Raw genomic sequence first — 57,671 nt, forward strand, 5'->3', positions numbered from 1 at the left:
CCACAATGAGGGCAGCCAAAGAAAGCGCCGCCAAAAGAAGGATCATGGCAATGGATCATCTTGTTGATGTTATCCAAAACATTTTTGCCAGGACGGAGCACATATTGGATGTATTCAAGGTGGTCAGAAAAAATAGTCTGGAGGATGTTGTTATAATGCATAAGAACATTTTACAATAAAAAGTCAAAAAGATAACCCCCCAAAACCCCTCATGAGTGAGGGGCAGGGGAGTTGAGAGTGCCGAAGGCACTTTGTTCCTGCTTTCAGTGTACCGTTCTTAATATCCTCTTCCATCAGGCTTACCAGCGCCAGATATTTGGGGCCTGATGTTCTGCTTAAATCCGGTTTCCAGCTCATGGGATAATTGTCAAATGAATTGATAGACATAATCTGTTTCCTCTGAATGATTTTTGATGGTTTGTTTGTATGGGTATTTGTAAAATTGTCTTGCATATAATTCTACTGTTGTTCGTGCCCTTTTGCGGCTGACCCGCAAATAATCTCATTTGCAGGAGGACTGCCAAACCCGGTATCGTTTCCCCAAGAGGAACTTCTGGCATCCATGGAGCGCATCGTAAGGGATTATGGGAGCAGTCTGTTTCAATATTCCATCACGGCCGGACTCCCTGAACTACGCCAGTATATAGCGGACCGCTACAACCGCAAATTCGGCCTTAAACTTGGCATTGAGAATATCCTGATTACCACAGGGTCTCAGCAGGCCCTGGACCTTATATCTCTGTTAAATACAGGGGACGGTGTGATTGTGGAGAAGCCCAGTTATCTTGGAGCCATACAGGCATTTTCCCAATATCAGCCGGTATTTTATCCGGTTGAACTGACAGAGGAAGGGATGGATATTGGCCAGTTAAAAGATGCGCTGAAAAATGATGTCAAATTTATATATGCCATTCCGGACTTCCAGAATCCCACAGGACTCAGCTATTCAGTTGAAAACAGAAAGTGTATCCGTGAAGTCCTGAGGGAGCGGGAAATCGTTTTGGTGGAGGACGACCCTTATGGGGAACTGCGCTTTGACGAGGGCGGGCGTATTCCTTATATCGGAGCAGGCAAGCTGCCGGGCAGCATCCTGCTGGGGACATTTTCAAAGACAGTGACCCCGGGCATGCGCACCGGCTTCATGATTTGCGCTGATACAGAATTGCTACATATCGCTCAAATCAGGCAGCTGTATAAAGAGCAGGCGCAGGCCATGACAGAGGCCATGGACCGGTATTTTCCGAAGACAGTCAAGTACACCCGGCCCCACGGCGGCATGTTCTTATGGGTGACACTGCCGGAAGGCGTCAGCGCGTTATCGCTGTTTCCCAAAGCCCTGGAGAAAAAGGTTGCATTTGTTCCAGGTGACCCGTTTTACATCAATATGACCAATACCAACACCATGCGTCTAAACTACACGAACGCGGATTGCAGGATGATTGACGAGGGGATTCGCAGGTTGGGGGAATTGTTGAACGAAATATAATTAGGATGCAATAAAAACAGCCAGAGGGGTTATGATTATGGAAATCAGCAACACGGAATTAATCATCAGGATGATAAGCAAGAACCGAGACATATCATATCTTCCCCTGTTTGCGGTCCGGACGGACGCCTGTACCGCCAGATGTTCCGGAACAATGAAAAGACAAAAGACAGACCAGGCCATTTCCATGGACATGGCATCTGCATCCGGCGAAACCATGAAGCTTGCGAACGCAGTGAACTACCATACCCAGTGGGTAGGCGGGTTCAGGGCTGTGGACAATATTACCGATGTGTTCCATCTTGCCTGTGGACAGGATATGTCCTGCCGGTATGTGACAGGACACAAGCCTTTCTTTTCCGGCGTACTCCAATCCACCAGGTTCAGCGTCAATGAAAACGGCGTGGGGCCGTTTTCAGAGAATCCGGGGAGTGTAATCAGCCTGCGGGGTGAAAGGAATAAAAAATAAAAATGTTGGCAGAACAACTGCAAGAATAATAAAAAGCGATTATACTAATGCTATCACCGGAAGAAAGGAGTCTTATATGGAATTTTTAAGACATTTACCCACAGAAAGCCCGGAAGACCTGGCAGCGCTGATTCAGTGCCGTCCGGGTCAGGTGGCCAGCATGAGCCTGTACCAGAGCGGGGATGTGCAGATGACCCTGCTGGCATTTGACGGCGGGGAAGGAGTCAGCGAGGAACATTATCCAGGGGACACCATGTACTTGCTGGCAGAGGGGAAGATGATTCTCAAGATAGATTCTGCGGAACACCAGCTGGAACAGGGACAGGTCTTTATGGTTCCGGCAGGGGTGCTCCATTCCCTGAGAGGGGAGATGCCCTTCAAGCTCCTGCAAATCACGGCAAAGCAGTAATGTTTCAAGACGCTGATTACGAAGTCTACCATAAAACCTGGAGGAATCAAGATGGAAAAACGGATTAAAAATCTGGAACATGCAGTACCTTTTGAAGTGGCGAGGAAAGTGGAATATGACCCCGGAAAGGTAGTAAGCCTGACCTTGGCACAGGAGTCCGGTGTGGGAATCACCCTGTTTGCCTTTGACGCGGGAGAAGGAGTCAGCACCCATGCAGCGTCTGGAGATGCAATGGCCTTTGTACTGGAAGGGGAAGCACTGATTACCATAGACGGAAAGGCGCATCATGTGATGGGCGGACAGGCTGTTGTGATGCCGGCAGGACTCCCTCACGCGGTTAAGGCGGTGACACGCTTTAAGATGATGCTGACCGTGGTTAAATAATGAGGATGCAGAAATAAAATAAGAAGGATGTAAAAATAAGAACAGCGGTAAAATAGAACAAGGAAGATTGAGAATAACAGAAAGCTGATATCAAAACAAGCCTCCATCACCGGCCAATTCGGCAGTGCAGGGGGCTTGTCCGCTGTAGTATGGAAACATATCTTAAGTGGCTTGAACGTAGTGAAACCCAGCGTCTTTAGGCGCTGGGTTTCTCTTCCCAGTCCATGCGCACCGTCATGTTGGTGATGGAGTTGGAAGAGGTCACCACACAGTTGCCCTTCTTTTTCTTTAACAGGGGACGCAGTGCCTCGGCAATCTTGACGCTGGCAAAGAAATTCAGCGCAAATATCATCTGGGGCGGCTCCTATGCCGGTGGTACCGCCGCAATCACCCGTTGAACAATGTGCTTAGGAATGTTACAATAAAACTTTAGATATTCTTTTGTTTTTTATGAAGGTTAAATTTTGTTTTAGTTGTTAGGATAAATAGCGTAAGGAGGAAATGAACATGAGTGGGGACCGGATTTTACTGGTAGAGGATGACAAAGAGATAAGGGAAGGCGTGGAAATATTTTTAAAGAGCCAGGGATATGCAGTATTCCAGGCAGCAGACGGAGTGGAAGGCCTTAAGGTGCTGGAGGAAAGAGAGATTGATCTGGCCATTGTGGATGTGATGATGCCGCGAATGGACGGTATTACCATGACGGCAAAACTTCGTGAAAAATATGACTTTCCTGTTATTTTCCTGTCAGCCAAGTCAGAGGAAGTGGATAAGATACTGGGCCTGAACATGGGGGCGGACGATTACATCACAAAGCCCTTTACCCCAATGGAGCTTATGGCCAGGGTCAATTCACAGCTGCGGCGTTACCACCGGTTTCTGGACCGTCTGAACTCTAAACAGGCTGAGAATCCAAAGGTCCACAGACTGGGAGGATTGGAGGTCAACGAGGAGACGGTAGAGGTGGCCGTGGATGACAAAACGGTCAAGGTAACCCCTATTGAGTTCAAAATCCTTCTTTTGCTGATACAGAACCCGGGGCGTGTATTTCCCGCGGAGGAAATCTACGAACGGGTGTGGAACGAAAGGGCAGTGAATACGGATACGGTCATGGTACACATACGTAACCTGAGGGAAAAGATTGAGGTGAATCCCAGGGAGCCCAAATATGTAAAGGTGGTGTGGGGAGTTGGATACAAAATTGATAAGCAGCCATAGGCTGGGCATATTGATTATCATGCTGGCATTGCTTTTGGCATCAGCCAGTACCATAGGGTTATATCCCTATATGAAGACAAAGGCGGAGAGCTACCACAACAGGAGTTCCGTCCGCCAGGTCGAGGAGAGCAGAAATTTTGGAAACCTGGCAACCCAGGTTATGAATTTCAGTTATGAAATCTGGCATCTGAAAATGCAGGAGGATACAGGGCGGCGCCTGACTTATGCCCAGACATTCCTGCCGGGGCTGGAGGAAAAGATCCGCCAGCAGGAACCGGAAGACGAAGCTGCGGCACAGCTGGAGGATGGGGGAGTCTACGACAGTGAGAATCCCTATGACGTATACTATTACCAGTCCATGCAGCAGACCATTGACAGAGCGGGAAGCGAATGGGAAAGCCTCTACAGGCAGTATTATTCCAGCCTGTCCTATGGGGTCCGTGAGCAGGATGGGACCTACGGACGCAGCAATGTGACGGAGCCAAAGGCGTTTTTCCGGGAACCCCTGAAGGATGACGAGATTCAGTTTACTATAAGCTTTAATTCCAGCGGCATACTGAAGGTCCAGGATATAAAGGGAAACCGGGATGAGGATATCATGCGCCTCAAGGAGTCATTGACCAGGTTTGAATTCTACGATCCCCTGGAGGTAAGACTGGCCAAGGGCTACCGTTACAGCGGCGTGGAATTCCAGGGACCCAGGGACATGACAGTAGAGTTCCGGTGCAGTCCTTCCCAAATGTTCGGCTATACGGATGCCAGGTTTGACAGCGGAGTTCAGCAGCTTACCCTCCGGGATTACCGTTTCAGCAACGGCTATTTTGCCATAGGCGCATCTGTGCTGGGATTGCTGGCAGTGCTGGCCCTGGCTCTGCCGGCTGTGAAACGGTTTGAAATTGGAAAGAGCGCGCTGTGCAGGCTGTCATTTGAGCCATTGAGCTGTATCGGAGTGGCCTGGATGGGCGTTATGGGCGGCGGAACCATACCTATGGCCCTGATTGCCTCTACCATGGACGGCAGCTTGAAGAGCGAACTTTTGAGAGCGGATTTTCTTCCCTGGTCCGCGGATGTGATGGCAGTGGTCATTAATCTGGCATTCTGGATGGTCAGCTACGGAATGTTTTACTGGGGAATTACCTGTTACAGGGCTATCTTTTCCCTGGGACCCTGGCGCTATTTCAAAGAGCGCACATGGCTGGGACGTTTCCTGCGGTTCATCAAGCGCTGGACATTGAATGCCCTCAATGTCTTTAACGAGACTGACTGGGAGCGCCGTTCCACCAAGATTATAGGCAAGGCCATTATTGCAAATTTTGTCATACTGACCATTATCTCCTGTCTCTGGTTCTGGGGAATCGGAGCCCTGGTGATTTACTCCCTGGTTCTGTTCTTCCTGTTGCAGAAATATTGGGGGCAGATGCAGCAAAAATATAATACGCTTCTGAAGGGTATCAATGAGATAGCAGAGGGAAACCTGGATGTGGAGATTCAGGAGGATCTGGGAATCTTTAACCCGTTTAAGGAACAGCTGAGCCGGATTCAGGAGGGCTTTAAGAAAGCAGTGGCCCAGGAGGTGAAAAGCGAGAGGACCAAGTCAGAATTGATTACCAATGTATCCCATGACTTAAAGACCCCTCTTACGGCGATTATCACTTATGTAAATCTGTTAAAACAGGAGAACGTGACAGAGGAGGAGAGAAAGTCCTATATACGGGTACTGGACCAGAAGTCCATGCGGCTGAAGGTGCTCATAGAGGACCTGTTCGAGGTCAGCAAGGCCAGCAGCGGTACGGTTAGCCTTCACCTGGAGGATGTGGATATAGTGAGTCTCTTAAAGCAGGTGCGGTTTGAGCTGGCGGATAAGATTGACGCCAGCGGGATTGAGTTCCGTTACAATCTGCCTGAGGAGAGAATCCTTCTTCATCTGGACAGCCAGAAGACTTACCGGGTATTTGAAAACCTGCTGGTGAATATTACAAAGTACGGAATGCCGGGCACACGGGCCTATATCCAGGTGGTCAAGGAAGATGACGGCCATGTACTGATAACCATGCGCAACATCTCGGCCAGAGAACTGGAGGTATCTTCGGAGGAACTGACAGAACGGTTTGTCCGCGGGGATACATCCCGCAATACAGAGGGATCAGGACTGGGGCTTGCCATTGCCAGAAGCTTTGTGGAGGTTCAGGGCGGCACCATGAAGCTGGAAGTGGAGGACGATTTGTTCCGCGTATTCATCCGCTGGAAAATGGAAGAACCGGGCGGAGCCGGGCAGGAGCCTGTGCGGGAAGTGCGGGGAGTTCCGAGTATGCCGGAAACGATGGGAGCACCGGGAACGCTGGAAGTGCCGGAAAAGCCGGGAGCGACGGGAGCGCCGGGAACGCCGGGAACGCCGGGAACGCCGGGAGTGCCGGGAACGCCGGGAGTGCCGGGAACGCCGGGAGCGCCGGGAGCGTCGGGAGTGCTGGGAGCGACAGGCGTGTCGGGGTGGACAGCGATGGATATGGAGAAAGAGAATGTGGGAGGGTCCGCGGGAGCGAAAGCAGAAGAAAAAGCTAAAGAAAGAGCAGGAGAGACCGCAGGAGAGACACATGGCTGGGAATCGGAAACAGACGATGACCTTGACATATCCACAGGCGCATTTGACATGGAAGGCGTTGTTTGGGGCGTCAAGGAGGCGGTGGAGAGTATAGAAGACAGTAAGAAAGACAGAGATGAATAGAAAAGAATAGAAAAGAAACACCTCATAGAAATCCCTTTTTATTAATATCACGGGCTGGCCTATGAGGTGTTTCTGTTATATCTCCGTCATCCGGCACAGTGAATTTACGACTGGATATTATCCGAATCCGGATTAGGTTTGACGGTATTCTGTCCGCTTCCAAGGATGATATCCGGTGCGCAGGTCAGGTTTACGTTCCGGTTGACCTTGGCGTCCTATGTATCTGCCTTCATGATTTCTGCCAGGTCTGGAGCGGCGTGCAGATTCATATGAATACCCAGGATTGGATCTGACATTATCTTTGAACCGAAGTGACTGTGATTTACCGCGGGTCTGAGAAGGAGATGCCTGCCGGAAAGGATGAAATAATCGAGGCCAGGGAAGAAGGCGTGAGGCTGATAGCCATGGCATCGCCGGTGGATATCCTGAGAACTCTTCCTGGAGTGCGACCGCATCGTCACAGCCATCAACCAGGATGTGGATCACCAGGTTTACCGCACCACGCATGTGGTTCCATGATATGGCATCTTACTTCTGTCACTATGTGCAGAAGGGCGGCAATCTGCTGGGATGTCAGGCAATCGTGTTCTGCCAGCAAATCCCAAATCCGTTTCTGACGCGCGGTCATGGTATCCTCCTGAAATATAGCAAAACAGCGGATGCAGGGGCAAGCCTGCGGTCCGCTGTTTTGCTGTACATTGCTTGCAAAAACCGTTGAAAATCTGTCTTTACGGAACATACGTTGATTAAGGTGTGGCGATTAGTGGTGGTTAATGCTCCTCTTTACATAGGTGGTGTGGAGCAGGTGGTGGGCCCTTTCGCTTCCGGGCTCTCCCAGGTAAGTGGCGTAGAGCTCCTTAATGGCAGGATTCTCGTGGGACTTACGGATTGGGTTGCCTAAGTCGATATCGTAGAGCACCTTTGCGCGCAGGCCGCGGATGTCAGTGGTGTTGCGTACGTATCCAGGCTGCTGGGGCTGTCCGCCGCCGTTTACACAGCCGCCGGGGCATCCCATGATTTCGATGAAGTGATAGTTGGCCTCACCGGATTTAACCTTATTAAGCAGCTCCCTGGCATTGCCCAGGCCGGAAGCTACTGCAATCTTTACTTCCATGCCTGCCACGTTGTAGGTGGCTTCCTTGATTCCCTTTGTGCCGCGGACTTCTGTGAAGTCCGGCTTAGGCAGCTCTTCGCCGGTCAGGGTTTCCACGGCAGTTCTCAGGGCTGCTTCCATTACGCCGCCCGTAGCGCCGAAGATAACGGCTGCGCCGGTTCCAAGGCCCAGAGGCGCGTCAAACTCCTCGTCCGGCAGGTCTAAGAACTTGATGCCTGCCTTCTTGATTATGCGGGCCAGCTCTCTGGTGGTGATGGAGATGTCAACATCCGGCATTCCGTTGGCATCCTCGTCATCACGGCCGATCTCAAACTTCTTGGCAGTACACGGCATTACGCTGACGCTTACGATGTCCTTTGGATCAATGCCTGACTTCTCGGCATAGTAGGACTTGGCAATAGCGCCAAACATCTGCTGAGGAGATTTACAGGACGACAGGTTCTCTGTCATGTCCGGGAAATAGTGCTCGCAGTATTTAACCCATCCAGGTGAGCAGGAGGTAATGAGAGGCAGTACGCCTCCGTTCTGTACGCGGTCAATGAATTCGTGCGCTTCCTCCATGATGGTAAGGTCTGCGGAGAAATTGGTATCAAATACCTTGTCAAAGCCCAGACGGCGCAGGGCCGCGGCCATCTTGCCTTCCACATCCGTGCCGATAGGCAGGCCGAATTCCTCACCCAGTCCCGCGCGTACAGCGGGAGCGGTCTGAACGATTACATGCATCTTCGGGTCTGCAATGGCAGCAAATACGTCTGCTGTATAATCCTTCTCGGTCAATGCTCCGGTTGGACATACCGCGATACACTGTCCGCAGGATACACAGGAGGTTTCTCCCAGACCCATCTCAAAGGCAGAACCAATGGAGGTGGAGAAACCGCGGTTGTTGGCGCCGATGACGCCGATGCCCTGTACATTTTCACAGACAGCCACACAGCGGCGGCAGAGGATACATTTGCTGTTGTCCCGGATCATGTGGGCGGCAGAGGTATCAATCTCGGACGGGGTAACCTCGCCGTCGTAATATCCTTCGTCGTCCACGCCCAGCTCGTGGGCCAGCTCCTGAAGCTCGCAGTGTCCGCTGCGGACACAGGACAGACAGGAACGGTTGTGGTTGGATAACAGGAGCTGTAATGTCTTCTTCCTGGAATCCAGTACCTTGGGTGTATTGGTATATACCTCCATGCCCTCCTCGGCGGGATAGACACAGGAAGTTACCAGCTTTCCATTTTTTAATTCTACTATACAGATACGGCAGGCACCGATCTCATTGATTTCCTTTAAGAAACACAGAGTAGGAATCTCGATATGTGCCAGTCTTGCTGCCTCCAGGATTGTGGAACCCTTGGGAGCGGTGACTGCAATGCCGTTGATTTTAAGATTAATTGTCTCCATCGTATATTCCCTCCCTCATTATTTCTTGTAGATAGCGCCGAATTTACATTTTTCCATACAAGCGCCGCACTTGATGCACTTGTTCTGGTCAATGACGTGTGGATTCTTGACAGAGCCCACGATTGCTCCGGCAGGACAGTTGCGGGCACACAGCGTACATCCGCGGCATTTGTCACGGTCGATGTTGAAGGAGAGAAGCGCCTTACATACACCCGCTGGACAGCGTTTTTCCTTGATGTGTGCTTCGTACTCATCGCGGAAGAAATGAAGGGTGGAGAGTACAGGGTTGGGAGCTGTCTGGCCCAGGCCGCACAGTGAGTTGGCCTTTACATAGTGACAGAGCTCCTCCAACTTATCCAGATCTTCCATTACAGCCTGGCCCTTTGTAATCTTGGTCAGGATTTCCACCATGCGCTTGGTGCCGATACGGCATGCGGTACATTTGCCGCAGGACTCCTCCACGGTGAATTCCAGGAAGAATTTGGCGATGTCCACCATACAGTCATCTTCGTCCATGACAATCAGACCGCCGGAACCCATCATGGAACCAATGGAAATCAGGTTGTCGTAGTCAATGGGAATATCAAAATGCTCGGCAGGGATACATCCGCCGGAAGGTCCGCCGGTCTGCGCTGCCTTGAACTTCTTGCCGTTTGGAATGCCTCCGCCGATTTCTTCGATGACGGTGCGCAGGGTGGTACCCATGGGAACCTCCACCAGACCGGTGTTGTTAATCTTGCCGCCCAGTGCGAATACCTTGGTTCCTTTTGACTTTTCAGTACCCATGGAAGCAAACCACTCAGGACCGTTCAGGATAATCTGAGGAATGTTTGCGTAGGTTTCTACGTTATTTAAGATACTTGGCTTGCCGAACAGACCCTTTTGAGCAGGGAATGGAGGCCTTGGTCTTGGCTCGCCGCGCTTGCCTTCGATGGAGGTCATAAGGGCGGTTTCCTCGCCGCAGACGAATGCTCCGGCGCCCAGACGCAGGTCGATGTCAAAGTCAAATCCGGTTCCGAATATGTTTTTGCCTAGGAGTTCCATCTCCCGGGCCTGTTTAATTGCTATTCTCAGACGGTCCACAGCGATGGGGTACTCGGCACGGACGTAAATATAGCCCTGGTTGGATCCGATTGCATAACCGGCAATGGCCATTGCCTCCAGAAGGGCATGCGGGTCGCCTTCCAGCACGGAACGGTCCATGAATGCGCCGGGATCGCCCTCGTCGGCGTTGCAGCATACATATTTCTGGTCAGCGTCGTTCTGCTTACAGAGCTTCCACTTAAGGCCGGTTGGGAAACCGGCGCCGCCGCGGCCCCTGAGTCCGGCATCCAGCAGAGTCTGGATTACATCGTCCGGAGTCATCTCCGTGAGCACCTTGCCCAGTGCCTGGTATCCGCCAGTGCCTATGTATTCCTCGATGTTTTCGGGATTGATGACACCGCAGTTGCGCAGGGCGATACGGTGCTGTTTTTTGTAAAAGTCAGTGTCAATCAGCGCCTTGATGCCGCCGGTTGGGCTTACGGTCTCCTGGTACAGAAGACGTGTCACCACACGGCCCTTTAACAGGTGCTCGGATACGATTTCTGCTATGTCATTGACCTGCACCATGGAGTAGAAGGTGGCATCCGGGTATACAATCATAATAGGACCTAAGGCGCAGAGTCCGTGGCATCCTGTCTCTACAACAGCCACTTCCTCTTCCAGTCCCTGACGCTTAATTTCGTATTTTAAAGCTTCCATAATCTTCGGGCTGCCGGAAGAAGTACATCCGGTACCACCGCAGACTAATACGTGTGAACGATACATCGTACTTTCCTCCTTTATTTAAGACCTGCAGCGCCCATGGTGTACTTCTCCACAGGATGGCCGCCAACCAAGTGGCGCTCAACCACTTCCAGGGCTTTGTCGGCATTCATTTTCACATAAGTAATCTTATCCTTGCCAGGCTCCATGACTTCCACAATGGGTTCATACTGGCATAAGCCGATACAGCCTGTCTGGGTAACGGAAATTTTATTGGTAAGTCCTCTTTTCTGGACTTCGTCAGCAAGCGTATTCAGAACCGGCCTGGCGCCGGCAGCGATACCGCAGGTAGCCATACCTACAACCACGCGGATATGATCGTGGTCTTCGGCACGCATGTTGACCTGGCTCTGCATCTTTTCTCTGATTGCCTGTAATTCAGCAAGAGTTTTCATGTGCGATTATCCTCCTCGTTATGAGCACTTGGCGCCTGTCTTTTAGGCGCTTACGTGCGATACATGTCATCTCCACTTGGTGAGGTATTCCACGAACCTAGTGGAGTGGCTCGTTATGAGCACTTGGCGCCTGTCTTTTAGGCGCTTACGTGCGATACATGTCATGTTTGACGATACCCCTTTAAATCAGGGCACCTCCGTCAGTTTCCCGTTGATTCTCTTTCAGATATTCCATTATGTAAGCGGACACTTCGGGGGTGTTGAGCGGGATTCCTCCCAGAATCTCCCTCATCTCCCTGGTGTCCAGGGTGAATGATGCATCGTTGTATGTATAGGTATAAAGAAAATCCGTATCGGGATGATATACAATCAAGTTGTGTATGGTGGCGTTCATGTCGCCCAAAGGCATCCTGTCGATATGGGACAGTCCAAAGACTGCTGTCACGGTGGTTCCCTTACCTGGTTCCGATTCAATATGGAAGCTGCCGCCGGTGCTTTCCGCGGCATATTTGAAAAATGGAATCCCAAGCCCTACCTTCCTGGTGGTCCTGGTGGTAAAGAAAGGGTCCGTTACATGGGCTGCCTGTTCATGCGTCATCCCGCATCCGTTGTCGGCTATGACAATGGTCAGCTTGTCAGCGCTTGTATCAACGGTCACCAGGATGGTCACCAACGAGGCGCCTGCCCGTGTGGAATTCTCCGATACATCTAATACATTCAGGGAAATCTCTGTCATCATAGGCTTAGCTGTACTTGGCTAAAATGCCTGGTATGTCATCGACAGTAAGCCTTCCGTACACCTCGCCGTTAATCATCATGACGGGCGCAAGTCCGCAGGCGCCAACGCATCGGCAGGAGTCCAGGGAGAATTTGCCATCTGCTGTGCACTCACCATTGGTGATGCCCAGCAATTCTTCCAGTTTCCTGAAGATTTCACCGGAGCCTTTTACGTAACATGCGGTACCGAGACAGACAGATATCTTGTACTTACCCTTTGGCTGTAACGCGAACTGGGCATAAAATGTGGATACTCCGTAGACTTTTTCCAGCGGAATACCCATTTCGTCAGATATCATGGTCTGCACTTCGATAGGAAGATAACCATAAATTTCCTGGGCCTTCTGCATAACCGGCATCAGCGCGCCCGGCTGGTCACCCAGCTCGGCAATCGCTGATTTCAGCGCTGCTTCCTGCTCAGGCGTCCCCTTAAAGGGAACAGTTTGTTTTTTGCAAGCCATCTTTTTATTACCTCCTCACTAGTTGTACATTGTGCAATGTATCAATATTTTATCATGTATAGGAAAAAAAATCTACTGTTAATGTGAAATTTCTAACGATAAAAAACATGTAAAAAAACGGAATTATATTGAAAACAGACAAATTGGATGGTATGCTATAATGTACGGAAATGAGTACAATTGACAAGCAATGATAGCAAGGAGAGACAAGGGTATGACGGTTAGGGATGTAAAAGATGTATTAGGGGCCAGGGTCCTGGCAGGAGAAGAGTTCCTGGATCGGGAGGTAAAGTCGGCCTGCGGTTCGGATATGATGAGCGATGTACTGGCATTTTCCAAAGACCACTCCGTACTTCTGACAGGTCTGTGCAATCCGCAGGTTATCCGGACAGCGGAGATGTTAGACATTGTCTGTATCATTTTTGTTAGGGGAAAGAAACCGGACGAATCCATGTTGGAGATGGCCAGGGACCGGGGGCTTGTGGTCATGGCCACGGGCCACCGCATGTTCTCTGCCTGCGGTATGCTGTACCAGGCTGGGCTGCACGGCGGGGCAATCTGATGCTCCTGGTGTCTGATTCAGTGTGTCCCGGAATGATTCAGTGCGTTCCGGCTGATACCGGGAGAAAATATATAATTAATGAAGGGAACCAATTATGGAGGAAGCAATTGTATTAACATATGACATATCAGCGGATGACTTCACAAGGGCAGGTGAAGCCAGCAGCGATGTGAAACGAAAACTGAAACAGATAGGCGTGAGTCCCGATGCCATCCGTAAGGTGGCCATAGCTATGTATGAAGGGGAAATCAACATGGTAATCCACGCTAAGGGGGGCGTCATTACCGTGGAGATAACGCCGGAGAAAATTAAAATGATACTGGCCGACGTGGGTCCTGGTATACCGGATGTGAAGCTTGCCATGCAGGCAGGTTATTCCACCGCGCCGGATGAAATCCGTTCCCTGGGCTTTGGAGCAGGCATGGGACTGCCAAATATGAAGAAGTACTCTGATTCCATGGATATTGACACCAGAATCGGTGAGGGGACCACCATCACCATGGTGGTGAATCTGTAGTATGCGAGAGTGAAAGAATGAGGTGGTAAAATGGATAAATTTTATCATTCCGTAAGGCTGGATGAATCCCTGTGCAAGGGCTGCATCAACTGTATCAAGCGGTGTCCTACGGAGGCCATCCGGGTGCGGGGCGGCAAGGCCAGTATCAATAACAAATTCTGCATTGACTGCGGTGAGTGCATCAGGGTTTGTCCCCACCATGCAAAGCTTGCGACCTATGATAAGCTGGATGTGATGAAGAAGTATAAATACACGGTGGCCCTTCCGGCCCCATCCCTGTACAGCCAGTTCAACAACCTGGACGATGTGAACATTGTGCTCAACGCGCTGCTGCTTATGGGCTTTGACGATGTGTTTGAGGTCAGCGCCGCTGCGGAGCTGGTCAGCGAGGCTACCAGGCAGTACATATCGGAGCACGAGGAACAGCTGCCTCTAATCAGCACCGCATGCCCATCTGTGGTGCGTCTGATTCGGGTCCGTTTCCCCAACCTGATTCCCCATCTCCTTCCCATCAATCCGCCGGTGGAGGTGGCTGCTGCTCTGGCTATCAGGAAGGCTATGGAGGACACGGGACTGCCGAGGGAACAGATTGGCATTATATTCATTTCCCCCTGTCCCTCCAAGGTGACCTATGTAAAGTCACCCCTGGGAACAGAGAAGAGCGAGATTGACCAGGTGCTGGCCATCAAGGACGTGTATCCCAAGCTGCTGGCCTGCATGAAGACTGTGGTGGGAGAGGATTATCCTGTCATCGGTACATCGGGAAAAATCGGAATCAGCTGGGGACACAGCGGAGGAGAGGCCAGCGGCCTTTTTACGGAAAATTACCTGGCGGCGGACGGCATTGAGAATGTGATTCGCGTGCTGGAGGACATGGAGGACCAGAAGTTCACCAATCTCCGGTTTGTGGAGCTGAACGCCTGCAACGGCGGATGCGTGGGCGGCGTTCTGACTGTGGAGAATCCATATGTGGCGGAGGTCAAACTGAAACGTCTCCGCAAATACATGCCTGTGGCCAGGAGCCATATGCACGAGAGCGAGGAGAACGTAATCAAATGGACCACCGGCGTCCAGTATGAGCCGGTTTTCCGCCTGGGCAATAACATGATGGAGAGCTTTTCCAGGTTAAACCAGGTGGAGCGCCTCATGAAGAAGTTTCCGGGGCTGGACTGCGGTTCCTGCGGCGCCCCTACCTGTAAGGCCCTGGCAGAGGATATTGTCAGGGGGGATGCCAATGAGACGGACTGTGTTTACTATCTGCGGGAAAATCTGCACAAGCTGTCTGAGGAAGTGGCTGTGCTGGCAGACGACCTGCATAAAGGAGACAGAGGGGGCCAGGAGACACTGCGCATCCTGAAGGAATACATACAGAGAATATCGGACGAGATGTCCGTGCTTGATAAGAAGGACGAGGATGAAGATTGAAAGCGCCGCCGGCCGGGGTTCCGGAAATGACGACGCTTTGTGGGCAGAGGAGGATTTTATGACAGTTCAGGAATTGATTGACAAACAGATATTCGGTGTGGTGAACCTGGGTGACAGCCTGGACCGGCAGATTACGGTTCCGTTTTGCTGCGACCTGCTGAGCATTGCCATGGGACGCGCCCCGGCGGGCTGCGCGTGGGTGACCGTGATGGCCAACATGAATACACTGGCAGTGGCGGCCCTGACAGATACGGCCTGTGTCATTCTGGCGGAAGGTGCGGTTCTGGATGATGCTGCCAGGAAAAAGGCCCTTGACCAGGAGATAACGGTGCTGTCAACGGATATGCCTGTCTTTGAGGCGGCCCTTAAGATTCACGTTATGCTGTCATGATGAATCTGGCTTATGACCTGCATATCCATTCCTGCCTGTCGCCCTGCGGGGATGATGATATGACGCCTGCCAACATTGCGGGTATGGCGGCTTTAAAAGGATTGGACGTGGCTGCCCTTACAGACCATAATACATGCCGCAACTGTCCGGCTTTCATGGCGGCTGCCGCGGAGTACGGTGTGCTGGCAGTGCCTGGCATGGAAATCAATACGTCCGAGGAAGTCCATGCAGTGTGCCTTTTCCCTGCATTGGAGAAGGCACTTGATTTTGATGCCTATGTTTATGATAAACTGATTAAATTTCCTAATAAGGAAGAGATATTCGGAAAACAGCAGATTTACGATGCCCGGGACCAGGTGTGCGCCGCAGAGCCCAACCTGCTGATTAACGCAACGGAAATATCCTTTGACAGCCTGTGGAACCTGGTCCGCTCCTATGACGGCGTCATGTTCCCGGCCCATGTGGATAAGACGGCCAACAGCCTGATTGCAAATCTGGGTTTCGTACCTCCGGACAGCTGTTTTAAGACAGCGGAGGTCAGGGACCTGAAGAAACTGCATCAGCTGAAGCGGGATAATCCGTATCTGGAGCAGTGCAGGATTATCAGCAATTCGGATGCCCATTATCTGGAGCATATCAATGAACCCAACCTTACCATACAGGTGGAGGAGCGGTCGGCAGAGGCGGTGGTGAGGGCTCTGCTGTAGGAGTGGCAGTTCTTTCGGAGGCTGTCTGGTGCTGTGATTATAATAGAGATACCTGGGCGGGAGCCCCTTAGAATTGACCATGTGGTCCTGGATTATAACGGGACAGTGGCAGTGGATGGACTGCTGCTAAAGGGAGCGGGGGAACGGATTTCCCGGCTCAGGGAACATGTAAAGGTGCATGTGCTTACTGCCGATACCTACGGCACGGTGACGCGCCAGTGTGAACCTCTGGGCGTAACGGTAAGGACCTTTCCGCGGGAGGGGGCTGCCGGATGCAAGGAAGAAATCGTAAAGGGTCTTGAGGGCGGCGTGGCCTGTCTTGGCAATGGCTTTAATGATATACAGATGTTTGACGCGGCCCGGCTGTCCATAGCGGTACTGGAACGGGAAGGCATGTGCGCTGCCCTGTTAAGCCATGCATCTGTGGTGGTTCGCTCCATTGAGGACGGGCTGGACCTTCTGCTGAAGCCGGATCGGCTGCGGGCGACACTGAGAAGCTGATGTGCTAAAGCTGCATGGTAGATTATGAAATTGATACGCAGCAGCAGCCATCACAGAAAGCATGTCTGAAAATTCAACGAAGCAGAACAAAACATCCGATTAATCAACAGGGCGTCCTCCTGCCGCAAGGCAGGGCGGGCGCCCTTGGCATCTAATCTTCCAGTGCATCCTTAAGTGCTCCTAAGAATTCCAGGTCGGATTTTTTGACCCGGATGTTGGAAGCTATGGTCTGGCCGGTGCTGGATGTGACGGTAATTTCAATCAGGGTTCCCTCGTCCATGACCCCGTCCCTGGAAGCGGCTTTGACAAATGACAGCATCTTGGGATGGTTGGCCTTGAACTGGTTCCAGGCCGGTTTTAATTGAAGAAGATTCATCGGATTCATATGCTCACCTCCAAACAGGAATTTACGCAATGCAGTACTAGTTTACCATATTTTAAAGGCAGCGGTCCAGTCCAATATTTCCATAGGGCAGCCGTCATGGAAAAGGACCGGCCGTATGGTCTTGTAAATGATGCCCGGCTCGTGGTATTATGGTTAAAGATGCACATGAAAGGAAGAAATATGAAATTCATTCATTTATCAGACCTTCATATCGGAAAACGTGTCAATGGTTTTTCCGTGCTGGAGGATCAGAAATATATATTTGACCAGATACTCATGATTGCTGAGGAGGAAATGCCTGACGGCGTGCTCATAGCCGGGGATGTATATGATAAACCTGTGCCGCCGGCTGAGGCAGTGCAGGTCTTTGACGCTTTCCTGACCGGGCTGGCGGGCCGGAATCTGCCTGTGTTTGTCATCAGCGGGAATCACGACAGTCCGGAGCGGCTGGCCTTTGGAGGGCAGCTTATGAAGGACAGAAGGGTCTATATGGCGCCTGTGTATGACGGTCATGTGGAGCCGGTTCATATGGAGGACCGGTACGGAAGCCTGTGGGTCTATATGCTGCCCTTTATAAAGCCTGCTGTTGTGAGGAGGTTCTGCCCGGAGGAAGGCATTGAAACCTTTGATGACGCGGTCCGCTGCGCGCTGGAGCATATGACGGAACATAAGAAGGGGGCAGATGACCGCAATATTCTGATTGCCCACCAGTTTGTCACCGGTGCGTCCTGCTGTGACTCGGAGGAGCTGTCCATCGGCGGCATGGACCAGGTGAGCGCTGATCTGTTCGATTACTTTGATTATGTGGCCATGGGACATATCCATGGGCCCCAGAAGGTGGGAAGGGATACCCTGCGCTATAGCGGGACCCCCCTTAAATATTCATTCTCTGAGGTGAACCACAGGAAGTCAGTGACCGTGGTGGAGCTGCTGGAAAAGGGAAATGTGACAGTGAATACCCGTCCCCTCAAGCCCCTCCATGATATGCGGGAGCTGAAAGGAAGCTATGAGGAACTGACCAGCCGTGATTTTTACCAGGGTACGGCTGTGGATGATTACCTTCACATAACCCTTACGGATGAAGAGGATATACTGGATGCAATAGGCAAGCTGCGCTCCATTTATCCCAATGTAATGAAGCTGGATTATGATAATAAGCGCACCAGGGAAGGGAAGGTGGTGAAAGCTGCCGCCAAGGCGGACAAGCCGCCCATTGTGCTGTTGGAGGAACTGTACCAGCTTCAGAACAATCAGCCCATGACACAGCAGCAGGCTGACTTTGCGGGAAAACTGATGGAAGAGATATGGGAGGGAAGCAGATGAGGCCGACAAAACTGATAATATCCGCATTTGGACCATATGCAGGTGAAGTCACCCTGGATATGGCCTCCCTGGGAGACCGGGGTCTTTATCTCATTACGGGTGACACCGGTGCGGGGAAGACCACCCTGTTTGACGCCATTGCATTTGCCCTTTACGGCAATGCCAGCGGGGACAGCCGCAAACCCAGGATGCTGCGGAGCAAATATGCCAGGCCGGATGCCAGGACCTATGTGGAGATGGGTTTTTCCTATAATGGAAGGGAATACAGGGTGCGGCGCAATCCTGAGTATATGAGGGCAAAACAAAGAGGTGAAGGAGAGACAAGGGAGAAGCCTGACGCGGAGCTTCATATGCCGGACGGCAGGCTCGTTACAGGAGATAAGGCGGTAACTGTGGAGGTGGAAAGGCTTCTGGGCCTTAACAGGGAGCAGTTCTCCCAGATTGCCATGCTGGCCCAGGGCAGTTTTTCCAGGCTCCTGTCAGGTAGAACCGAGGATCGGGGAAGCATTTTCCGGGAAATATTCAAGACAAAGCCCTATCAGCTGTTTCAGGAAAAGCTGAAGGACCGGGCCAAGGGCCTGTATGGCCGCTACGCGGACAGCAGAAAGAGCATGGAACAGTATGCCGGGGGTGTTATCACAGAGGGCCATAGTGAGGAACTTAAGCTTCGCTGGAAGGAGGTGCCCCAGGGAAGCCTGGAAGCTCTTTTGGAGGTGCTGGACCAGCTGATTACGGCAGATGAGGCGCAGCAGCAGGGGAAAGACAAGGCCATGGCTCTGGTCAGGGATGAGATAGCTGCCCTTGGAATGGAGCTGGGCAAAATGCAGGGGGATGCCGCGGTCTGCCGGGATATGGCCGCGGCCGCGGATGTGCTCAGGGAGAATACGCCGGTTCTGGAGCAGGCAAGGGTCAGGTATGAGAGGGAGAAGGAACGCCAGGCTGACAGAGATGGCCTGATTGGCGCTGTTACCAGGATGGAAGAAAACCTGAAAACCTACGACCGTTTTGACGCGTTGCAGGAGAATCTGAAGGCATGCAGGAAGGAGACAGAGAGCCTTGGAAACAGGCTGGAGCAGGCGGCCTTGGAGGAAAAGCAGTGGAAGGAACGAAATGACAGCGATGAGAAGACCCTGGAAACCCTTCGCCAGGCAGGAGAAGAGTATCAGGCAGCCCTGACGGCAGGGGAGAGACTGCGTGAATACAGTGCGCGTATCGGGCTGCTGGCAGAGGAGCTGGCGCAGTACGGGCAGGAGAGGAAGAAGCTTGAGGCAGCCAGAGAGCGTTACAGGGCAGCCGACGAGGAGCGCCGGAGGGCAGACGATGCCTACAGGGAGATGTATCAGAGATTCCTGGACAATCAGGCGGGAATCCTGGCTTCGCGGCTCACAGAAGGCGAGCCCTGTCCTGTATGCGGCTCCGTCACCCATCCGGCGCCTGCACGGTATCTGGAGGAGGGAAAAGAGGCAGCCAAGGACAAGGTAGACCGGCTTAAGGCTGTTGCCGAGGAAAAGGACAAGGCGGCTGCCAGGCTCAGCCTGGAAGCAGGAAGGCTGGCAGGCAGTCTGGATACCCGCTATGAAAGGATGAAGCAGCAGATTGATGCTGAGGTGGCTTCCTGGAAGGAGGATTGGCAGCAGCGGATTCACCAGGCAAAATCCGACGCCGGGGCATTGGCCTCAGAGACAGGGGATGTGCGGCAGGGGCGCAGGTATTTCCTTGAACAGTGGGAACAGATGATGGGCCAGCTCAAAGGCCAGCTGGAGCGCCAGGCTGCTGCCCAAAAGAAGAAGATTCAGGAACGGAAGAAGAGAAAGGAATATAAGGAAGCCATTGAAGGCAGAAGGGCCTTAGGGCGTCAATCCCTGGAAGCAGCCTCGGACCGGAAACAGCAGGCCCAGAGGATGCTGGCAGAGAGCCATGCAAAGGAAAGAGAACTGGAGAGCCGCCTTAAGGAGATGGAGTCCTCCCTGCCCTATGAGAACAGGAGGGCCGCACAGGCGGAGCTGGCAGAGAAGAAGGCCTTTCTGGCCGGACTGGAAAAGGCGTTTAAGGAGGCGGAAGAATCCTATAACCAGGTAAGCCGCCGGGTGTCGGACGCACAGGCCCGATTGGAGGCGCTGAGAGGTCAGATAGCGGGGAAGGAGAGGTTGGCCATTGATTGTCTGGAGGAGCGGATGCAGGAGAACCGGCAGCGCCAGTCTGAGGCAAGGGAGAGGCTGACCGGTCTGGAGCAGGAGAAAAGCAGGCTTCACCACAGACTGGAAACCAACCGCATGGCAAGGGAACGTATCACGGAACAGAAGGCGTCCATGGAAGAGATACAAAAGGAATGGACGTGGGTCAAGGCCCTTTCCGATACAGCGGCAGGAGAAGTGGGGGGCAAGGAAAAAATTACCCTGGAGACATATGCGCAGATGGCGTATTTCGAGCGCATCATTGCCAGGGCAAATACCAGGTTCATGGTCATGAGCGGAGGCCAGTATGAGCTGAAACGGTGTACGGAGGAGGATAACAGGGGAAAGAACGGACTGGGACTGAATGTCATCGACCACTATAATGGCACGGAGCGCAGCGTAAAGACATTGTCCGGCGGGGAATCCTTCCAGGCGTCCCTTTCCCTGGCTCTGGGACTGTCGGATGAGATACAGTCAGCCGCAGGAGGAATCCGTCTGGACACCCTTTTTGTGGATGAGGGATTTGGGTCCCTGGATGAGGATACCCTGAACCTGGCCATGAAGTCCTTGGGAGACCTGGCAGAGGGAAGGCGTCTGGTGGGCATCATCTCCCATGTGGGGGAGCTGAAGGAACGAATCGAGCATCAGATTGTAGTGGTTAAGGACAAGACAGGCGGAAGCAGGGCATATATTGAAACATGACGGAACTTGACGGAAGCAGAATGGGAATGAAGGTGGGGCGCGGTTATGGATGACAGATTCATCAGGCAGGTAAGGAGAACACGGATAAGGAGAATAAGGTGAGAAGAAAGGACAGGGAAGTTAAGGATACATATGGAATAAGGGAAATTATACGGGAGTGTGCCCATGGTCTGAAGGCGGCGGACCAGGCCTGCGGATATTCCTTCCGATACCGAAGCGTGGTGGGGGAAGGACGTATCCGTCTGCTGCAATCAATGTGAAAGAAAGGAAGCGGTCCGCTGCACGGGATGTGTAACCATGGAAAAGCCCTTCTGGGGCGGTGAATGCGGGGTAAAATCCTGCTGCGAGGCAAAAGGACTGAACCACTGCGGAGAATGTCCGGATTTTCCCTGTGAGATGGAGGCATCCATGGGAACGGACATGGGCTTTGATACAGAGCCAAGGCTAAAACAGTGCAGGGAATGGGCAAAATAAAATCACCATGGAGGGTATATGCTGTCAGAGGATATGGCGGAAGCAGCCAATCAGGAATATCCGATTATGGATAAGATTTATGAAGACCAAAGGGTTATAAGGATATCAGGGAAAAGAGTGGAGTTTGACACGGTGAAATTCGTCAGGTGCAGGATGGAGGAATGTGATTTCAGCGGTGCATCCTTCTGCAATGTGATATTTGACAAGTGTGATTTCTCTAACTGCTCTTTTCGGGATACCTATTGGAAGAATGTGAATGTATCAGACTCAAAGGGGGACGGAAGCCAGTTCTGCAATTCCACGTTTAAGTGGGTAAAGCTTCTCGACAGTCAGTTCCACTATGGGAATTTCTCCACTGCCTTCTGGGAGTTCGGTGAAATAAGGGGCTGTAATTTCCGGGAGTCCTTCATGTCTGAGGTGAAATTTAAAAAGACGGTTTTTTCCTCCACGGACCTGGCCGGGACGGATTTTTTCCGAACACCGTTAAAGGGAATGGATTTGTCGGAGTGCGTCATTGACGGCATCATGGTCTCAGATCAATTTACGGAACTGGCGGGCGTAAAGGTCAGCCTGCTGCAGGCTGCTGAGCTGGCCAGGCTGATGGGAGTAAAAATCGTGTAATAAGTTGTATCATATAAACTATATATAGGAAAACAGGAGGATGTTACAATGGTAGAGAGCATGACAATTCAGGGGTTTTTGGATGTATTGTCTTCAAAGGAGCCGGTACCGGGCGGCGGCGGCGCCTCGGCCCTGGCCGGCGCCCTGGGCAATGCCCTGGGACAGATGGTGGCCAATTTGACCATAGGCAAGAAGAAGTATGCGCAGGCGGAGGATGAGATTAAGGAACTGGCAGAGCGGATGAAGGGAATCCAGGGACAATTTACCGCGCTGGCTGACCAGGATGCAAAGGTGTTTGCGCCTCTGGCCAAGTGCTACAGCCTTCCCTCAGGTACAGAGGAAGAAAAGGCATACAAGGCAGAGGTCATGGAAGCACGACTGTTAGATGCCAGTCTCGTGCCAATGGAAATCATGGAAAAGGCAGCGGAAATGCTGGAAATCATGGATATCCTTGCTGATAAGGGAAGCAGGATGGCTGTCAGCGACGTTGGTGTGGGAGTCCAGTTTATCCGGACCGCCTTGCTGGGAGCCGTGATGAATGTGTACATCAATACCAGGTCCATGAAGAACAGGGAGAAGGCAGAAGAAATGAATGAAAAGGCGGAGCGCCTGATTAAGGAGGGGACAGAGGCAGCGGACCGCATATATCAGAAGGTGCTTGAGCAGCTGAGATAGAAGCCGGAAATTGCCGGTTTTTACAGGATAAGAGCCTATAGTTTTTTTCTATGAACAAAAAGTACATTTATATAACATTTCTATCCGGGGTGCGGCTGAATTCAGTCACACATTGAGAAATCCAGTAAATATTCTTCTTAATTGCTGAAGTTATATATATGATTTGTTGAATTAAAACAAAAGAACTGAAATTGAAAATATGTAATAGGAATTATGGAAAAATAATTGGATTAATGTTGTAATTGGTAGAAGTAGACAAAAAAATGCACCGATGCTATAATGAGGCCGTCATTTTTTACATCATTCAATACTCCAGATACAGGGCTGACGACTGGTTTTACGGATTCCTGTATCTGTCGGAAAGGAAGGTTTTACTATTATGAAACACAGGAAATGGTCCCGTTTGCTGGCCCTGGCTCTCGGCGCCGTGATGCTGACTGCATGCAGCCAGTCCGGCGGGGCAAAGGAGGAGCCCTCCGCCGCAGTTGTAGGAGGGGCGGCTGAGGGGACAGAAACCACAAAGCCAACAGGGGGAAAAAGTTATAAAACAGAGCTGAACGTCGCCATAACAGCAAATCCGCCAAGCCTGGATGTTCACGGCGTCAATTCCAACATTGTGGGCGGAATCGGTACCCATATCTACGAGCCGCTGTTTGCTATGGACGCAAACTATGAGCCGGCCGGTGTCCTGGCTGATTCCTACACCATAAGTGAGGATGGCAAGGTCTACACAATCAAACTGCGCCAGGGCGTCAAGTTCCACAATGGACAGGAAATGACAGCTGACGATGTGGTTGCCTCCATGTCCCGATGGCTGGAATTATCCGGCAAGGCAAAAGCCCTTCTGGAAGGAACCGTATTTGAAAAAGCAGATGATTATACCATTACCATGACACTGCCGGAGGCATATGCCGATGCCCTGACTGTAGTTGCCGCGTCCATTCAGTTCCCTGCGATTTATCCGAAATCCGTTATTGATTCCGCAGGAACAGAGGGCATTACGGAATACATTGGCACAGGTCCCTATAAGCTGGACGAGTGGAAGCAGGACCAGTACATTCATTTGGTCCGGTATGAGGACTATGCGCAGCCGGCCGGGGAGTCTTCCGGTTTCACAGGTGAAAAACTGGCAGCCACTCCGGATATTTACTTCCGCGTGGTGACAGACGATTCCACCCGGGTTGCCGGTGTACAGACCGGCCAGTATGACATTGCGGAAGAAATGCCCCAGGAGAGGTATCAGGAACTTTCCGGTGACAGCAGTCTCAAGTTTTATGTAAAGACCGCAGGTACCATCAACCTGTTCTTCAACACCACAAAAGGGATCATGGCCAACCGGCAGATGCGTCAGGCTATTATGGCCTGCCTGAATTGCGATGATATCATGCTGGCAAGCTACGGAGACCCAAACCTGTATGTGCTCAATCCAGGCTGGTGTAACCCGGATGATGCGATGTGGGGCAGTGATGCAGGTTCTGAATATTATAATCAGAATAACTTTGAGAAAGCAAAGGAATTGTTGTCAGCGGCCGGTTATAACAATGAGGAAATTGTTCTGGTGACGACACCTGATTACGGCGAGATGTACAATGCAACCCTGGTTGTCCAGGCTGAATTACAGAGCGCGGGCATTAATGCGGTGGTTGAGAGCTATGACTTTGCAACCTTTATGGAGCACAGGGCCAATCCGGATCAGTTCTCGCTGTATATTACAAGCAACCGCTATAACCTGAATCCGGTTCAGCTGTCTGTTCTGACCAAGGATTGGGCCGGGCTGGACCGTCCGGAAGTAGACGAGGGGATTGCTGCAATCCGTATGGCATCCTCCGCTGAAGAATCATCTGCAAAATGGGATGATTTGCAGGAGTTCCTGTACGAATACGGCGCGGCAAGCGTCCTGGGACACTACAGCGGCCTGATGGCCACAGGGGCCGGTGTTGAAGGCTTTAATTTCTTCGATTTTCCACTTTACTGGAATGTGAAGGTTCCTGCATAACTTTTGGTTTACGGGCAGGTGGCGGGTTTTCCCCCACCTGCTTTTTGTCACATCAATATGGATGATTGAATGGGAAGGAAATAATAATGTTATCTTATATCATAAAGCGGATTCTCTCGCTGATTCCGACTCTGTTTGTAGTGTCTGTAATGGTTTTCCTGGTAGTTTACATGATTCCCGGAGGTCCGGCCACAGCGCTTTTAGGCATGGAAGCCACTCCGGAAGCCATTGCGGATTTAAATGCGCAGCTGGGGTTTGACCGCCCCTTTTTTGTGCAGTACGCAGACTGGTTCATGAATATGCTCCATGGTGACTGGGGACAGTCCTATTTCCTTCAGACAACCGTACTGGATGCCATTGGAGAATACTTTGTTCCGACTTTCAGCCTGGCGGTTTTTGCACAGCTCATATCTCTGGTAATCGCTGTCCCAATGGGAATCCTGGCTGCCTACAAGCGGGGAACCTCTGTGGACATCATTACAGTATCGATTTCCCTGCTGGGAATCGCCATTCCAGGTTTCCTGCTCAGCATGTTTCTGATGCTGTTTTTCGGTGTTCACCTGAAGTGGCTTCCTGTGGCAGGTTATGTACAGCTGAGCCAGGGGCTGTTGGAACATCTCAGGTATCTGCTTCTGCCTGCCCTGTCGCTGGGCATTGTCCAGGCCGCTTATATTACCCGCATGTCCCGCTCCGCCATGCTGGATGTTCTCTACATGAATTATATCCGCACAGCCCGGGCAAAGGGACTGAAGGAATCTGCCGTGGTCCTGGTTTACGGACTGAAAAATGCAGGTCCCACCATACTGACCGTTGTAGGCCAGTCCTTTGGCAGCCTTGTAACCGGAACCATCGTGACCGAAACCCTGTTCAATATACCGGGACTGGGCATGCTTACCATGACTTCTATTACGCGCCGTGATGTTTTTGTCATTCAGGGAGTGGTTCTGTTTGTAACTCTGATTTATGTGCTGGTAAACCTTGCGGTGGACATTCTGTACGGATTTGTGGATCCGCGTATCCAGCTGGGAAACAAGTAAGGAGGAAAATCGTGAAAATATCAAATACCACAACGGATTATCAGACAAGCCCGGACATCCTCCGTGAACAGCGCCAGATTCGGCGTGAGCGCTTTTTTTCCAGCCCGGGGCTGGTTATGGGGCTTACTGTTTTCATTCTCATTGTGACAGCCGCCATAATCATTCCCGCTGTTGCCAACGTGGATCCCAATGCAATGGCCATTGCGGACCGTCTCAAGGGGCCAAGTCCCAAACATCCCTTTGGCACCGATGAATTTGGCCGCGATTTGATGATCCGCGTGCTCTACGGGGCAAGAGTCTCTCTTTTAGTAGGCGGCACCGTGGCTCTGCTGTCCAGTGTCCTGGGCACGGTCATCGGTATTTACGCCAGTTACTTCAAAATCCTGGATCACATCCTAATGCGTATCTGCGAGGGTCTGATAGCCATACCCGGCGTGCTGCTGGCTATAGCACTTATGGCCGCGCTGGGAGCAAGCAATCTGAACGTAATTATAGCTCTGACCATCGTGTACACCCCCAGCGTTGCGCGGATTGTGCGCAGCAGCGCCCTGGTCACCAGGGAACAGCCCTATGTGGAGGCAGCCAAGGTTCAGGGGGCAGGCAGCGGGCGCATTCTCCGGAAACTGATTCTGCCGGGGGTAATCTCTCCCCTGACGGTTCAGGCATCATTCATTTTTGCGCAGGCAATTATTTCCGAGGCGTCCCTGAGCTTCCTGGGGGCCGGCATCCCTGCTCCGGCCGCAAGCTGGGGCAACATTTTGCAGGGAAGCAAGCAGGTACTCCAGAAAGCGCCGTGGACCGTCATATTTCCGGGTCTGGCAGTGGTGCTTTGCGTGCTCAGCCTGAATCTTTTGGGGGATGGACTGCGGGATTACTTTGACCCGCGTACGTCAGGGAGGAAGAAGCGATAATGAAACCAGAAGAAATACAAAATAGAATGCGAAATAAAATGGCAAATGAAGCAGGGACACTGCTGGAAATCCGTAATCTGAGGGTGAAGTTTACGGCCCGGAAAAAAGTCCTGACTGCGGTGGACGGAGTGAGCCTGAGCATCAGGCCGGGCGAAATCGTGGGCGTTGTAGGAGAATCCGGTTCCGGCAAAAGCGTCATGTCCCAGTCAATCCTGCGCCTGCGGGAATATGATTCTGATGTGAGATATGAGGGCCAGGTACTGTTTGAGGGAAAGGACCTTTTAAAGGCGTCCCAGGCTGAAATGCGTGGGATACGGGGAAACCGGATTTCGGTCATTTTCCAGGACCCCATGACCTCCCTAAGCCCGGTGCACACCGTGGGCAGACAGCTGTCAGAGGTGCTGGTTCTGCATAAGAAGATGACGAAACAGCAGGCAAAGGAACGGTGCAGGGAGCTGCTGCATCTGACAGGCATACCAAATCCGGAGGATTGTATGAGAAAGTATCCTTACGAGCTGTCCGGCGGTATGCAGCAGCGCGTGATGATTGCCATGGCCCTTTCCTGTGAGCCGAAACTGCTGATTGCCGATGAACCGACCACGGCGTTGGATGTAACCATACAGGAGCAGATTTTGAACCTGATCGCAGAACTGAACGAACGGATGGGGATGTCGGTCCTGTTCATCACCCACGACTTGGGGGCCATGGCCCAGCTCTGTCACAGCGTCCGCGTCATGTATCTGGGGAATCTTGTGGAAGAGGCCCAGGCAGAAGAATTATTTGCCCGGCCCCTGCACCCATATACCCAGGGCCTGCTGGACTGCATCCCCCGTCTGGATTCAGACCGCAGCCAGCCGCTGCACGTGATTTCCGGCGTGGTGCCTCCCCTGTCCAATGTGCCTGACGGCTGCCGTTTCTGCACCCGCTGTCCATACGCCGGCCAGCGCTGCATGTCGCAAAATCCTCCATCGGTGGAGGTGTTCCCGGGACATAAGGCAAAATGCTGGAAATACACTCCGCAACAGGAGGTGGAATAAAATGAAAACACCACTTTTAGAGATGAGGAACCTTCAGAAGAGCTACCCGGTTTACGGCCCTCTGGGCAAGCTGTTTCCTCCCAAAACATACATGAGGGCGGTGTCCAATATGTCTCTTGAGCTCTATGCAGGTGAGACCTATGGTTTGGTTGGGGAATCCGGCTGCGGAAAAAGCACCACCGGACGGTCCATACTGGGGCTGGTAAAACCCGACAGGGGTGAGATTCTGTATAGAGGCCGCGATTTGACCCGGCTGAGCGATGGTGAGTTCCGCCCTCTGCGACGGGATTTGCAGATGGTCTTTCAGGATACCTTATCTTCCCTCAATCCCCGTTCCCGAATCGGGGCTTTGCTGGAGGAGCCGCAGATAGTCCAGGGGATGGGGGATACAAAAGAACGGCGCCAAAAGGTGCTGGAGATACTGGAGATGGTCGGGTTATCGGATGATTACTACTTCAGTTATCCCCACGAACTGTCGGGGGGCCAGGTACAGCGCCTGGGCATTGCGAGGGCGCTGATTATTGAGCCAAAACTGATTATCTGCGATGAGCCGGTTTCAGCGCTGGACGTGTCCATTCAGTCCCAGATTCTGAACATGCTGACCTCACTGCAAAGGAAGATGAATCTGGGAATGCTGTTCATATCCCATGACATTGGCGTGGTGCGGTATATCTCCAGCCGCATTGGTGTCATGTATCTTGGCACATTGGTGGAAGAGGCCGGCACTGACGAGCTCTTTGCACACACTCTTCATCCGTATACCCGGGCCCTGTTTGCTTCCATCCCGAATTTTAACAAGAAGGACAGAAGAGTATCCCTTCAGGGGGAACTGCCAATGCACACCGACGAATTTAAGGGATGTGTGTTCCATACCCGCTGCCCTTACGCCTGTGACAAATGCCGTGTGTCAGCTCCTGAACTGAGGGAGATTCGTCCGGGGCACAGGGTGGCCTGCCACAGAGTGAGTTAAGACATGAGGGGCTGGTTCAGCTGCCTTGTCCAGCGCTTCTTTGTGCTGGGGTTATTGGTATTGACGGCAGCCCAAGCTGCGGGGTGTCACGTACCTGCGGCGGTTGCTGGGGAGTGGGAGAATCGGGTGACATCGCCGACGGCAGCAGCCCTTGCAGCCTGAGAACTTACATGGTATAATCAGACTACTGCAAAGTACCGTATGCCAGGGGCAGGCGGCTGCGGAGGATTGGTTTTGGCATGGGCATGGAATGGATGTGGGTGAGCCAAAGCACTCTCTGGGAAGGAGAAGGAAAATGAAAACGTTAAAAGGCGCCGAGGTTTCGGCAAAAATCAAGGAACAGGTAACGCAGATGATGGAAGGCCTGGAAGGCCCGGCTCCGAAGCTGGCCATTGTGCGGGTGGGGGAAAAACCGGATGATATGTCCTACGAACGGGGGGCCGTGAAGAAGATGGAGAACTTCGGCCTGCGGGTCCAGACTTATGTGTTCCCGGAACAGATAAGCGACAGCGAATTCAAGGCTGAATTCAGTGCAATTAACCGTGACCCGGATGTGTCGGGGATACTCCTGCTCCGTCCGCTGCCAAAGCAGATTGCGGAGACGGACATAGAGAAGATGATTGACCCGGAAAAGGACCTGGACGGGATTTCCCCGGCTAATATTGCCAAGGTATTTGCAGGGGACAAAACCGGTTTTGCGCCATGTACCGCCGAGGCGGTTATAGAGTTATTGAAGGCCAATGAGATTGATATGACAGGAAAGAACGTGTCCATAGTGGGCCGCAGCATGGTGGTGGGCCGCCCACTGTCCATGCTGATGCTGAAGGAAAATGCCACGGTCACCATCTGTCACACCAGGACCAGGGACCTGGAGGCAGAGTGCCGCAGGGCTGATATCCTGGTGGCCGCAGCAGGAAAGGCCAAAATGCTGGATGGCCGCCACGTAGGGCAGGATGCCATTGTCATTGATGTGGGCATTAATGTGGATGAAAATGGAAAATTATGCGGAGATGTGGATTTCCAGTCCATTGAGACCCTTGCATCCATGGCAACGCCTGTGCCGGGAGGCGTTGGGGCAGTGACCACGGCCGTGCTGGCCAAGCATCTGGTGCTTGCAGGCCAAAGACAGAGAAGGAATTAGATGGAATCTTTGCTGATTCCCGTATTTTCCTCTTGCTAAACTAGAAAAATGCATTATAATATAAAATGTTGAATACATTTATAGTTATGCAGTTTGATGCATAAAAGAAAAGAGGAGAATATTATTATGAAGAAGAAGGTTTTAGCGATCACCATGGCAGCACTTATGGCAGCTTCCCTGACAGCCTGCGGCGGCGGTGCAAAAGATACAGCAGCAGCCGATACAGCAGCAGCCACAACAGAGGAGAAGGCAGAGGATACCACGGCAGCCGAGAGCAAGGATGAGACCAGCGCAGAGGCAGCTGAGACTGAGGCAGCTAAGGATGCAGCAGGCGGCAAGCTTATCATGGCAACCAACGCAGAGTTCCCTCCTTACGAGTATCATGACGGAGATGCCGTCGTAGGTATTGATGCGGAAATCGCAAAGGCCATTGCCGATGAGCTGGGCATGGAGCTGGAGATTGAGGACATTGCTTTTGATTCTATTATTCCTGAGATTGTATCCGGTAAGGCTGATATGGGTCTGGCCGGCATGACTGTTACGGAAGACCGTATGCAGTCCGTAGATTTTTCCGATACCTATGCAAAGGCATCCCAGAAAATCATCGTTACAGAGGACAGCGAGATTGTCTCTCCTGATGACTTAAAGGGTGTAATCGTAGGCGTACAGCTGGGAACCACAGGCGATATCTACGTATCTGACCTGGAAGCTGACGGAACCACGGTAGAGCGTTACAACAAGGGCTTTGAGGCTGTTCAGGCACTGAGCCAGGGCAAGATTGACGCGGTTGTAATCGACGGAGAGCCCGCCAAGACCTTTGTTGCTGAGACAGAAGGACTGAAGATTCTGGATGAGTCCTTTACCGATGAAGAGTATGCCATTGCTGTAAAGAAGGGCAACACAGAGCTGCTGGAGAAAATCAACGGCGCCCTTAAGACCCTGAAGGACAACGGGACACTGGACGAAATCGTAGCTAAGTATATCAAGGCTGAGTAATCGTACAGGGTATGGAATAGCCGACTTAAGACAGACATGATGGTACCGGCGTATACAGGAAGACAGCCGGTATAAGACTGCCGCAGGCTGCAGAAAGGGAGGTGCAATGCAGCACCGCATCCCCGTTCCTGCAGGGCGGCAGTTTTTGACTGTATGACAAAAGGGGAACAGGGCATCTGCCCTGCCTTATGAATCATAAAGAAAGAGCAGAGGATGATGAGCATGTGGAAGACATTTACAGATGCGTTTTACCTGAACTTTGTGGCGGACAACCGGTGGAAATATCTGACCGAGGGCCTCAAGACAACGTTGATTATTACCTTTTTTGCCTGTCTTATGGGCATTGTACTGGGATTTTTGGTGGGAATGATACGTTCCACCTATGAGAAGACCCATAAGCTTAAGGTGCTCAATGCTATCTGTAAAGTGTACCTGACCGTAATCCGCGGCACACCTGTGGTAGTGCAGCTGTTAATCATCTACTTCGTGGTATTCGGAAGCGTCAGGGTAGACAAGGTCATAGTGGCCATCCTGGCCTTTGGGATCAACTCGGGCGCCTATGTGGCGGAGATATTCAGAAGCGGCATCATGTCCATTGATCCGGGACAGATGGAGGCGGGCCGCAGCCTGGGCTTCAACTATGCCCAGACCATGTGGTACATCATCATGCCCCAGGCCTTCAAGACAGTGCTCCCCACTCTGTGCAACGAGTTTATTTCCCTGTTAAAGGAGACCTCGGTCTCCGGCTACATTGCCATCCAGGATCTGACCAAGGGCGGGGACATCATCCGAAGCAGGACGTACAGTGCTTTTATGCCGTTGATTGCGGTTGCCATTATTTATCTTATTATTGTAATGATATTTACAAAGCTGATACAGATACTGGAAAGGAGGTTGAGACAGAATGAGCGGTAATTCAGGAATGTTTAACGGACAGCCCTTAATCCGGGTGCAAAACCTGGGAAAGAGTTTTGGCTCCATTGATGTCTTAAAGGGAATTACGGTGGATATTCACAAGGGGGATGTGGTCTTTGTGGTAGGGCCTTCCGGTTCCGGCAAAAGCACCTTCCTCAGATGTCTGAACCTGCTGGAGGAGCCCACAAGCGGGCATATCTTCTTTGAGGGCACTGACATCACGGACCCCAAGACGGATATTGACAAGCACCGCCAGAAAATGGGGATGGTATTCCAGCAGTTTAATCTCTTTCCCCACATGGATATCATGAAGAATCTGACCATTGCTCCCATGAAGCTTCAGGGAAAGGGACAAAAGGAAGCCGAGGATGAGGCCATGGAGCTTCTGGAACGAGTGGGACTGGCAGACAGGGCCCACGCATATCCCAGCCAGCTTTCGGGCGGCCAGAAACAGCGTATTGCCATAGTCCGGGCTCTGTGCATGAAGCCTGATGTGATGCTGTTTGACGAGCCCACCTCCGCCCTGGACCCGGAGATGGTAGGAGAGGTACTGAGTGTAATGCGCGACCTGGCCAGGGAAAAGATGACCATGGTGGTGGTGACACACGAGATGGGCTTTGCCAGGGAGGTGGCCACCAGGGTCATGTTCATGGACGAGGGACACTTCATGGAGGAAGCCGCACCTGAGGAATTCTTCTCCAACCCCAAAAACGAGCGTTTGAAGTCCTTCCTGAGCAAGGTATTGTAAAGAGATGTGGATATAAATGATGCAAGATTAGGACAGGGTTGTACCGGAATGCGGGCTGCGGAACCCGCTGCGTATCATTGCGCCTGCATCGTTTATATTCAAAACAGAAGAAAAATGGCATGCCGGGGTTGATGGCATGTTATTTCTTTTCGCAGCGGGGGATGAACAGCGGACGCCGGAAAAATGCAGTGGGTGAGAGGCGGGAACGCAGGGCGGGCGGTGACTTTGGAGCAGTTCGGAGAGACTTAGGTGGAAGGGACAGGAAAAGCAGGGGTTGCGCAGGGCGCTCCACGCCCGGAGCAAAGCAAACATGGAGCCGGACTCATCAGGAGTCCGGCGTAATTTTTGCGGTCCCCGGGTTTTCCTGTCCCTTGCGCCTTAGTCTCTCCCACTGCGGAAACGGTCACCGCCCGCCCTGCGTTCCCGCCTCTCACGGACGCGGATTCCCACATGCGTCCGCGTACCAGTACCAGCTGCTTTCATACTTTTATAACTCAGGAAAATCCCCGCAGGATGTATCCTCCGCGGCAGCGAATTTCTCCAACAGGGAGCCCAAACGTATCAGACAGTCGTCCAGCTGCGCCAGTTCCTCCTGATTATACGAGGAAAGGCGGGACACGGTGCAATCCAGCATGGCCTCCCTCAGCTGCTTCATGATGGATGAGCCTTCCGGCGTAATCATCAGGTATACATGGCGCCGGTTTATGGAGCCGTGCTGTCTGCGGACCAGGTTCTTTTCTTCCAGATCATTGATAAGCTTGGTCAGCTGCTGTTTGGTAATGCCCAGCTGCAGGGCCATCTCCGACATGGTGGGCGCCTGCCTGCCCGGCTGGTTTAACTGCATCAGGACCTGGAAAGCAGCGGAATTCGCCCGTATCTGGTTCTGCTGGTGGTAGCTGTTCTTTGCCAGGTTAAAGAATTCGATGGCAAATTCCATGAAATGTTCCCCCACATGTCTGCTGTCTGCTGGTTCACGGTTCATGCCGATTACCTCCTCGCTATATTCTGTAACCGTTTTATCATACCTGAGGAAAAAAGTCAATAAATATTAAAAGTAAATAAAAACTTACAATTAACCATTGACAAAAGTTGCAAATGGTATTATCTTACATGGTGACAGCGGGAAAAGAGTGCAGATGTAATCAGGCGCATATCCCCGCCTATGAGTATGAATTAAGAAAAGGAGACCTGGTATGGGTGCGAATGAAGACAGTGGAAATAGAAACTTAAAAAGCGGCACGCCTAAAAAGCCGTTCATTTACTATTATTTCCTGGTCATATTGGTAGTGATGGTGTTAAATGCCCTGGTATTTCCCATGATGGAGCATTCCGTGGAAGTGCCGTACAGCGAGTTCCTGAAGGAACTGGATGCCGGAAATGTGAAGGATGTGTATGTCAGCAATGGGGAATCACAGATTCAGTTTACGAAAAAGGATCAGAAGCAGTGGAATGTCAGTTATAAGACAGGGCCGATTCCTGGGGACGACCTGGTTAAGCGGCTGCAGAATGCGGATGTGGAGAATTTTACAGGAGAAATCCAGACAAAGGCTTCCCCGCTCTTAAGCTTCCTGATGTCCTGGGTTGCGCCGATTCTTATGTTTGTGGTCATTGGAAATATCATGGGGCGCATGCTTTCCAAGCGCATGGGCGGCAGCAATGCCATGACCTTCGGAAAGTCCAATGCAAAAATATACGCAGAGAATGAGACGGGAATCACCTTTGCCGATGTGGCAGGGGAAGAGGAAGCCAAGGATGCCTTAAAGGAAATCGTGGACTTCCTTCACAATCCGCAGAAGTATGCGGATATAGGAGCAAATCTTCCAAAGGGAGCACTGCTCGTGGGCCCTCCCGGAACCGGCAAGACGCTCCTTGCAAGGGCTGTGGCAGGAGAAGCCCATGTCCCCTTCTTCTCCATATCCGGTTCTGAATTCGTGGAGATGTTTGTGGGTATGGGCGCTGCCAAGGTCAGGGATCTGTTTAAGCAGGCCACTGATAAGGCGCCGTGTATCGTATTTATCGATGAGATTGACACCATCGGCAAGAAGCGCGACGGCGGAGGCATGAGCGGAAACGATGAGCGTGAGCAGACCCTGAACCAGCTGCTGACGGAGATGGATGGTTTCGACGGTAAGAAGGGCGTGGTCATCCTGGCTGCCACCAACCGTCCGGAGTCCCTGGATAAGGCCCTGCTGCGTCCCGGCCGATTTGACCGCAGAGTGCCGGTGGAGCTGCCTGACTTAAAGGGACGCGAGGCTATCTTAAAGGTTCATGGACAAAGCGTAAAGATGTCGGATGATGTGGATTACAATGCCATTGCCAGGGCCACGGCAGGCGCCAGCGGCGCGGAGCTGGCCAATATCATAAACGAGGCGGCCCTGAGGGCAGTGCGCATGGGCCGCAGCGCCGTGGTGCAGGCCGACCTGGAGGAAAGCGTGGAGACGGTCATTGCCGGCTACCAGAAGAAAAATGCGGTTATTTCCCAGAAGGAGCGCAGAATCGTGGCGTATCACGAGGTGGGCCACGCGCTGGTGGCCGCCTGCCAGAGCCACAGCGCTCCGGTTCAGAAGATTACCATTATACCCAGGACATCGGGAGCATTGGGATATACCATGCAGGTGGACCAGGGAGAGCGCTACCTTATGAGCAGGGAGGAGGCGCTGGATAAGATTGCCACCTTTACAGGCGGCCGGGCGGCGGAGGAGCTGATTTTCCATTCCATTACCACAGGCGCGTCCAACGACATTGAGCAGGCTACCAAGATTGCCCGTTCCATGGTGACGCGGTTCGGCATGACCGATGAGTTTGACATGGTGGCCATGGAAACCGTGAACAACCAGTATCTGGGAGGAGACACATCCATGATTTGCGCTCCCGACACGGCAAAGCGCATAGACGAACAGGTGGTGTCCATCGTGAAGGAGCAGCACCAAAAGGCGCTTTCCATCCTTAAGGAAAATGAAGGAAAGCTCCATGAGATAGCCGCCTATCTGCTGGAAAAGGAAACCATCACGGGAGACGAATTCATGGAAATCTTCAACCGCGCAGGAGAAGAGCAGGTCCGGGGAGAATAGGATATGTTTAGTTGCATTTGACCATGGGCTGTGCTATTCTGGATATATAGACAGGTGGGGGAGCCATAGCCCCGCGCTGCGTATATCCTTTATAGATGATGAGAGAAGATGATTGGTTGATGAGAGAATGAGTTGAGAGCGGATGGAGAATGCGGCGTGACGGCCCCCGCCTTTCTGTGAAAATAATACGACAGAAGAAAGGCAGGAAAAAGGTATGGGAAAGATTTTGCAGCAGTTGTACAGGGGGGACTTATGCCCGGCGGAAAATATCATACGCGGCAACGCGGAATACGATGCACTGATCAGGCAGTCCATGGATGATTTCAACCGGTTTACCGACAAGCTGGACCGGGACATGAAGGAGGAATTTGACCTTCTGATGGAACATTACCTGGAGCTTACATTCATTGAGAAGACCCAGTGTTTTACGGATGGGTTCCGCATTGGCGCAGGTGTTATGTGTGAAGTATTTTATGAAAATGCAGCGGAAAGCAGCTAAATTATAAGCATGGCTTAAGAGTGAAAGACGGGATTGCTGATAAATAAAAGCAATCCTGTCTTATTGTGTAAAAATGGGTCAAAATTCCTGGTTAATATTGACAATAGAAGAAAAAGTGGATATACTTAACTCGTATTTGTGTTACTTTTTAATGGGTAGGACAACGATGGAACGTCAGGTGTAATGGAGCAGCCAGTACCTGACGTATTTTAATCGTGTTCTGCGAACTACACTTCATGGAGGAGAGTATTATGAAATTAAAAAAGTTAGCAAGCGTAGCCATGGCAGGTGTGATGACAGTATCACTCGCAGCCTGCGGCGGAGCTGACACAGCAGAGACCGCCGCTGCAGCCGCGACCACAGCAGCTGAGGCTGAGACAACTGCGGCAGCAGAGGGCGCGGAGACCGGGGCCGCAGAAGCACCGGCCACAGGCGGCATTGCCAAGGAAGATTTAAAGATCGGCTTTGTCTACATAGGCGATGAGAATGAGGGCTATACAGCCGCTCATTACAACGGCGCCATGGCGATGAAGGAAGCTCTGGGGCTGAACGATGACCAGATTATTGTTAAGTGGAATATCCCTGAGGATGAGACTGCAAAGGATGCAGCCATGGACCTTGCGGACCAGGGATGCCAGATTGTATTCTCAAACAGCTTTGGACATGAGTCCTATGTGATTGAGGCGGCAAAGGAATATCCGGATGTCCAGTTCTGCCATGCAACCGGCTTCCAGGCAGCTTCCAGCGGCCTGAGCAACATGCACAACTATTTCACATCCATCTACGAGGCGCGTTACGTATCCGGTGTTGTGGCCGGACTGAAACTGAACCAAATGATAGAGGACGGAACCGTGAAGCAGGATGCCTGCAAGATTGGCTATGTAGGAGCTTATCCATATGCTGAGGTTATAAGCGGATACACCTCCTTCTTCTTAGGCGTGCGTTCCGTATGCCCGGACGCTACCATGGAAGTTAAGTACACCAACAGCTGGGCAAGCTTTGACCTGGAGAAGGAAGCAGCTGATGCCCTGATTTCCGACGGATGTGTTCTGATCAGCCAGCACGCAGATACCACCGGCGCTCCTACCGCATGTGAAGCGGCAGGCGTTCCTTGCGTGGGCTACAACATTTCCATGATTGCAACTGCGCCAAACCAGGCTCTTACATCTGCTTCCAATAACTGGGGCGCATATGTGACTGAGGCTGTACAGCATGTCATTGACGGAACCGAGATTCCGGTTGACTGGTGCAAGGGCTTCTCTGACGGCGCAGTGCTGATTACAGAGCTGAACGAGGCAGCCGTGGCACCCGGAACAAAGGAGAAGGTGGATGAAGTAGAGGCCAAGCTGGCATCCGGAGAGCTTCATGTATTCGATACCTCCACATGGACCGTTGGCGGCAAGACACTGGATACATATAAGAAGGACGGCAGCGACATCGAGTATATCTCCGACGGATATTTCCATGAGTCAGAGTTCGGTTCCGCACCTTCCTTTGATATCCTGATTGACGGCATCACCACAATCGACAACTAAGATAGCAGGTGCTATAATTTCCCGCTGGAAATTAAAGGCTGTAAAAGCGGAGCCATTCATATCTGGCTCCGCTTTTTTCCACGAGACAATTCAACATGGCCAAATACAAAGAACGGAGGTTTGCCGGGTGAGCGAAGAATACGCAATAGAACTGAAAAACATCACAAAACGGTTCGGCAAGGTAACTGCCAACGACAAGGTATGCCTGTCTGTGAAAAGGGGGGAAATCCTGTCCGTCCTGGGTGAGAACGGAAGCGGAAAGACCACCCTGATGAACATGATTTCCGGTATCTACTACCCGGATGAGGGGCAGATATTCGTAAACGGAAAGGAGGTTACCATTCGTTCGCCTAAGGACTCCTTTGCTCTGGGTATCGGCATGATCCACCAGCATTTCAAGCTGGTGGATGTTCTGACAGCGGCTGAGAACATTATCCTGGGACTGTCGGGAAGGGAAGTTCTGGACATGAAGGCTGTGTCCGCCAAAATCAATGAGCTGACAGCCAGATACGGATTCGAGCTGGACCCGGGCCAGAAGATATACACCATGTCCGTATCCCAGAAGCAGACCGTGGAAATCGTAAAGCTTCTGTACCGCGGGGTGGATATCCTGATCCTGGACGAGCCCACAGCGGTTCTGACACCCCAGGAAACGGACAGGCTGTTTGCCGTGCTGCGCAACATGCGTGAGGCAGGCCACTCCATCATTATCATCACCCATAAGCTGCACGAGGTTCTGGCGCTGTCAGACCGGGTGTCCGTACTGCGCAAGGGCCAGTATATCGGCACGGTATACACGGCAGACGCCACCGAGGAATCCCTGACCGAGATGATGGTGGGCAAGAAGGTAAGCCTGAACATCGAGCGTCCGGATCCCGTGAATCCGGAGCGCCGCCTGGTGGTGGAAGGCGTCACCTGCGTGGACAAGGAGGGGGTGACAACCCTGGACCATGCCTCCTTTACTGCCTACAGCGGTGAGATACTGGGAATTGCCGGTATCGCGGGAAGCGGCCAGAGGGAGCTTTTGGAGTCCATCGCGGGACTTCAGCCCATGACAGGCGGCACCATCACCTATTATCCGCCGGAGGGCGGCGAAAAGCAGCTGTCCGGCATGAGCGCCTCAGCCATCAATAAGCTGGGGGTAAAGCTCTCCTTTGTGCCGGAGGACCGTCTGGGTATGGGACTGGTAGGCGCAATGGACATGACGGACAATATGATGCTCAGGGGCTACCGTAGGGGACGTTCCTTCTTTACGGACAGAAAGACGCCAAAAAGCCTGGCGGAGCAGATCATAGAGGAACTGGAAATCGTGACTCCCGGCGTCACCACCCCGGTGCGCAGGCTGTCAGGGGGCAATGTCCAGAAGGTGTTGGTGGGAAGGGAGATTTCTTCCAATCCCAAGGTGCTTATGGTGGCATATCCGGTCCGCGGACTGGATATCAACTCATCCTACACCATCTATCATCTCCTCAATGAGCAGAAGAAACAGGGAGCGGCCGTTATCTGCGTAGGCGAGGACCTGGATGTGCTTCTGGAGCTGTGCGACCGTATCCTGGTGCTGTGCGCAGGACAGGTAAACGGTGTTGTGGACGGAAGGACAGCGACCAAGGAACAGGTGGGGCTGATGATGACCAGGACAGGAGGTGGATTAAGTGAGTAAGGAGATGACGGCAGTATCCAACAAGGAACCTCTGATGCATATATCCAAGAGGGATGAGATAGATATGTGGAAGGCCTGGGCCATCCGGCTGGGAGCGGTCCTCTTATCACTGGTGGTCTGCGCAGGGGTCATCTATGCCCTGACAGGGCTTAATCCCCTGGAGGTATATAAAGGAATCTTTGATGGGGCAGTGGGTACCAAAAGGCGCACCTGGATGACCATTCGCGATACTCTGGTGCTGCTCTGTATCGCAATCGGCATCACGCCTGCATTCAAGATGCGGTTCTGGAACATCGGAGCAGAGGGTCAGGTACTGATTGGCGGCGTCACATCCGCGGCCATGATGATTTACCTTGGCAATTCACTGCCTCCCCTGGTCCTGTTTCCCCTGATGCTTTTAGGAAGCGCCCTGTCAGCCATGGTCTGGGCAGCTATCCCGGCATTTTTCAAGGCATACTGGAACACCAACGAGACACTGTTTACATTGATGATGAACTATGTGGCCATGCAGGTCATCACATACTGCATCATTTTCTGGGAGAATCCAAAGGGATCCAACTCCGTGGGAACCATCAACTCCTCCACAAAGGGAGGATGGCTTCCAAAGCTTTTCGGCCTGGAATACGGCTGGAACCTGGTGATCGTGCTGGCTCTGACCCTGGCCATCTTCATCTATCTGAAGTACAGCAAGCAGGGATATGAGATCGCGGTTGTGGGAGAGAGCGAGAACACGGCCAGATACGCGGGAATCAATGTAAAGAAGGTAATCATCCGCACCATGGCCCTGTCCGGCGCCATCTGCGGCATTGCAGGCTTCATCATTGTCAGCGGCGCCAGCCATACCATTTCCACCAGCACGGCTGGCGGCAGGGGATTCACGGCCATCATCGTATCATGGCTCAGCAAGTTCAATGCATTTGCTATGGTTCTGGTCTCATTTTTCCTGGTATTCATGCAAAAGGGAGCCGGGCAGATTGCCTCCCAGTTTAACCTGAATGAAAATGCCTCTGATGTAATAACAGGCATCATCCTCTTCTTCATCCTGGGCTGTGAATTCTTCATCAACTTCAAGGTGGGAATTAGCAGCAAACGGAAAGAAGCAGGGGCTAAATTGTCATAAGGAGGCTAAAATATGGGTTTTTTGGTAATATTTATTCAAAAAGCAATCGGCCAGGGCATCGGCATCCTTTACGGAGCCCTGGGAGAAATCATGACGGAGAAATCCGGCAACCTGAATCTGGGTATTCCCGGCATGATGTATATGGGCGGCATCGCCGGACTGATCGGAGCCTTCCTGTATGAGAACGGGACAGCAAATCCAAGCGGTCCGGTGGGACTCTTAATTTCCTTTGTGTGCGCCTTTGTGTGCGCTGCCCTGGGAGGACTGGTATACAGTGTACTGACCATCACGCTGCGGGCCAACCAGAATGTGACCGGTCTTGCCCTTACCACCTTTGGCGTGGGCTTCGGCAACTTTTTCGGCGGTTCCCTGGCAAAGCTGGCAGGGGGCGTGGGACAGATTTCCGTGGCAGTGACAGGCGCTGCCTACAAGACCCCCATTCCCGGACTGTCCAAGCTGGGCGTCATTGGACAGATTTTCTTCTCCTACGGATTTCTGACCTATCTGGCAGTTGCCCTGGCTCTGGCCCTGGCGTTTTTCCTGGCTAAGACCAGGCGGGGACTGAACCTGAGGGCTGTGGGCGAGAGTCCGGCCACGGCAGATGCTGCGGGCATCAATGTAACAGCCTGCAAGTACCTGGCCACCTGCCTCGGAGGAGGCATCAGCGGCCTGGGCGGATTATACTTTGTTATGGAATACTCCGGCGGTACCTGGACCAACAACGGATTCGGTGACAGGGGCTGGCTGGCAATCGCCCTGGTTATCTTCGCCCTGTGGAAACCGGTCAATGCCATCTGGGGTTCTATCCTGTTTGGCGGCCTCTACATCCTTTACCTGTATATACCGGGTCTGGACAGGGGAGCTCAGGAGATATTCAAGGCCCTTCCCTATGTGGTCACCATTGTGGTCCTGGTTATAACCAGCCTGAGAAAGAGGAGGGAATACCAGCCGCCCCAGAGCCTGGGACTTCCGTATTTCAGGGAAGAGCGGTAGGGAGTTGAGAGACAGATATAAGGTAAAGAAAAGTCGGGCAGTAAACGAAATAGATAAGTGAAAAACAAAAAGGACCCTCCCATAGGACGGATAGAATATCAATATCTAACCGGCGCGGGAGGGCCTTTTTTACATGGGGATGTGGTGTATGGTCACTGCTGCGGAAGGCGGCGGAGGACACCTGCGGTCTCTGTCTGGGAAAGCGCAATTACTGCTGCGGGATTTCGGATTTAAGCTACTGCAAAGGAGCGGATCGGGAGGAAACAGCCTCCTATGCGGTCAATGCGCCTCTGTGGGGAAATATGTACCGGATGGACCTGGAGGCCATGGCGGATTTCAGAGTTCCCTCCCTCCTGTTCGGCCCCATTGGAAAGGATGCGCACCAAATGTCGGAGCTACGCCAGGGGTCTGCTGGAAGAGGTTCCAGTAATTTTTCAGCATTTCATCGAACAAACGTTTGCAAATACATAGGTGATGTGCTATACTAGAGACTGTCAGCGCTGTGTATCAGCGCTATGCAGGAAGAACATTTTACCAGAAGCATTTCACGGCCTTCCAAGGCGGCGGGATGAATCGTATAAAGAAACCACGCATGTTTACTGCGCACTGCACATGCTGTATTCTGCAATAATATCAGGCGTGGACTCAAACCAATCAAGATAAAAGACAAGGAGCATGTTCGATGGCAAAGCAGTACATTAAAATCCGCGGGGCGAATGAGCATAATCTGAAGGATATTTCCGTGGATATACCAAGGAATGAGCTGGTGGTCCTTACGGGACTGTCCGGTTCGGGTAAATCATCCCTGGCTTTTGACACCATTTATGCAGAAGGGCAGAGGCGTTATATGGAGTCCCTGTCTTCCTATGCCAGGCAGTTCCTGGGACAGATGGAGAAGCCGGATGTGGAGAGCATAGAGGGGCTGTCACCGGCCATTTCCATTGACCAGAAGTCCACCAACCGGAATCCCCGTTCCACTGTGGGAACGGTCACGGAAATCTACGACTACATGAGACTTTTATATGCCAGAATCGGTATACCCCACTGTCCGAAATGCGGCAAGGAGATACACAAACAGACCATTGACCAGATGGTGGACCAGATTATGTCCATGCCTGAACGGACTAAAATCCAGCTGCTGGCCCCTGTGGTCAGAGGGCGCAAGGGCGAGCATGTGAAGGTGCTGGACCAGGCCAGAAAGAGCGGCTATGTGAGGGTCCGCATTGACGGAAGCCTCTATGAGCTCTCAGAGGAAATCAGGCTGGAGAAGAACATCAAGCACAACATTGAAATCGTGGTGGACCGTCTGATTGTGAAGGAAGGCATTGAGAAAAGGCTTACGGATTCCATAGAGACGGTCATGGCTCTGAGCGGCGGACTGATGATGGTGGATGTGAGCGGCGGCGAGCCGGTGAATTTCAGCCAGAGCTTTTCCTGTCCTGATTGCGGAATCAGCATTGACGAGGTGGAGCCCAGGAGCTTTTCCTTCAACAATCCCTTCGGAGCCTGTCCGGAGTGTTTTGGACTGGGTTATAAGATGGAATTTGACGAGGACCTGATGATTCCGGATAAGTCGCTGTCCATAGACCAGGGCGCAATCGTGGTTATGGGATGGCAGTCCTGCGCGGACAAGGGCAGCTTTACAAGGGCAATCCTGGAGGCGCTGTCTGAAGCCTATGATTTCAGGCTGGATACGCCTTTCCAGGATTATCCCAAGGAAATCCACGACGTGCTGTTATACGGAACCGGAGGCCGGGAGGTGAAGGTCCGCTACAAGAGCCAGAGAGGCGAAGGCGTCTATGACGTGGCGTTTGAGGGCCTGATTGAGAATGTAAACCGCCGCTACAAGGAGACTTTTTCCGAGACGTCCAAGGCGGAATATGAGACATATATGCGGATTACCCCCTGCCCGGTTTGTAAGGGTCAGAGGCTTAAGAAGGAGTCCCTTGCGGTTACGGTAGGCGGGATGAACATATATGAAGCTACCAACATGTCCATTGTCCGGTTTAAGGAATTTATGGACGGGCTGAAGCTGACTCCCATGCAGGAGACCATAGGCGCTTCTATTCTGAAGGAAATCAGGGCCAGGATATGCTTCCTCATTGACGTGGGGCTGGATTATCTTTCCCTGTCGCGGGCCACGGGTACTTTGTCCGGCGGCGAGGCCCAGCGCATCCGTCTGGCTACCCAGATAGGCTCCGGCCTGGTGGGAGTGGCCTATATCCTGGACGAGCCCAGCATCGGGCTCCATCAGCGGGATAATGACAAGCTCCTTAAGACGCTGACCCATCTCCGGGATTTGGGCAACAGCGTATTGGTGGTGGAGCATGACGAGGACACCATGCGGGCCGCGGACTGCATCGTGGACATCGGACCCGGTGCGGGAGAGCACGGCGGAAAGGTCATTGCCATGGGAACGGCCGAGGAAATCATGAAGAACCCGGATTCCATTACCGGAGCTTACTTAAGCGGGCGCCTGAAGATTCCGGTGCCTGCCGAGAGAAGGAAGCCCACGGGCTGGATTACGGTAAAGGGCGCGGCGGAGAACAATTTAAAGAACATCAACGTGGACATTCCCCTGGGAATCATGACGTGTGTGACCGGTGTATCCGGTTCCGGAAAAAGTTCTCTTGTGAACGAAATCGTTTATAAATCCCTGGCAAGGAAGTTAAACAGGGCCAGAACCATACCGGGCAGGCACAAGTGCATCGAGGGCGTGGAGCAGCTGGATAAGATTATCGACATCGACCAGTCGCCCATCGGGCGTACTCCCAGGTCCAATCCGGCTACCTACACAGGCGTATTCGACCTCATAAGGGACTTGTTCGCCTCCACCCCGGACGCCAAGGCAAAGGGGTATAGCAAGGGAAGGTTCAGCTTCAACGTAAAGGGCGGACGATGCGAAGCGTGCGGCGGAGACGGCATCATCAAGATTGAAATGCATTTCCTGCCGGATGTATATGTGCCCTGTGAGGTCTGCGGCGGCAAACGGTATAACCGTGAGACCCTGGACGTGAAGTACAAGGGAAAGAACATCTACGATGTGCTGAATATGACCGTGGAGGAGGCTCTTAAGTTCTTTGAAAATGTACCCTCTGTCACCAGGAAGATACAGACCCTGTATGACGTGGGACTGGGGTACATCCGGCTGGGACAGCCGTCCACGGAGCTGTCCGGCGGCGAGGCCCAGAGAATCAAGCTGGCCACGGAGCTGTCCAAGAGAGGCACGGGAAAGACCATTTACATCCTGGACGAGCCCACCACAGGACTCCATTTCGCAGATGTCCATAAGCTCATTGATATACTTCACAGGCTGTCGGAGGGCGGCAACACGGTTGTGGTTATTGAGCACAATCTGGATGTAATCAAGACAGCGGATTATATCATCGACATTGGTCCGGAAGGCGGGGACAAGGGCGGAACGGTCATAGCCAAGGGAACACCGGAGGAAGTGGCCCGGTGTCCGGTGTCCTATACGGGAATGTATGTAAAGAAATATCTGAATTGACAACAGTCACGGCCGGGAGCGGCCGGAGCGCGGCGGCGGGGCTGAGGTGAATCCCCGCCTTTTTGTTAAGAGGGCAGGAAAGGAGATTCTCTATGAAACTGGAAGAATTTGACAGAACAAAGGAAGCAGTCTTCAACCCGGTGGATATTGTCCAAAAACTGGATGGTTGTCCGAAAACGGTTATTACCTGTTTTGCGGATGATTTGGTGGAGTATGGTGCGAAGAAATACGGCGGTAAAACGGCGGGCTATTACAGATGTACCAATGGGACGCTGCCGCTTTATTGTCTGGATGGGACGGCAGGCGGACTGGGGTTAATCATGAGCCTGGTTGGTGCGCCGGCTGTTGTGAGCCAGTATGAGGAGCTGTTTGCCATGGGGGTGGAGAAAAACCTGGTATTCGGAACCTGCGGCGTGCTGGACAAAAGCCTGGAGGACTGTTCCGTCATTGTGCCGGACCGGGCTGTGCGGGATGAAGGCACCAGCTATCATTACGCGGAGCCGGGAGACGAGATTGCAGTGAACGTGTCTTCCCTGGACAGAATGACCCGCTTTTTCTCACAGACAGGAATCAGATACAGAGTGGGAAAAGTGTGGACAACGGACGGAATCTACAGGGAGACCAGGGATAAGGTGGCCCGCAGGAAGGCGGAGGGCTGTATCTGCGTGGAGATGGAATGTGCTGCCATAGCGGCCCTGGCCCGTTTCAGGAACCGGTCCGTCAGCCAGTTTTTTTACAGCGCGGACAATCTGGATAATGACGTGTGGGAGATGCGGAGTCTGGCCAATGAGAGCCAGAGGGATGTAAAGCAGAAGATACTGGATTTGGCGGTTGCACTGGGAAAGGAACTGTGATCCGAACTGCCATGGTAAGATGAGCCGTCTGAACTGCTGCATAAAATGTCATGGATATTGAAAATCCTTTGACATTTGCGCAGGGCCTACGTTATAATGGACAGGTTAAAGAGCAGTGCTAGGAGCGGGGAGTGTAATGGATAAGGAAAAAAAACGAAGTCTTTCAGAGGTGGCAGCAGATTATGTGAGGGAACAGATTCTTCAGGGGAAGCTGGCCCAGAAAGAAAAGCTTGTTGAAAATGATATAGCAGTAAAGCTGGGAATGAGCCGGGGGCCGGTGCGGGATGCGCTGAAGCAGCTGATGTACGAGGGATTTCTGGATTATGAGACCAATAAAGGGTACTCTGTCTCCATGCTTTCGCCCAAGGACGCCTATGAGATATTCTTTCTGCGCGGCAACCTGGAAAACCTGGCCCTGGAGCGGTGCGGGGGACGTCTGCTGAGCGACAGCATTTTTCTCATGGAGGATGCGGTACTGGCTATGAAGGAGGCTGTGGCAGAGGACGACATGGGGAAAATCATCAAGTATGATGAGATATTCCATAAACAGATTTTATTATCAGGCCAGATGGAGCGCCTGACCAGTCTGTGGGAGACACTGAGCCCCTTAAACGGAGCCATGTTCTACACCATCAAACAAATCAATGAATATGTATCTGAAATGCAGGCGGATTTGGACCAGGAAGATATTGCTGCCCAGGCAGGACGGCGGGGAAACAACTATCTGGAGCATAAATGGCTTTTAGAAATCCTGCAGCGGGGGAACCTTGAACAGTCCAGGAGCGCAATCAATACCCACTACATAGCCAACGGTGAGAGAATTTACCGGATTGGAATGAAGATGAAGAACCAGGAACTGTTTTATCATGTGTAATTGGGGATGCTGAATAAAAGAATTAGAGCGGACATGGGAAAGCGGAAATGCAGGACGTGAATACGATTATATCACGTTCCGGTATTTCCGCTTTTTATTATTTTTCAGGCATGTCCTCTATCTGTCTGCAGATATACTCCATATCCTCAGTTTCGTATCTCTGGTCGCAGGTAAAGGACATCACATGGCTGTAAATGTAGGCCGCGTCGCCATGGCCTTCGGTGTCCACCATGGGGCCTTGGGGCCAATAGGTGGTGGTCTTGATGCTGCGTCCGGCCAGATAGGACTGAACCATGTCCCTGTCCTTTACATACACGGTAAAGTGGCTGGGAACAGCGGCTTTTTTAAGAACCGGGAATATCACGGTAAGCTGGGGGTGTTCCGGCATATGATCCAGAAGATACTGATAATTGGCGCGGCGTCTCTGTTTCAGCTGCTCAAAGTCATAGTGCCGTATGATATACTCTGAATCCCGGTCGCTTCCATAGGAATCAAAGATGCGGCGCAGCATCATCTCGGCGTCCCAGAAGGTATCATTGAACTTCTGTATGGCCTGGGGGTCGGGATTTCCTGATTGCAGAAGCTGCTGTTTGCCTCTCATGGACATACTGCGCATGGAAAGATGGGTCTCGTCAGGGGGCAGGACGGGAAGGGAAAAGCTGCCTTTCCTTTTAATGGCAAATCCGCCGGCCGGTACTCCAATCCATTTCCGCATACTGCCCACCACGTAATCACAGTGAGGGTCAACACCGTCAGATGAGAAGAGGGAGTGGGTCGTATCCTCCACAATAATGATGCCCCGTTCAGAGCATTTCCGTATAAATTCCCTGTCGTAGCTGCAAAAGCCGTAATAGCCGCAGAGATTGACGACGCTGATGCGGTCCAGGACCCTTTCGTCGAAGATGGGTGTCAAATCCTTAGATACATCGTAGAATAAAAGTTCATAGCCGGCTTTCAGGAAAGGGGCAAGGACTGTCTCACAGGTGTAGACAGGCACATAGGCCACCTTTCTGGTGTCGGTCAGGCAGATATCCTGAAGCGCATAGTAGTTGGCACATCTGCCGGACATGAAAAAGCGCAGGCTGCCCCCTGGCGGGCATAGGTTTTCCAGATAATGGTTCTGGGTTTCGGGCAGTGGTTCATATGTAAAAAATCCGCCAATCTGTTTCAATTTTTCTTACCTCCCAAGCATGTGCAGGCTCTATGGCGTGTGCGCCACAGAGAGACACTTAGATTTAATATAAAGACAATTATAGCATAGATTTGAAAATAAGCACAATAGAAATGTTGACAAAATATTTAGAGTGTAAAATTTGAACAATGATTGTTGACAATATTGATATATTGTTTTATAATTTGAATGAAGCGAGGGAGTTTCAAATCCTAAGGCTTCTTTTTTATTATTTTGGTTTCAAACCCCTGTGGGGGTCGTGAAATATGTATTTTGCTTCGCTGCGTTAATGCAGCAAATACACGAGGATTGGAGAGAGAAAAATGTACAAGTATGTGTTAAAAAGACTGCTTATGCTGATTCCGGTCATCATCGGCGTGACGTTCATTGTGTTTTTCATTCTGAACCTGTCACCGGGCGACCCGGCGGCAATCATCCTGGGTGACCAGGCATCAGCCGAGGCACTGGCCATGAAGAGGAAGGAGCTGGGACTGGACGACCCTCTGCTGGTCCGTTACGGACATTACATGATTAACATGCTTCACGGCGACCTGGGCACATCCTATAAAAATAACCTGAGCGTATGGTCACAGGTCATGGAGCGGTTTCCTAACACAGCGGTGCTGGCAGTGGCAGGTATCCTGGTAGCCATTCTGATTGGAATTCCCACGGGAATCATTTCCGCCAAGAAACAGTACTCCCTGATGGATAATACAGCCATGCTGCTCTCGCTGATTGGCGTGGCCATGCCTAACTTCTGGTTCGGCCTGCTGATGGTTATTATGTTCGCATTGACCCTGGGATGGCTGCCTTCACAGGGAATGGGGGAGGGATTCATACCTCTCATCAAAAGCCTGGTCCTTCCGGCGGTGACGCTGGGCACGGGGGCTGCAGCCATGATTACGCGTATGACACGTTCATCCATGCTGGAAGTTATCCGGCAGGATTACATAGACACTGCCAGGGCAAAGGGCGTTTCCGATAAGAAAATCACCACACGCCATATGCTTAAGAATGCCATGATTCCGATTATCACGGCAGTGGGACTTCAGTTTGGCACTCTTTTGGGAGGCGCCATGCTGACAGAGACCGTATTTTCCTGGCCGGGCCTGGGACGTCTCATGGTGGATTCTATCAAGTCAAAAGATATTCCCATGGTATTGGGGTCTGTTATCTTTCTGGCAATCATGTTTTCCGTGGTCAATCTGGCGGTAGACATCATATACGCCTTTGTGGACCCGAGAATTAAATTACAATACAAGAGAAAGTAGGTGCAGTTCATGGGAAAGAAACATCTGATTGCCGCGGAAGCGGAAGGCGACCAGCGCTCCCTGTGGGGCGAGGCATGGCGCAGATTCAAAAAGAACCGGCTGGCCATGATTGGCATGTATTTTATCCTGGCACTGGTTATCATAGCAATAGCAACCATTATCATTGATGCGGTCACAGGCAAATCCATTTACCTGAATTATGTGGTAAAGCAGGACCTGAGAGGACGTCTTCAGGGACCAAGCCTGATACACCCCTTTGGACTGGATGAGTTCGGCAGGGACATGCTGCTGCGCATGCTGTGGGCGGTCCGGTACTCGCTGTTTATGGGAACCGTGGCCATCATTATTTCATGTATCTTCGGCGGGCTACTGGGAGCTTTTGCCGGGTACTACGGCAAGACCGCTGACAATGTGATCATGAGAATTATGGATATTCTTTTGGCCATTCCATCCATGCTTCTGGCTATCGCCATCGTGGCGGCTCTGGGAACCAGCATCACCAATGTGCTGATTGCCATTGCCATCTCCTATGTGCCCACCTTTGCCAGGACGGTCCGGGCATCGGTGCTCACGGTGAAGGACCAGGAGTTTATCGAAGCGGCCCGCTCCATTGGCTGCAGCGACTGGCGCATTATCATCAAGTACGTGATTCCCAATTCCATGGCGCCGATTATCGTACAGGTGACCCTGGGAATCGCGGGAGCCATCCTTTCCATCGCAGGACTTTCCTTCCTGGGACTTGGCATCCAGCCGCCCACCCCTGAGTGGGGAGCAATGCTGTCCAACGCCCGAAGCTATATCCGCGACGCATGGCATGTCACCATCATCCCCGGCATGGGAATCATGCTCACCATCCTGGCCCTTAACCTGGTGGGAGACGGACTGAGAGATGCCCTTGACCCGCGTTTGAAGAGCTGATGGATGAACACTAAGAAAGGACGAGTATGACATGGCAGATAAACCATTATTGGAAGTAAAAGATCTGGTCATCCACTATGAAACGGATGACGGAGTGGTAAAGGCGCTAAACGGCGTCAATATACATATCGGCGTGGGAGAGACCCTTGGACTGGTGGGAGAGACCGGTGCGGGAAAGACTACGCTGGCAAAAGGAATTATGAGGCTGATTCCCAATCCTCCAGGCAAGATTCTGGGCGGAGAGGTGATTTTTGAGGGACAGGACCTGTTAAAGCTTTCCACCAATGGAATGGAGGCCATTCGCGGCAGGGACATATCCATGATATTCCAGGACCCTATGACCTCCCTGAACCCGGTGCTCACGGTAGGCGAGCAGATTATGGAGGTGATCGAGAACCATAACACCAGCCTGTCCAGGCAGGAAGCCAGAAAATGGGCTGAAAACATGCTGGAGAGAGTGGGAATTCCTGCGGAGCGCTTTGGAGAGTATCCCCACCAGTTTTCAGGCGGTATGAAGCAGAGGGTGGTCATTGCAATCGCCCTGGCCTGCAACCCCAAGCTGCTCATTGCGGATGAGCCCACCACGGCCCTGGACGTTACCATACAGGCCCAGGTGCTGGAGATGATATACAAGCTTAAATCCGAGAATAACACATCCATGATTCTCATTACCCACGACCTGGGAGTGGTTGCCCAGAACTGTGATTACGTGGCAATCATCTATGCGGGGGAAGTGGTGGAATACGGAACCCTGCGGGAGATATACAAGGACACGAAACATCCGTACACGGAAGGACTCTTTGGTTCCATTCCCATCCTGACAAGCGATGTAAAGCGGCTGCAGGCCATTGACGGCATGATGCCCGACCCTACCAAGCTGCCTGAGGGCTGCGTTTTCTGCGAGAGATGCAAGTATGCGGTTCCTGAATGTTCCAAGAACCATCCAGGGATGGTGACTGTAGACGGAACCCACCAGGTCCGCTGCATCCGCTACCGCTAAGAGAAGGAGATTGACATATGCAGGAACAGAAAACAGAGATATTACGTGTGGAACATTTGAAAAAATATTTTACGACCCCAAAGGGCACTCTCCACGCGGTGGACGATGTTAACTTTTCCATCCGTACCGGAGAGACCCTGGGAGTGGTAGGGGAGTCCGGATGCGGGAAATCCACCATGGGGAGGGCTATCCTAAGGCTTCACGAACCCACAAGCGGCAGGGTTTATTTTAAGGGCAAGGATATCCTGGGTTACAACAAGAAGCAGCTAAAGGATTTAAGGAAGGATATGCAGATTATATTCCAGGACCCCTTTGCTTCCCTGAATCCCAGGATGACGGTCAGCGAGGCAATCATAGAGCCGCTGCTGGTGCAGGGCATTTACAAGGCCAATGAAAGGGTCGCCATCACCCGGCAGGTGGAGAAAATCATGAACCTGGTGGGACTGGCCAAGCGTCTGGTAAATACATATCCCCACGAGCTGGACGGCGGCAGGCGCCAGAGAATCGGAATCGCCAGGGCTTTGACGGTCAATCCCAAGTTCATTGTATGCGACGAGCCTGTGTCGGCCCTGGACGTATCCATCCAGGCCCAGATCCTTAACCTGATGCAGGATTTGCAGGAGGAGCTGAACCTTACCTATATGTTTATTACATACGATTTGTCGGTGGTAAGGCATTTTTCCAATGACATCGTGGTCATGTACCTGGGACAGATGGTGGAGTCAGCGCCTGCCAAGGCACTGTTTAAGAATCCCATGCATCCATACACAAAGGCGCTGCGGCAGCGCTCAGACAGAGGCAGGTTCCAAGGGAACAGAGACAGGAGGAAGCATCGGCGGTTCAGGGGAGTACAAGGATACGCTGGTATGGGCACAGGGAGCTGATGTTACTTCCTTAGACCCGCATCAGGGCAAGGAGACACCGGCCGTAGAGGTTACGGACCAGATTTTCGACACTCTGACCGTTGTTGACGCTGCTACCGGAGAGCTGCAGCCCCAGATTGCAGAGAGCTGGGATCAGAATTCCGATACATCCTACACATTCCACATCCGCCGGGGCGTGAAATTCCACGACGGTTCCGAGGTGAAGGCAGAGGACGTAAAGTTCTCCCTGGACAGGGCCATTAATTCCGCTGCGGTTTCCTACATTGTTGACTTTATCGACAAGGTGGACGTGGTAGACGATTATACGGTCAATGTAGAGCTGAAGGCACCTTACGCACCGGCTCTCAGAAACCTTTCCGTACCATTTGCAGCCATTGTTCCAAAGGCAGTGGTGGAAGCGGACGAGGAAGCCTTCAAGCTTCATCCAATCGGCACCGGCCCATATAAGTTCGTAGAGTGGAAGCAGGGCGATTCCGTTACCCTGGAGCGCTTTGACGATTACTATGCAGGACCGGCAGAGACACAGAAGCTGGTTATGAAGGTTATTCCTGAGGCATCCCAGAGAACCATTGCCCTGGAGACAGGAGAAGTGGACTTGGCTTACGACCTGCTTCCCAACGACCTGGAGAAGGTAAGGAGCAATTCCGACCTTCAGCTGTTCGAGGCACCGTCCCTGACCTGCTACTACATTTCCATGAACATGAACAAGGCACCATATGATGACCAGAAGGTAAGGGATGCCATTAACTGTGCCATTGACCGCCAGCTGATTATCGACACCATTGCCAGCGGCTCCGGAGAGCCGGCTGACGCCATCATTGCACCGGCTGTATTCGGATACTTCAGCCCGGGCGCTTATGAGTATGACCCTGAGAAGGCAAAATCCCTTCTGGCTGAGGCCGGATATCCAAACGGATTCGAGACCAGCATCTGGGTAAATGACAACCAGACACGTGTAGAGGTATGTCAGGCTGTACAGGCCATGCTTCAGGATGTGGGAATCACCTGCAACATCAAGGTAATGGAATTCGGCAGCTTTATTTCCAGGACTTCCGCGGGCGAGCATGACATGGGATACTTTGGCTGGGTGACCTCCACCACAGACGCAGACTACACCTACTATTCACTGGAACACTCCTCGCAGCAGGGAGCAGCCGGAAACCGCAGCTTCATCGCAGACCCTGAGGTAGACAAGCTCATTGAGACGGGAAGGACCAGCGCAGACGAGTCCTTGAGACTGAAGGCATATGAGGACCTGGCTGTTAAGTTAAAAGAAGTGAACAACAACGCACCTATCTACTACAGCACCATCACCGCAGGCGGAGGCGCCAAGGTGGAAGGTTTCGTGATGGATCAAATTGGCTACCACAAGCTGGATCATGTAAAGATTGCAAAATAAGAAAAGTAAAAGGAGATATGCATCATGAGATTATCAAAGATTACATGGCCGACAGCGGAACGGTATTTTAAGGAAAATGACATGGTTATTCTTCCAATCGGCAGTACGGAGTGCCATGGACGCCATATGCCGCTGGGAACCGACACCCTGATACCTGACAAAATCCTGGATCTGATTGAGGAGAAAAATGACAACATCCTCATCGCGCCCATGATTCCCTACGGAGCATGCCAGTCACTGGCTGATTATCCGGGAACCATCAACATTGATTCCGACGTACTGTACCAGTACGTATACCAGATTGTGGACGGGCTGTATAAGCACGGCGCGCGGAAAATTCTGGTGCTCAACGGACACGGAGGGAATATCAAGACCATCGAGCGCATCGGCCTGGAATTTGACAAGAAGGGCGCCATGGTCGTGATGCTGAACTGGTGGCTGATGGCCTGGGATATGAAGCCTGAGTGGAAGGGCGGACATGGCGGCGGCGAGGAGACAGCGGGCATCATGGCAGTTGACCCCTCACTGGTGGACATGAGCAAGATTGACCTTCCTCTGGAAATGACCAATCTTACAGACAACCTGGTGGCTACCGGCTTCCGTACCGTGCGCTTCAAGGGCGTTGAGATTGAAATTCTCAGGAACACGCCAAAGGTAACGGACAACGGATGGATTGGGCCAGATCATCCAAACACCGCTACCGTGGAGTGGGGCCAGGAGATGGTACAGACCACAGCTGACTATATACTGGATTTGATCGAAGAGCTTAAGAAGGTTTCACTGTAAGGCTTGTGAGAAGTGAGTTAAGGTTTAAGAAATGAAGTAAGACAGAATAATCAAATAGAATGAAGTAAAGCAAAATCAAATGAAGCAGAATTAAGTAAAGCAGATGCAGTGCCGCAGGCATGGTATGGCAGGAGCGGTACCGTGTGATGCGGCACTTTGCGTCTCATACCTGGAGGAAATCATGGCAAACATAAAAGAAATCGAAGCGTTGACCAATGCCTTTGATCCCAGTGGATTTGAGGACGAGGTCATCCGGGAAGTAAAGAACTGGTGCGGGGGGTTGGACGTGGTAAACGATGCTATGTACAATGTTTACGCCACCATGAAGAAGAAAAAGGCCGGGCGCCCGGTGCTCATGCTGGACGCCCATCTGGATGAGTGCGGATTCATGGTACAGTCCATACTGGAAAACGGGCTTTTAAGTATCCTGATGCTGGGAGGATTCCATCTCACCAGCCTGCCCGCCCACTCTGTCATTGTAAGGACAAGGGACGGGAAAAAGCACAGGGGAATCACCACATCCAAACCAGTGCATTTTCTGACAGCGGCCCAGAAAAACGATAACTCCCTGGCAATCGAGGATATCCTGGTGGATGTGGGAGCCAGCAGCAGGGAGGAAGTGATGGAGGTCTATGGAATCCGCCCGGGCGATCCCATCATGCCGGATGTAAGCTTTGAGTATCATGAGGAAAATAGAATCCTGTACGGCAAGGCTTTTGACAACCGCCTGGGCTGCGTGAGCATTATCGACACCATGCAGGCACTTAAGGATGAGGCGGACCAGCTGGCAGTGGAAGTGGTAGGCGCATTTGCGGCCCAGGAGGAAGTGGGTACCAGGGGAGCCACGGTGACGGCCCAGCAGGTTCAGCCTGATTTGGCCATTGTGTTTGAGGGATCACCGGCGGATGATTTCTATTTCCGGGCCGGTATTGCCCAGGGCTGCTTAAGGAGCGGGGTGCAGATTCGCCACATGGACAACAGCTATATTTCCAACGTGGAATTCATACGCTTTGCCCAGGAGACAGGAGATAAGCTGGGAATCAAGTACCAGGATGCGGTGCGCCGGGGCGGCAGCACAAATGCCGGTAAAATCAGCCTCACGGGAAAGGCAGTGCCGGTGCTGGTGTTTGGCATTCCGTCCAGGTATGTACACAGCCACTATAATTTCTGCGCAGAAGAAGACGTGGACGCCACTGTCAGGATGGCCGTGGAGGTAATCCGGGGACTGGATGAGGAAAGGATTGCAAGGATTCTGCGGAAGGATGTTATTTGATTAAACGGTATGCGGCAGAGTAGAAGATGGGGCTGAGGACGAGAGGGGAATATAGGGAGGAAAGACGGGCGGGAAAAGCTGGGATGAAGGGCTGAGATGAAAGGCTGGGATGGAGGGCTGGGACGAAAGGCTGGGACGAAGGGCTGAGATGAAAGGTTGGGACGAAAGACTGAGACGAAAGACCGGCTGAGTAATATGCCGGTTAAATGGATGAAAGTGGTTTGTTGGGAAAATATATGCAGTAAAGAGACTGTCGGTAAAAATACGGAGCAAGAGATTCCACAATATAGATAACTCCGGGTAACAGTTTAAGAATAAATTCAACTCAATAAAGCAGAAAAATCAGCACGTAAAATCAGCAAGTAATTTGTATGAAAGATGAAATTCCCGTTTCCATGTCAAATTCTCCTGAGGTTGACTTATCACTTCAGTCAGTAAAAAAAGTTCAGCAAAAAAGTTCAGCAAAAAAAATCAGTAAAAAAGTCAAAAAAAATGTCGAAATAGCTTGATATTTGTCGTCCTCTGCTTTATAATGTATACATACGAAAGATAAAAAAGAGATTGTACTATTCTGTACAATCTCTTTCAATTTATAGGGAAATAAATATTTTTCGGTAAATTGGGTCAAGGTATATAATAAGGGCGGGTTTGGAAATGGTTTGTATCTGGTTAAGCCTTCGGCATTGGCAGCAGCGGAAGCAGGCGGGTTACGCACAGCTTTCAGCAAACAGGCTGTTGCGGGACGTCGGATACAGGGTATTTTCAAACCCGTTCTGGGATACAGTTTTACTATAATTGTTTTGGTGGGAAAATCCGTAAAATAATGGAGGAACGAATCTCATGGACAGAGAGATGATTATCGTACTGGACTTTGGCGGCCAGTACAACCAGCTGATTGCACGCCGTGTCCGCGAATGCAGCGTATACTGTGAAGTGCATCCTTATGATATGAGCCTGGAGAAAATTAAGGAAATGAATCCAAAGGGAATCATTTTCACAGGCGGACCGGACGTTGTGTTTGAAGACGGGGCACCTCGCTGCTCAAAGGAGATATTTGAACTGGGAATACCAGTCCTTGGAATCTGCTACGGCGCCCAGCTTATGAGCTATCTGCTGGACGGCGTTGTAAAGAAGGCTGTGGTCAGCGAATACGGACACACAGAAGTGGATGTGGATACTTCCTCCAAGCTGTTTGAGGGCGTTTCTCCCAAGACCGTATGCTGGATGAGCCACGGTGTGTACATTGCAGAGGTTCCGGCGGGCTTCCGTATCACTGCGCATACAGATTCCTGCCCAGTAGCCGGCATGGAGTGTCAGGAGAAGAATTTTTATGCGGTGCAGTTCCACCCTGAGGTGGTTCACACCAAGGAAGGCACCAGGATGCTCTCCAACTTTGTATATAATGTCTGCGGATGCTCCGGCGACTGGAAGATGGATTCCTTTGTGGATACCACCATCAAGGCTTTGAGGGAGAAGATAGGTAACGGCAAGGTGCTGTGTGCTCTGTCAGGCGGCGTGGATTCCTCTGTGGCTGCCGTTATGCTGTCCAAAGCCATTGGCAAACAGCTTACCTGCGTGTTCGTGGATCACGGTCTGCTGCGCAAAAATGAGGGGGACGAGGTTGAGGCCGTATTTGGACCGGAAGGCGCTTATGACTTGAATTTTATCCGTGTCAACGCTCAGGAACGTTTCTACGCCAGGCTGAAGGGCGTGGAGGAGCCTGAGGCAAAGCGTAAGATTATCGGCGAGGAGTTCATACGTGTGTTCGAGGAAGAGGCAAAGAAGATTGGCGCCGTGGATTACCTGGTACAGGGTACAATTTACCCGGATGTGATTGAGTCCGGCCTGGGCAAATCCGCTGTCATCAAGTCCCATCACAATGTGGGCGGACTGCCGGAGCATGTGGATTTTAAGGAACTGGTAGAGCCTTTAAGGCTGCTTTTTAAAGATGAGGTGAGAAAGGCCGGACTGGAGCTAGGGATACCTGAGTATCTGGTATTCAGACAGCCATTCC

At 51.9% G+C, this 57,671-nt stretch carries 53 protein-coding genes and 4 pseudogenes (1 of these 57 running past the window's edge); 46 read left to right on the forward strand and 11 right to left on the reverse strand.

The genetic code is table 11. From position 1 onward, the window contains the following. Window positions 1-161: pseudogene (locus G614_RS35025) on the reverse strand (IS91 family transposase); the annotation flags it as partial. Window positions 162-562: 401 nt separating this feature from the next. Between G614_RS35025 and G614_RS27375 the strand changes: the two are divergent. The 4 genes from G614_RS27375 (at window position 563) to G614_RS0112175 (ending at window position 2,748) form a co-directional block, all read left to right on the forward strand. Continuing rightward, window positions 563-1,486 (forward strand): PLP-dependent aminotransferase family protein, encoded by a 924-nt coding sequence (locus G614_RS27375; RefSeq protein ID WP_242828078.1) that lies wholly within the window; start codon window positions 563-565, stop codon window positions 1,484-1,486. Between the two features lie 37 nt (window positions 1,487-1,523). After that, the gene (locus tag G614_RS32715; RefSeq protein ID WP_242828079.1) at window positions 1,524-1,955 is read left to right on the forward strand and encodes a hypothetical protein; all 432 of its coding nucleotides are present in this window, start codon (window positions 1,524-1,526) and stop codon (window positions 1,953-1,955) included. A gap of 76 nt (window positions 1,956-2,031) precedes the next feature. Beyond that, window positions 2,032-2,364 (forward strand): cupin domain-containing protein, encoded by a 333-nt coding sequence (locus G614_RS0112170; RefSeq protein WP_027642161.1) that lies wholly within the window; start codon window positions 2,032-2,034, stop codon window positions 2,362-2,364. Between the two features lie 51 nt (window positions 2,365-2,415). After that, window positions 2,416-2,748, forward strand: coding sequence for a cupin domain-containing protein (locus G614_RS0112175; protein WP_027642162.1), 333 nt, complete (start codon window positions 2,416-2,418; stop codon window positions 2,746-2,748). Between the two features lie 217 nt (window positions 2,749-2,965). Here the strand turns inward: G614_RS0112175 and G614_RS29970 are convergent. Next, window positions 2,966-3,109: pseudogene (locus G614_RS29970) on the reverse strand (short-chain dehydrogenase); the annotation flags it as partial. Window positions 3,110-3,255: 146 nt separating this feature from the next. Between G614_RS29970 and G614_RS0112185 the strand changes: the two are divergent. The 3 genes and pseudogenes from G614_RS0112185 to G614_RS35030 all read left to right on the forward strand — a co-directional run. Further along, window positions 3,256-3,966 (forward strand): response regulator transcription factor, encoded by a 711-nt coding sequence (locus G614_RS0112185; protein ID WP_027642163.1) that lies wholly within the window; start codon window positions 3,256-3,258, stop codon window positions 3,964-3,966. Beyond that, complete coding sequence (locus G614_RS0112190) at window positions 3,938-6,688, forward strand: sensor histidine kinase (RefSeq protein ID WP_027642164.1); 2,751 nt, start codon at window positions 3,938-3,940, stop codon at window positions 6,686-6,688. Before G614_RS0112185 ends, G614_RS0112190 begins: the two co-directional genes overlap by 29 nt. A 305-nt stretch (window positions 6,689-6,993) precedes the next feature. Continuing rightward, window positions 6,994-7,198: pseudogene (locus G614_RS35030) on the forward strand (hypothetical protein); the annotation flags it as partial. Here the strand turns inward: G614_RS35030 and G614_RS31265 are convergent. The 6 genes from G614_RS31265 to G614_RS0112225 all read right to left on the reverse strand — a co-directional run bounded on the left by G614_RS31265 (window position 7,155) and on the right by G614_RS0112225 (window position 12,633). Beyond that, window positions 7,155-7,316 (reverse strand): hypothetical protein, encoded by a 162-nt coding sequence (locus G614_RS31265; RefSeq protein WP_155245044.1) that lies wholly within the window; start codon window positions 7,314-7,316, stop codon window positions 7,155-7,157. The pseudogene G614_RS35030 and the gene G614_RS31265 overlap by 44 nt on opposite strands. Before the next feature lie 132 nt (window positions 7,317-7,448). Further along, on the reverse strand, window positions 7,449-9,194 hold the full coding sequence (locus G614_RS0112205) for an NADH-dependent [FeFe] hydrogenase, group A6 (protein WP_027642167.1): 1,746 nt from the start codon (window positions 9,192-9,194) through the stop codon (window positions 7,449-7,451). 18 nt (window positions 9,195-9,212) lie between these two features. Continuing rightward, entirely contained in the window at window positions 9,213-11,003 is a 1,791-nt protein-coding gene (gene nuoF / locus G614_RS0112210; RefSeq protein WP_027642168.1) for an NADH-quinone oxidoreductase subunit NuoF, read from the reverse strand. 14 nt (window positions 11,004-11,017) lie between these two features. Next, window positions 11,018-11,395: a (2Fe-2S) ferredoxin domain-containing protein gene (locus G614_RS0112215; RefSeq protein ID WP_002568573.1), complete on the reverse strand. Its 378-nt coding sequence runs from the start codon at window positions 11,393-11,395 to the stop codon at window positions 11,018-11,020. 181 nt (window positions 11,396-11,576) lie between these two features. Further along, window positions 11,577-12,134 carry a sensor histidine kinase gene (locus G614_RS0112220; RefSeq protein ID WP_027642169.1) on the reverse strand — a complete coding sequence of 186 codons (558 nt, stop codon included), beginning with the start codon at window positions 12,132-12,134 and terminating at the stop codon, window positions 11,577-11,579. A 4-nt stretch (window positions 12,135-12,138) separates the two neighbouring features. Next, on the reverse strand, window positions 12,139-12,633 hold the full coding sequence (locus G614_RS0112225) for a complex I 24 kDa subunit family protein (RefSeq protein ID WP_027642170.1): 495 nt from the start codon (window positions 12,631-12,633) through the stop codon (window positions 12,139-12,141). Window positions 12,634-12,847: 214 nt separating this feature from the next. Here G614_RS0112225 and G614_RS0112230 point away from each other — a divergent pair, with 214 nt between their 5' ends. The 6 genes from G614_RS0112230 to G614_RS0112255 all read left to right on the forward strand — a co-directional run bounded on the left by G614_RS0112230 (window position 12,848) and on the right by G614_RS0112255 (window position 16,736). Beyond that, complete coding sequence (locus G614_RS0112230) at window positions 12,848-13,195, forward strand: DRTGG domain-containing protein (protein WP_002575931.1); 348 nt, start codon at window positions 12,848-12,850, stop codon at window positions 13,193-13,195. A gap of 94 nt (window positions 13,196-13,289) precedes the next feature. After that, window positions 13,290-13,712: an ATP-binding protein gene (locus G614_RS0112235; protein ID WP_027642171.1), complete on the forward strand. Its 423-nt coding sequence runs from the start codon at window positions 13,290-13,292 to the stop codon at window positions 13,710-13,712. 30 nt (window positions 13,713-13,742) lie between these two features. Beyond that, window positions 13,743-15,137 carry a [Fe-Fe] hydrogenase large subunit C-terminal domain-containing protein gene (locus G614_RS0112240; protein ID WP_027642172.1) on the forward strand — a complete coding sequence of 465 codons (1,395 nt, stop codon included), beginning with the start codon at window positions 13,743-13,745 and terminating at the stop codon, window positions 15,135-15,137. A 58-nt stretch (window positions 15,138-15,195) separates the two neighbouring features. Next, window positions 15,196-15,528, forward strand: coding sequence for a hypothetical protein (locus G614_RS0112245; protein ID WP_027642173.1), 333 nt, complete (start codon window positions 15,196-15,198; stop codon window positions 15,526-15,528). Then, window positions 15,525-16,235, forward strand: a complete 711-nt coding sequence (locus tag G614_RS0112250; protein WP_027642174.1) for a PHP domain-containing protein — start codon at window positions 15,525-15,527, stop codon at window positions 16,233-16,235. Before G614_RS0112245 ends, G614_RS0112250 begins: the two co-directional genes overlap by 4 nt. Before the next feature lie 33 nt (window positions 16,236-16,268). Further along, entirely contained in the window at window positions 16,269-16,736 is a 468-nt protein-coding gene (locus G614_RS0112255; RefSeq protein ID WP_027642175.1) for an HAD family hydrolase, read from the forward strand. Window positions 16,737-16,887: 151 nt separating this feature from the next. Here G614_RS0112255 and G614_RS0112260 read toward each other — a convergent pair whose 3' ends face one another. After that, entirely contained in the window at window positions 16,888-17,121 is a 234-nt protein-coding gene (locus G614_RS0112260) for a hypothetical protein (RefSeq protein ID WP_002572012.1), read from the reverse strand. Between the two features lie 180 nt (window positions 17,122-17,301). Between G614_RS0112260 and G614_RS0112265 the strand changes: the two genes are divergently transcribed. The 15 genes from G614_RS0112265 to G614_RS0112335 all read left to right on the forward strand — a co-directional run bounded on the left by G614_RS0112265 (window position 17,302) and on the right by G614_RS0112335 (window position 32,841). Beyond that, window positions 17,302-18,444: an exonuclease SbcCD subunit D gene (locus G614_RS0112265; protein ID WP_027642176.1), complete on the forward strand. Its 1,143-nt coding sequence runs from the start codon at window positions 17,302-17,304 to the stop codon at window positions 18,442-18,444. Continuing rightward, entirely contained in the window at window positions 18,441-21,320 is a 2,880-nt protein-coding gene (locus G614_RS0112270) for an AAA family ATPase (RefSeq protein WP_027642177.1), read from the forward strand. Before G614_RS0112265 ends, G614_RS0112270 begins: the two co-directional genes overlap by 4 nt. Window positions 21,321-21,418: 98 nt before the next feature. Continuing rightward, window positions 21,419-21,580 (forward strand): hypothetical protein, encoded by a 162-nt coding sequence (locus G614_RS29980; protein WP_044917687.1) that lies wholly within the window; start codon window positions 21,419-21,421, stop codon window positions 21,578-21,580. Beyond that, window positions 21,519-21,794: a DUF3795 domain-containing protein gene (locus G614_RS34410; protein WP_044917678.1), complete on the forward strand. Its 276-nt coding sequence runs from the start codon at window positions 21,519-21,521 to the stop codon at window positions 21,792-21,794. Before G614_RS29980 ends, G614_RS34410 begins: the two co-directional genes overlap by 62 nt. Window positions 21,795-21,812: 18 nt before the next feature. Further along, the gene (locus G614_RS0112285; RefSeq protein ID WP_027642178.1) at window positions 21,813-22,415 is read left to right on the forward strand and encodes a pentapeptide repeat-containing protein; all 603 of its coding nucleotides are present in this window, start codon (window positions 21,813-21,815) and stop codon (window positions 22,413-22,415) included. Between the two features lie 48 nt (window positions 22,416-22,463). Continuing rightward, the gene (locus G614_RS0112290; protein ID WP_027642179.1) at window positions 22,464-23,090 is read left to right on the forward strand and encodes a cyclodeaminase/cyclohydrolase family protein; all 627 of its coding nucleotides are present in this window, start codon (window positions 22,464-22,466) and stop codon (window positions 23,088-23,090) included. Between the two features lie 379 nt (window positions 23,091-23,469). Continuing rightward, window positions 23,470-25,086: an ABC transporter substrate-binding protein gene (locus G614_RS0112295; protein WP_027642180.1), complete on the forward strand. Its 1,617-nt coding sequence runs from the start codon at window positions 23,470-23,472 to the stop codon at window positions 25,084-25,086. 86 nt (window positions 25,087-25,172) lie between these two features. After that, the gene (locus G614_RS0112300) at window positions 25,173-26,123 is read left to right on the forward strand and encodes an ABC transporter permease (protein WP_027642181.1); all 951 of its coding nucleotides are present in this window, start codon (window positions 25,173-25,175) and stop codon (window positions 26,121-26,123) included. A gap of 11 nt (window positions 26,124-26,134) precedes the next feature. Then, a complete protein-coding gene (locus tag G614_RS0112305; protein WP_027642182.1) occupies window positions 26,135-27,034 on the forward strand; it encodes an ABC transporter permease in 900 nt (299 codons plus the stop codon). Continuing rightward, on the forward strand, window positions 27,034-28,071 hold the full coding sequence (locus G614_RS0112310) for an ABC transporter ATP-binding protein (protein ID WP_027642183.1): 1,038 nt from the start codon (window positions 27,034-27,036) through the stop codon (window positions 28,069-28,071). The genes G614_RS0112305 and G614_RS0112310 overlap by 1 nt, the downstream gene beginning before the upstream one ends. A gap of 1 nt (window position 28,072) precedes the next feature. Next, window positions 28,073-29,041: an ABC transporter ATP-binding protein gene (locus G614_RS0112315; protein WP_027642184.1), complete on the forward strand. Its 969-nt coding sequence runs from the start codon at window positions 28,073-28,075 to the stop codon at window positions 29,039-29,041. Window positions 29,042-29,336: 295 nt separating this feature from the next. Then, on the forward strand, window positions 29,337-30,182 hold the full coding sequence (locus G614_RS0112320) for a bifunctional 5,10-methylenetetrahydrofolate dehydrogenase/5,10-methenyltetrahydrofolate cyclohydrolase (RefSeq protein WP_027642185.1): 846 nt from the start codon (window positions 29,337-29,339) through the stop codon (window positions 30,180-30,182). A 126-nt stretch (window positions 30,183-30,308) separates the two neighbouring features. After that, window positions 30,309-31,178 carry a basic amino acid ABC transporter substrate-binding protein gene (locus G614_RS0112325; RefSeq protein ID WP_027642186.1) on the forward strand — a complete coding sequence of 290 codons (870 nt, stop codon included), beginning with the start codon at window positions 30,309-30,311 and terminating at the stop codon, window positions 31,176-31,178. A 222-nt stretch (window positions 31,179-31,400) separates the two neighbouring features. Continuing rightward, the gene (locus G614_RS0112330; RefSeq protein ID WP_027642187.1) at window positions 31,401-32,093 is read left to right on the forward strand and encodes an amino acid ABC transporter permease; all 693 of its coding nucleotides are present in this window, start codon (window positions 31,401-31,403) and stop codon (window positions 32,091-32,093) included. Then, the gene (locus G614_RS0112335) at window positions 32,083-32,841 is read left to right on the forward strand and encodes an amino acid ABC transporter ATP-binding protein (protein WP_027642188.1); all 759 of its coding nucleotides are present in this window, start codon (window positions 32,083-32,085) and stop codon (window positions 32,839-32,841) included. Before G614_RS0112330 ends, G614_RS0112335 begins: the two co-directional genes overlap by 11 nt. A gap of 487 nt (window positions 32,842-33,328) precedes the next feature. Here G614_RS0112335 and G614_RS0112340 read toward each other — a convergent pair whose 3' ends face one another. Then, complete coding sequence (locus tag G614_RS0112340; RefSeq protein WP_027642189.1) at window positions 33,329-33,823, reverse strand: MarR family winged helix-turn-helix transcriptional regulator; 495 nt, start codon at window positions 33,821-33,823, stop codon at window positions 33,329-33,331. Between the two features lie 211 nt (window positions 33,824-34,034). Here G614_RS0112340 and ftsH point away from each other — a divergent pair, with 211 nt between their 5' ends. The 9 genes from ftsH (at window position 34,035) to G614_RS0112390 (ending at window position 46,955) form a co-directional block, all read left to right on the forward strand. Then, window positions 34,035-35,912 carry an ATP-dependent zinc metalloprotease FtsH gene (ftsH, locus tag G614_RS0112345; RefSeq protein WP_027642190.1) on the forward strand — a complete coding sequence of 626 codons (1,878 nt, stop codon included), beginning with the start codon at window positions 34,035-34,037 and terminating at the stop codon, window positions 35,910-35,912. A gap of 214 nt (window positions 35,913-36,126) precedes the next feature. Further along, window positions 36,127-36,411: a DUF6809 family protein gene (locus G614_RS0112350; protein ID WP_027642191.1), complete on the forward strand. Its 285-nt coding sequence runs from the start codon at window positions 36,127-36,129 to the stop codon at window positions 36,409-36,411. A 251-nt stretch (window positions 36,412-36,662) separates the two neighbouring features. Next, complete coding sequence (locus G614_RS0112355) at window positions 36,663-37,946, forward strand: BMP family ABC transporter substrate-binding protein (RefSeq protein WP_027642192.1); 1,284 nt, start codon at window positions 36,663-36,665, stop codon at window positions 37,944-37,946. A gap of 127 nt (window positions 37,947-38,073) precedes the next feature. After that, window positions 38,074-39,606: an ABC transporter ATP-binding protein gene (locus tag G614_RS0112360; protein WP_027642193.1), complete on the forward strand. Its 1,533-nt coding sequence runs from the start codon at window positions 38,074-38,076 to the stop codon at window positions 39,604-39,606. Further along, window positions 39,599-40,726 carry an ABC transporter permease gene (locus G614_RS0112365; protein ID WP_027642194.1) on the forward strand — a complete coding sequence of 376 codons (1,128 nt, stop codon included), beginning with the start codon at window positions 39,599-39,601 and terminating at the stop codon, window positions 40,724-40,726. Before G614_RS0112360 ends, G614_RS0112365 begins: the two co-directional genes overlap by 8 nt. 12 nt (window positions 40,727-40,738) lie before the next feature. Beyond that, the gene (locus G614_RS0112370; protein ID WP_027642195.1) at window positions 40,739-41,719 is read left to right on the forward strand and encodes an ABC transporter permease; all 981 of its coding nucleotides are present in this window, start codon (window positions 40,739-40,741) and stop codon (window positions 41,717-41,719) included. 682 nt (window positions 41,720-42,401) lie between these two features. Then, window positions 42,402-45,227 (forward strand): excinuclease ABC subunit UvrA, encoded by a 2,826-nt coding sequence (gene uvrA, locus G614_RS0112380; protein ID WP_027642197.1) that lies wholly within the window; start codon window positions 42,402-42,404, stop codon window positions 45,225-45,227. Window positions 45,228-45,319: 92 nt separating this feature from the next. Continuing rightward, complete coding sequence (locus G614_RS0112385; protein WP_027642198.1) at window positions 45,320-46,081, forward strand: nucleoside phosphorylase; 762 nt, start codon at window positions 45,320-45,322, stop codon at window positions 46,079-46,081. A gap of 136 nt (window positions 46,082-46,217) precedes the next feature. Beyond that, a complete protein-coding gene (locus G614_RS0112390; RefSeq protein ID WP_027642199.1) occupies window positions 46,218-46,955 on the forward strand; it encodes a GntR family transcriptional regulator in 738 nt (245 codons plus the stop codon). Window positions 46,956-47,052: 97 nt separating this feature from the next. Here G614_RS0112390 and G614_RS0112395 read toward each other — a convergent pair whose 3' ends face one another. After that, complete coding sequence (locus G614_RS0112395; protein WP_027642200.1) at window positions 47,053-48,126, reverse strand: aminotransferase DegT; 1,074 nt, start codon at window positions 48,124-48,126, stop codon at window positions 47,053-47,055. Window positions 48,127-48,449: 323 nt separating this feature from the next. Between G614_RS0112395 and G614_RS0112400 the strand changes: the two genes are divergently transcribed. The 9 genes and pseudogenes from G614_RS0112400 to guaA form a co-directional block, all read left to right on the forward strand. Continuing rightward, window positions 48,450-49,397, forward strand: coding sequence for an ABC transporter permease (locus G614_RS0112400; RefSeq protein WP_027642201.1), 948 nt, complete (start codon window positions 48,450-48,452; stop codon window positions 49,395-49,397). Window positions 49,398-49,406: 9 nt separating this feature from the next. Then, window positions 49,407-50,315 carry an ABC transporter permease gene (locus G614_RS0112405; protein ID WP_027642202.1) on the forward strand — a complete coding sequence of 303 codons (909 nt, stop codon included), beginning with the start codon at window positions 49,407-49,409 and terminating at the stop codon, window positions 50,313-50,315. Between the two features lie 31 nt (window positions 50,316-50,346). Next, window positions 50,347-51,315, forward strand: a complete 969-nt coding sequence (locus G614_RS0112410; protein WP_027642203.1) for an ABC transporter ATP-binding protein — start codon at window positions 50,347-50,349, stop codon at window positions 51,313-51,315. 17 nt (window positions 51,316-51,332) lie between these two features. Further along, a pseudogene (locus G614_RS27390) lies at window positions 51,333-52,094 on the forward strand (ABC transporter ATP-binding protein); the annotation flags it as partial. Then, entirely contained in the window at window positions 52,000-53,598 is a 1,599-nt protein-coding gene (locus G614_RS27395) for an ABC transporter substrate-binding protein (protein ID WP_242828080.1), read from the forward strand. The pseudogene G614_RS27390 and the gene G614_RS27395, both read left to right, overlap by 95 nt. 24 nt (window positions 53,599-53,622) lie before the next feature. Then, complete coding sequence (locus tag G614_RS0112425) at window positions 53,623-54,384, forward strand: creatininase family protein (RefSeq protein WP_027642204.1); 762 nt, start codon at window positions 53,623-53,625, stop codon at window positions 54,382-54,384. A gap of 181 nt (window positions 54,385-54,565) precedes the next feature. Then, on the forward strand, window positions 54,566-55,657 hold the full coding sequence (locus G614_RS0112430; protein ID WP_027642205.1) for a M42 family metallopeptidase: 1,092 nt from the start codon (window positions 54,566-54,568) through the stop codon (window positions 55,655-55,657). Window positions 55,658-56,028: 371 nt separating this feature from the next. Beyond that, on the forward strand, window positions 56,029-56,166 hold the full coding sequence (locus tag G614_RS31270) for a hypothetical protein (RefSeq protein WP_155245045.1): 138 nt from the start codon (window positions 56,029-56,031) through the stop codon (window positions 56,164-56,166). 331 nt (window positions 56,167-56,497) lie between these two features. After that, window positions 56,498-57,671 carry the 5' portion of a glutamine-hydrolyzing GMP synthase gene (guaA, locus tag G614_RS0112440; RefSeq protein WP_027642206.1) on the forward strand. Its footprint extends 368 nt past the window's final position, so 1,174 of the gene's 1,542 nt are visible here — the first part of the coding sequence; it begins with the start codon at window positions 56,498-56,500; its stop codon lies beyond the right edge, outside the window.

The sequence above is a fragment of the [Clostridium] clostridioforme AGR2157 genome (assembly GCF_000424325.1).
Taxonomy (GTDB): domain Bacteria; phylum Bacillota; class Clostridia; order Lachnospirales; family Lachnospiraceae; genus Enterocloster; species Enterocloster clostridioformis_A.

Coding starts and splice junctions, on each gene's coding strand:
- G614_RS0112170 (WP_027642161.1), top strand. CDS start 2,032: ATGGAATTTTTAAGACATTTACCCACAGAAAGCCCGGAAGACCTGGCA.
- G614_RS0112315 (WP_027642184.1), top strand. CDS start 28,073: ATGAAAACACCACTTTTAGAGATGAGGAACCTTCAGAAGAGCTACCCG.
- G614_RS0112175 (WP_027642162.1), top strand. CDS start 2,416: ATGGAAAAACGGATTAAAAATCTGGAACATGCAGTACCTTTTGAAGTG.
- G614_RS0112390 (WP_027642199.1), top strand. CDS start 46,218: ATGGATAAGGAAAAAAAACGAAGTCTTTCAGAGGTGGCAGCAGATTAT.
- G614_RS0112295 (WP_027642180.1), top strand. CDS start 23,470: ATGAAACACAGGAAATGGTCCCGTTTGCTGGCCCTGGCTCTCGGCGCC.
- nuoF (WP_027642168.1), bottom strand. CDS start 11,003: ATGTATCGTTCACACGTATTAGTCTGCGGTGGTACCGGATGTACTTCT.
- G614_RS0112300 (WP_027642181.1), top strand. CDS start 25,173: ATGTTATCTTATATCATAAAGCGGATTCTCTCGCTGATTCCGACTCTG.
- G614_RS0112425 (WP_027642204.1), top strand. CDS start 53,623: ATGAGATTATCAAAGATTACATGGCCGACAGCGGAACGGTATTTTAAG.
- G614_RS0112385 (WP_027642198.1), top strand. CDS start 45,320: ATGAAACTGGAAGAATTTGACAGAACAAAGGAAGCAGTCTTCAACCCG.
- G614_RS0112290 (WP_027642179.1), top strand. CDS start 22,464: ATGGTAGAGAGCATGACAATTCAGGGGTTTTTGGATGTATTGTCTTCA.
- G614_RS0112250 (WP_027642174.1), top strand. CDS start 15,525: ATGATGAATCTGGCTTATGACCTGCATATCCATTCCTGCCTGTCGCCC.
- G614_RS0112325 (WP_027642186.1), top strand. CDS start 30,309: ATGAAGAAGAAGGTTTTAGCGATCACCATGGCAGCACTTATGGCAGCT.
- G614_RS31270 (WP_155245045.1), top strand. CDS start 56,029: ATGAAAGATGAAATTCCCGTTTCCATGTCAAATTCTCCTGAGGTTGAC.
- G614_RS0112310 (WP_027642183.1), top strand. CDS start 27,034: ATGAAACCAGAAGAAATACAAAATAGAATGCGAAATAAAATGGCAAAT.
- G614_RS32715 (WP_242828079.1), top strand. CDS start 1,524: ATGGAAATCAGCAACACGGAATTAATCATCAGGATGATAAGCAAGAAC.
- ftsH (WP_027642190.1), top strand. CDS start 34,035: ATGGGTGCGAATGAAGACAGTGGAAATAGAAACTTAAAAAGCGGCACG.
- G614_RS0112185 (WP_027642163.1), top strand. CDS start 3,256: ATGAGTGGGGACCGGATTTTACTGGTAGAGGATGACAAAGAGATAAGG.
- G614_RS27375 (WP_242828078.1), top strand. CDS start 563: ATGGAGCGCATCGTAAGGGATTATGGGAGCAGTCTGTTTCAATATTCC.
- G614_RS0112270 (WP_027642177.1), top strand. CDS start 18,441: ATGAGGCCGACAAAACTGATAATATCCGCATTTGGACCATATGCAGGT.
- G614_RS0112220 (WP_027642169.1), bottom strand. CDS start 12,134: ATGATGACAGAGATTTCCCTGAATGTATTAGATGTATCGGAGAATTCC.
- G614_RS0112265 (WP_027642176.1), top strand. CDS start 17,302: ATGAAATTCATTCATTTATCAGACCTTCATATCGGAAAACGTGTCAAT.
- G614_RS0112320 (WP_027642185.1), top strand. CDS start 29,337: ATGAAAACGTTAAAAGGCGCCGAGGTTTCGGCAAAAATCAAGGAACAG.
- G614_RS0112240 (WP_027642172.1), top strand. CDS start 13,743: ATGGATAAATTTTATCATTCCGTAAGGCTGGATGAATCCCTGTGCAAG.
- G614_RS0112215 (WP_002568573.1), bottom strand. CDS start 11,395: ATGAAAACTCTTGCTGAATTACAGGCAATCAGAGAAAAGATGCAGAGC.
- G614_RS0112260 (WP_002572012.1), bottom strand. CDS start 17,121: ATGAATCCGATGAATCTTCTTCAATTAAAACCGGCCTGGAACCAGTTC.
- G614_RS0112225 (WP_027642170.1), bottom strand. CDS start 12,633: ATGGCTTGCAAAAAACAAACTGTTCCCTTTAAGGGGACGCCTGAGCAG.
- G614_RS0112230 (WP_002575931.1), top strand. CDS start 12,848: ATGACGGTTAGGGATGTAAAAGATGTATTAGGGGCCAGGGTCCTGGCA.
- G614_RS0112330 (WP_027642187.1), top strand. CDS start 31,401: ATGTGGAAGACATTTACAGATGCGTTTTACCTGAACTTTGTGGCGGAC.
- G614_RS0112235 (WP_027642171.1), top strand. CDS start 13,290: ATGGAGGAAGCAATTGTATTAACATATGACATATCAGCGGATGACTTC.
- G614_RS31265 (WP_155245044.1), bottom strand. CDS start 7,316: ATGACCGCGCGTCAGAAACGGATTTGGGATTTGCTGGCAGAACACGAT.
- G614_RS0112245 (WP_027642173.1), top strand. CDS start 15,196: ATGACAGTTCAGGAATTGATTGACAAACAGATATTCGGTGTGGTGAAC.
- G614_RS0112355 (WP_027642192.1), top strand. CDS start 36,663: ATGAAATTAAAAAAGTTAGCAAGCGTAGCCATGGCAGGTGTGATGACA.
- G614_RS0112285 (WP_027642178.1), top strand. CDS start 21,813: ATGCTGTCAGAGGATATGGCGGAAGCAGCCAATCAGGAATATCCGATT.
- G614_RS0112340 (WP_027642189.1), bottom strand. CDS start 33,823: ATGAACCGTGAACCAGCAGACAGCAGACATGTGGGGGAACATTTCATG.
- G614_RS27395 (WP_242828080.1), top strand. CDS start 52,000: ATGACATCGTGGTCATGTACCTGGGACAGATGGTGGAGTCAGCGCCTG.
- G614_RS0112410 (WP_027642203.1), top strand. CDS start 50,347: ATGGCAGATAAACCATTATTGGAAGTAAAAGATCTGGTCATCCACTAT.
- G614_RS0112205 (WP_027642167.1), bottom strand. CDS start 9,194: ATGGAGACAATTAATCTTAAAATCAACGGCATTGCAGTCACCGCTCCC.
- G614_RS0112370 (WP_027642195.1), top strand. CDS start 40,739: ATGGGTTTTTTGGTAATATTTATTCAAAAAGCAATCGGCCAGGGCATC.
- G614_RS0112405 (WP_027642202.1), top strand. CDS start 49,407: ATGGGAAAGAAACATCTGATTGCCGCGGAAGCGGAAGGCGACCAGCGC.
- G614_RS0112350 (WP_027642191.1), top strand. CDS start 36,127: ATGGGAAAGATTTTGCAGCAGTTGTACAGGGGGGACTTATGCCCGGCG.
- uvrA (WP_027642197.1), top strand. CDS start 42,402: ATGGCAAAGCAGTACATTAAAATCCGCGGGGCGAATGAGCATAATCTG.
- G614_RS0112430 (WP_027642205.1), top strand. CDS start 54,566: ATGGCAAACATAAAAGAAATCGAAGCGTTGACCAATGCCTTTGATCCC.
- G614_RS0112400 (WP_027642201.1), top strand. CDS start 48,450: ATGTACAAGTATGTGTTAAAAAGACTGCTTATGCTGATTCCGGTCATC.
- G614_RS0112335 (WP_027642188.1), top strand. CDS start 32,083: ATGAGCGGTAATTCAGGAATGTTTAACGGACAGCCCTTAATCCGGGTG.